The following is a 56,797-nucleotide window of genomic DNA, read 5'->3' as shown; positions in this document are numbered from 1 at the left end:
GACAGTAGCCGCCGCAGTGCAGGCCGTCAGACGCACCCCGGTGCCGACCGAGCTCACTTATCTCTACATCACCGACCAGGGCGATAAACTGGTTGGCCTCGTGGTCCTGCGCGATCTGATGCTGAGCGAAGCGGACGCCACGGTGGATCAGATCATGCTGCCGAAGCCGTTCGCCCTCCCCGCCGATCTCTCTTTGAGCGACGCATGCAAGGCGGCGGTACGCCGTCACTACCCTGTCTATCCGGTGGTGGACGCGGAGAACCGGCTGCTCGGGCAGGTCCGCGGCTGGCGGCTGTTCGAGCAGCAAATCATCGAGATTTCTGCCCAGTCGGGCCAGATGGTGGGTGTCCAGAAGGAGGAGCGTTCTTTTACGCCCCTGTTTTCAGCCTTCTTGAAGCGGCATCCGTGGCTGCAGCTCAACCTACTGACGGCCTTCATGGCCGCTTTCGTGGTCAGCTCGTTCACAGGCACGATCGAGAAGATCGTCGCCCTGGCGGCATTCCTCCCGGTCTTGGCCGGGCAGAGCGGAAACACCGGCTGCCAGGCACTGGCTATGACGCTGCGTGGCCTTGCCCTTGGCGATGTGGACAAACGATCGAAGCTGCACCTGGTGATGAGGGAGGGCGCGCTCGGGATCGCCAACGGTGTGCTCGTCGGTCTTGTGGCGGCTGCGGCGATGTGGTTCTACGCCTCGCGGCAACCGGAGTCGGCGGCCCAGGCGCCCATGCTGGCACTCGTGATCCTGCTCGCCATGTCCGGATCGTGCCTCATGTCCGGAATCTCCGGCGTGCTGATCCCGCTGGGCCTGCGCCGGGTCGGCGCCGATCCGGCGGTCGCTTCGGCGATCTTTCTCACCACCGTGACCGATATCGTAGGCATGGGCCTGATGCTGGGGCTGGCCACTATGCTCGTGCTGTAGCAAGGGCGCGTCCGGTGACGCATTCCCTGGGCGATGGGTTCCTATAAGCTGACTACGTCGGCGGCGGACGAAATTGCGAAGACCAGCCCGCAATCGCACAGGCCGTTGCGACAAGCATCGGCCCTGCAGCTTCCGACCGCTTGCGCAACGCCCAAGGAAGACCTTTGGATGAGCTATATGTGTCGGGCGGTGACCAGATACGCGCAGAGAATATTAATCTTGTCGGGTGTGCGATCCACGATTGGTGATGATTGAATTAGTTGCCGCTGGTGACGAATACTTCCATTGTTACAGAAACGCTGAGAAGATGTTTTGACAACCAGCGCAGCCGAAATACGAATGGACCCGATAGTTTGTTGCGCGGCTGCAACAGCTGTTGAAAACTCGGACGATTTCGCCAAAGTTCAGTCGCCTTTTTTCTTGTGGTCGTGCTAAGTCCTTCGCACTGGTCGGGTTTGGGGTGGTTCTCGGCATGCAATCTTCGTTTCGAACAATCGTCGGCTGCGCCACGGCGCTGCTTTGTAGCAGCGCATTGCCGGCTGGCGCGCAGGGTCTTTTTTCGGCCTATGACGATGCGTTTTCAGCCCGCATCGCCAGTCCGGCCGACAACGGAACGCTCGCCCAGTTCGTCACGGTTGCCGTCAATGCAGGACAATACGATCAGGCGATCTCCTCAATCGAGCAGTATCTGATCAAATATCCCCGCGATGCGCGCGCCCGGCTGGCGGCCAGCCGGTTGTACTATCATGTCGGCTCCTATGAATTGGCCCGACGGCAGGTGCAGTACGGCATCGAGGTTGGGGGGCTGTCCGCGGCTGAGCAGCAGGAAGCTGCTCGCCTGCTTGCCCGCATCGAGCGCGCGTTGCGTGGCGTCACCTGGGAACTCGCCCTGACCGGCGGCGTGTTCAGCGCATTCACCGATTTTGAGCCGGGTGGGGCGCAGGACGAGGACAGCTTCGTCTCGCCCTATGGGCGGGCGGAAGGCTTTGTGCGATGGGACCTCGGCACGCCAAGCGCCGACGCCCTGGTCCTTTCGGGGTCGTTGACTGCGACACAGCGCTTTTTCACGGAAGACCTGTCGGTTCCGGGTAGCAAGGAGACTTTCGTCCACGGCAACGCCGCTATCACCTGGGACAAGGGGCTGCCCAATAGTGGGATCGATTCGCTGCGCCTGCTGCTTTCGGCGTTTACTGTTACAGATCGTTTCGACAGCGATATCCAAGAAACCGGCATCGGCCTCAGTGGACGCTTTCTTGTGCGCCCGACGGTCGAGACGACGCTTTTTGCAGGCGGCGGCTACATCGATCTAAGCGCCTCGCAAGGCATTTTCGCCGATAGCAGGGTTTTCTATGAGGCAGGCGGCAGCTACCGCTTCCGCAATGGCCAGGCGCTCGGACTGCGCTTTGTCGGGTCAAATGACTTCGCCTCCGGATCTGGCGAAATCGGCCACAGCTACACGGGCGAGATCCGCTATGGCGGCCTGTTGATGACCGTACCGGATCTTTTCGCATGGTCGCACCAGGTCGCGTTCTCGGCCGGCCACAGCAACACTCCCGATCTGTCCGTTGGCATCGGCACAAATATCAAGAGCGACTTCTGGCGCATTGCCTCGGAAAGCGATTTTCAGCTGACGGAGTCGCAGAAGATCAGCGTCGATCTCGCCTATCGCGAAACCAACTTCGACATCGCCAACCGCGACCGGAAATCGTTCGAAATGCTCATGAGCTACACGTTGACGCTCAATTGAAAGAGGCCGCGATGAGGACCCCGTACCGTCAGATCGCCATTTTTGTCGCCTGCCTTGCCTTCGCGGCACCATCCGCCGCTGAAACGATCGGGTCGATGACGGCCTACCAGACCAACATCGTCCGCAACAACGGCGGGACAATGAACGTCGGTGCCGGCGTGGAACTCGGCGATCAGTTGCGCAGCGATCCCACCGGTCTTGGAATGCTGGTGTTCCGGGACGAATCGAGCGCCAAGATTGGTCCGAACACCAGCCTGACGATCGATGAATTCGTCTACAATCCGGGCTCCGTATCTGGAAAAATCGACATCGGGATGAACAGCGGCCTGGCCCGTTTTTATGGCGGCCAGGTTTCGAAAGGCGGCGTCATGCAGGTTGCGACGCCGCATATGGTGCTCGGCGCCAGAGGCGGCATCATCGAAGTGCTGGTGGCAGCCGGCCAGACCGTCGGCATACTGCGCGCCGGCCGCATGACCTGCACGATCAATGGCAAACGGCTGGTCATCACAAACCCGGGCTACGCCTGCACATCGGACGATGGCAAGCTGCTGACCGGCTACGGCGGCATCGACACATTCCCGATATTGGACAGCATCGACCGGATAGCCGGCACCGGCCTGCCAGGCGCACCGGGTCCTGGACTGGATGTAAGCGCGATTTGTGCGTCGGCACTCGGCGGCTCGCTCAAAGTCTGCGAGTCCACCGACGGCGCATTACCGGGAGTGGTCATGGAGTTCCCCGACAGCCTAACGCCACCTGTGGGCGGCGGGGTGAAGGATGATGGCGAGTGTGAGGGTGAAGGTTGCTGCTACTACTGCAATTAGGCCTGGCCGCACGACATGAGCCTCTTGGTCGGTTGGCGCTGGGCTGATTGGCGGCAAGCTGGCAGGCGCAAAATATCCGGTCTTGCGGTCGTGCTCCTGCTGCTCGCTTGCCATTTGGCTTTCGACGGGCCGCTGTCGCGCCTCCGCGAACGCACATACGACTTCTACCAGTTTCTCGCCCCGCGCCAAGCGACGAGCAATCCTGTCGTGATCGTCTCGATAGACGACGCCAGCCTCAAGGCACATGGGCGATGGCCCTGGAACCGTGGCCTCCTGGCCGATCTGGTCGATGGCATCACCGCATCCGGCGCCGCGGTGATCGGGCTTGCGCTGGTGCTGCCCGAGGCCGACACCTCGCCTGAGGGCATCGCCGGAGACAAGCGCCTGGCAGCGGCGCTGGCCAAAAACCGAACGGCGCTTGCCGTCAGCCTGGGCAACGAGGCGACAGTTTCAGAAGCAGAGCCCAAAGCCGGCTGGTCGATCGTCGGGCAGGTACCCGACACACTTCCCGGCTTCACCGGCCTGACCGGCTCGCTTGACCAATTCTCGAACGCCGCCGCGGGCCTCGGCGTCATTCGCACCCTGCCAGATCCAGACGGCGTACTGCGCCATGTGCCGCTGCTTTGGCTTCGCAACACCGCTCAAGGCGTGCAGCTGTGGCCGTCCTTCGCACTCGAACTCCTGCGCCTTTATGCCGGACAGGACGGCTACATAGCCCGCCTGAATGCCGCCGGGTTCGACGCGCTCAGGATGGCCGGCGCCATCGTGCCGCTCGAGCCGGAGGGGACCATCCGCCTTTGGGAAACCAGCACCGATACGCCACGCATATCTGCCAGCACTATCCTTTCGGGCGACAGCGATCAGCGGCTGCGGGATGCCATTGTCATTGTGGATCTGTCGGCCGTGGGACTGACGCAGTACCTGCCCACCCCGACACGTCCAGCGCGACCAGGCGCGGACATCCACGCCGATGCAATCGGCCAGTTGCTTGCCGGGCGCTACCTGGCGGAGCCAATGCACGCGCGCACGGTGGAGCGGCTCTGGTTTGTCCTCACTGCCATCATGTTCATCGGGCTTTCCGGAATGCTCGCCGAACGTGTCGTGCTTGGTGCCCTGGCTCTCGCGCTGCTGGCCGTCACGCCGTTCGTGTTCGGTGCTCTCGAATATAATATGCAGGGTACACTCTATGACCCGCTGCAGCCGGCGCTTGCGACGATCCTGGTAGCCAGCTTCGAAGGCTATGTCCTCTACAGGCGCAGCGAGCAGCGCCGGTCCACCCTGGCACGGCAGTTCTCCCAGTATCTGTCGCCTTCCGTGGTGCAGCGCCTCGCAAGCTCGGACACCGAAGCCATCCTGTCCGGCGAGAAGCGCGAGATCACAATCCTGCTCAGCGACATACGCGGCTTCACGACGATGAGCGAACAACTCGATACCCAGGAAATCGCAAAGGTGGTCAACCACTTCCTCGGCATTGCGACCGATGAGATCCTCAAGCGCGACGGCACCATCGACAAATTTATGGGCGATGCCGTGCTGGCCTTCTGGAACGCGCCGCTTGATCAGCCGGATCATCGCGAGCGCGCGCTCGACGCGGGGCTAGCCCTGATAGAACGGGTAAAGCGCGAAGACGCTGCTTTCACCGCCGACGGCCACCCCTCTATCGCAATCGGCGTCGCCATCGAGACCGGCATCTGCTCGGTAGGCAATTTCGGCTCCGAGCGGCGCTTCGACTACACCGCGATCGGCTCGCCGGTGAACCGCACGGCACGGCTCGAATCGACGACCAAGAAGCTGCGCATCCCCCTGGTGCTTGGTCCCGGCTTTGCGAAGGGAGCATCGATGCCAGTCGTCCAGGCGGGCGCCTTTGAGCTCCAGGGTTTCAAGGGTGAGGTGCCGGTTTTCACCGTTCCGGAGCTGCACCATGATACGAGCCGCGAACAAGCGATTCAGAATGGCGGGCAATCTGGCGGCCCAGACCTGGTCGACGGTTCACCGCTGTCCCCAAAAACAGCTCCTCCTGATCCTGCACTCCGAAACTGATCGGCTCCAGCGGTGCGCGGGGGTGTCGCCGCCTCGTGACCTGACTACGCCCTTCGGAAGGCCTCGCAAATTTGCGTGCCCTCCCCGGTTATTCGCCGCGCATGGTCGCCTGGAAGGTGGGCAGGTGCTTCTTCTGCGCCTCGAGCATTTTCTCGCGATAGACGCCATAGATGACGTCGGTGTCGTGCAGTGTGACGCCGGCAATCGTCGGCGAGGCAAAAACCGGCAGCTCGATGCCGCGCTTCGAAAGCGCCTCGACGGTGCGGGCGATCAACTCATGCGCCAGGATCATGGCAAGCACGGTCGACGAACCGGAGACCGGCCGGCTCCAGCCCTCGACCGGCACGATGGCATCCTCGATCGGCGAGCAGGTGTCGATGACAAGGTCGGCGGCATCGGCAAGCCGCTTGCCGGAAGAGTGCGTCGCCGGCTTGTCGAGATTGTTCTTGCTGGTCACCGCAACGACAAAGATGCCGCGTTTTTTCGCGTAAAGCGCGGTGTCGATGCCGGACGAATTGCGGCCGCTGTGGCCGAAGATGATGATCGAATCGCCTTTGTTGAGCGGCTGGTGATCTAGGAATTTCTCGGCGTATTTCTCGGTCCGCTCCAGCCACAGAAGTTCGCGCACGCCGCCGGCGCCGAGCACATTATGCCACATGACACGCGGGTCGGTCAGCGGATTGAAGCCGACATAGCTGCCGTAGCGCGGAAACACTTCCTGAACCGGCAACACCGAGTGGCCAGAGCCGTAGAGATGAACCAAGCCACCGCTCTCGAGTGTGTCGGCAAAGCGGCTGGCCGCCTCACCAAAAGCTTCGGCATTGGCTTTCGAGGCCTGTTCGATGAGGGCGGCAAGGCGAGGTATGTAAAGATCGGACACGTCGGTACTCCTGTTATGGGTCGGCTTGGGTATGGCTCAGCTTCTTGCGGTTGGCGCGGCGCGACCGGCACGCAGCGTCGAGCGGATTTCGTAGCGGTCGCCACGCATGACCGAGACGGTGAATTCGAACGGGCCGCGCTCGTCGGTGGTGATGCGCTCGACCACGAAAGCGGGACTCCCCGCGGGCAGATCGAGCAACTCGGCATCCGCCGCCCCGACCGCACCGACACGGTAGTTTTCGCGTGCCGCGACCGGCACGATGCCGTAATGGCGCTCCAGCGCTTCGTAGAGCGAGCCCTGCAGCAGGCCGGCATCGAGAAAGCCGGGCACGCGCGCGGCCGAGAGCTGCGCCGTCTGGATACCGATCGGCTCGTTGTTGCCGAGCCTGAGCCGGCGGACGCGCACCACCGGGTCGCCTTCCTCGATCTCCAGCGCTCCGGCCGCGGCGGCATTGGCGGTGGTCAGGCTGCAGTCGAGCAAGCGCGAGCCCGCGACCACGCCCATATTGCCCATTTCCTGCGTGAAGCTGGTCAGTTCGCGGGTGCCGGCGACCAGCGTGGTGGAGCGCACGAAGGTGCCACGGCCATGTTCGCGCCTGAGCAGCCCGTGCTCCTCCAGATTGCGCAGCGCGTGGCGCAGCGTGATGCGGCTCACCCCGAACAGGGCGCACAGTCTGTCTTCGGCCGGAATCTGGTCGCCAGTCGCCCACTCGCCACTCTTGACGATGGCGCGGATGGCCTCTTCCACCTGATACCAGAGCGGCTCGGGCCTTTTGCGGTCCGGTTGCTGAAAGCTCGGCTCGCTCATCTTATCTGCCTCCACTGTGCTCCGGCGAGACCGGCCAGCGAGGCGCCGACGAGACCGGCGCGGGAACCGAATTCGCCGGACCGCAGAACGACGCCGCGCAGATGCGGCGGCAGCTGACGCCGCAATGCCGCAAGCAGCGGCGGCCCTACCACGTCCAGCGCATCGGCAAGGCCGCCGGAAATCAGGACTGCCTGGGGATCGAGCAGCGCGACCGCACTCGCAAGGGCGGTGCCCAGCCGGCGCGCCGGCAACTCCAATGCGTCAAGGGCGGCCGTCTTGCCGGCCCGGGCGGCCTCGACCAGCCTGCCGCCATTGGCCAGCCCGATCTGGCGCGCCGCGGCGTCGAACGCCCGCCCGGAAGCGAAGCGCTCCAGCCAGCCGCTGCGGTCCTCGCCTTCATCCTCGATGTCGGCGCAGGCCCAGCCGAATGAGCAGGCGCCGCCACGTGCGCCGGCGACGATGCGATTATTGGCCAGAACGGCGGAGCCGATGCCGGTGCCGATCGCCAGCAGGATGGCATCGGACAAGCCTGTTGCAGCACCTTCGACCGCCTCGGCCAGCATGGCGATCTGCGCGTCATTGCCAATGGCAACAGGCAGACGAGGAAACAACGCCGCGATGTCGACACCGTCGAGATAGGACAGGTTCGGAACCCAGTGGCAGACCGAGCCTTCTACAAGCCCCGGCACCGCCAGGCCAAGTGCCTCGACCGGACCGGCCTCGGCGCGCAACGCGCCGATACGGGCGACGAAGGCATCAAGGCTTGCCGGCGCAGGCTCGCGGCTGAGCATCTCCAGCCAGCGAACATCGCCGGTATGGATTGCGGCGCGCAAATTGGTGCCGCCAAGATCGATGGCCAGAACGCGTGTCATCGAGAGCGACTCCGACTGGCTGCCGCCCGGTCCTCGGCGCGCCAGTTCCTCACGGTGTCGTCGGCTCTGGTCGGCAGTGCGATACAGACCCCGGTGCACGCGGCGGCGAAGCCGCCAATCAGGCTGAGCGCAGCGCGTCGATGAACCATGATCAGTCTCTCATTCGACATCGGCTTCCTTTGCGGCGGGGTAAGTATCATTATAACGACATGACTTTGTTCGCAAGAGCTTTGCGGCACGTTTGGGCATTTCCGGCAGTGATAAACAACCTTAGCGATCGCAGCTAATTATCTGTTTTCAATGACACATCTCTGCCCTCATAGGCCAGATAAGAAATCGCCCACGGCGCCGGCCAGGAACTCTCCGCGAAGATAGCCCTTGCATCGTTGCTTCAAGTTGTCATAACGTCGTTCATATCGCTGTGCGCCCACGCGGAGGATCCCGGATGTCTTTGGCTTGGATTTCGAAACTGGCATTGGCTGCAGGGCTGCTAGCCTCGCCCACCGCTGGATGGGCGCAATCGGTCAGCATCTCCTATCTGACCCACTGGTCGCCCGAAACGGTCGCTCTGCTGGACGCCGCGGCCAAGGACTACGCCAAGAGCAATCCGGATGTGATCGTCACCATCCGCGCCGTCCCCTTCGGCGACCTCCTGACCACACTGCGTTCCCAGGGCGGCAGTTCCGATGGGCCGACGATCGGCGGTATCTACGATTTGTGGCTGCCCGAACTGGCGCGAGACAAGCTGGTCGCGCCGGCCCCCGATACGGTTGCCGGCGAGGTCAAGAGTGCGTGGCCGGCCGGTGTCGTCAGTGCGGCCTCTGTTGGCGCCACGCTTTACGGCATTCCAAACGAGATCGACGTCTATGCGCTGAACTACAACAAGGAGCTATTCAAGCAGGCCGGCATTACGGCCGCACCGAAGACCTGGTCCGAATTGAAGGATGCGGCCCAGAAGCTGACCAGGAAAGATGCCGGCCAGCAAGGTTTCGGCATGATCAATTCCTGGGCCGCGGGCGTCGTCCACCCGTTCGCCTCGCTGCTGGTCTCCAATGGCGGCGAGCTGGTCAAGGACGGCAAACCGATGCTCGACAGTCCTCAAGCCGGCGAGACTTTCCAGCTCTACGAGGATCTGATCAAGTCCGGCGCCAGCGATCCGGCGATGGCCACCGCCGACGCCAACACCACCGGCCCCTTCCTGGACAATTTCGTCTCCGGCAAGACCGGCATGATCATCATGGCCAACTGGTGGGAAAGCGCATTGAAGAGTGGCATGGGCGACAAGTTCTCCAATATCGCTACCGCACCCATCCCGGTCGGTCCGAGCGGCGACAAGCCGCACTCGATCTCCTATTCGTGGATGACCGTCGTCAACGCCAATGCCGGTCAGGCCGAGCAAAAAGCGGCATGGGATTTCCTGGCATGGCTGAACAGTCCGAAGTCCGGCAAGAACGGCGCCTCGGCAATGTCGGATATTCTGATGTCGATGGGCATCCTGCCGACGCGGACCTCCGACATCGAAGCCCACAAGGACAACCTCGGTTCCGAGTTCCTGTCCGGCTATGTCAGCGTGCTTGCCGACGCCAAGCCCTTCCCTGTCGTCCCGGGAGGGCAGGAGTTCAGCGAATCGCTCCAGCAGACGCTCGAGGCATTGCAGTATGGGCAGCTCTCGGCCAAGGATGCGCAGGCGAACGCGCAGGCCGATGCCGTCTCGATCCTGGAGCGTGCCGCCAAATAGCGAAGGCGCCGTTTCGTGAGCCCGACGCTTTGGAAGCAGAGCGATGATCAAGACCTATCGTGCCTCGGCGGGCATCATGCTGGCGCCCGCCGTGACATTGATCGGCGTTTTCATCCTGCTGCCGATGCTGCTCACCATCTGGCTGTCATTCCAGGACTGGTCAACGCAAACACCTTTTTCCAGTGCGAGCTTCATCGGCTTCGACAATTTTCGCGAAATATTCGGACCGACCTCGGTCGGGCGGGATTTCAAGCGAGCGCTGCTCAATACCGCCATCTACACGGCATTGTCGGTGATGCTCATCCTGCCCCTTTCGGTAGCGTTCGGCTTGATGGTCTACCAGCGCGATGTCGCAGGCGGCACGGCGCTGCGGACCGTGTTGTTTTCCACCTACATGGTGCCGATGATCGCCGTGACGCTGGTCTGGTCGAAGCTCTATTCGCCGAGCGAAGGGCCGCTCAACCAGATGCTCGGCCTCGCCGGCATCGGCCCGCAACCCTGGCTGTCCTCGCCAAGATCGGCGTTGATCTCGATCGTCGTGCTCAATGTCTGGCAGCAGATCGGCTATTTTACGGTGCTGGCCGTTGCCGGGCTGACCCAGATCCCGGGCAGTCTTTATGAGGCGGCGACTCTGGACGGCGCCAACCGGCGCGAACAGTTCCGCTTCATCACCTTGCCACTGCTGCGGCGCACGCTTCTGTTCAGCGCCGTCATCGCCATCATCAACGCCGTGCAGATATTCGAGCCGGTCGCGCTGATCACCCAAGGCGGGCCGGTCGGCTCGACCAACGTGCTGACCTATCACATCCGCCGTGTCGGCATCGAGCGCGCGCAAGGCGGATTGGGCTCGGCCATGGCAGTGATGCTGATGCTGGCGCTGATCGTCGTTGTGTGCGCGCTGTTTGCATTTGCCAACCGGAAGGATGACCAATGAGCGCGCGGGGCCGCTCAGGATCGAGCCGGTTGGCGCGCAAACGCTTGGCCGGCCGCAGAGCGCTGCTCGCCACGCTGATGCTGCTGGTTGCCGTGGCCTCCGCCTTCCCGCTGTTGTGGATGGTGCTCTCCAGCCTGAAGACGCCGGCCGAAACCATGCAGGTGCCGCCGGTGTGGATACCGCGCACGCCGAGCCTCGAAGCCTACGAGAAAGTCTCCAGCGTCATCAATGTCGGCCGCTCAATGTGGAATTCGCTCGTGATCGCCACGATCACCACCGCCGGCATTCTGGTCACCAGCATGATGGCTGGCTACGCCTTCGCCAAGCATCACTTTCCCGGCCGCTCGTTGCTGTTTTCCGTGCTGATCGCCACAATGTTCCTGCCGCCGATCGTCACGCTGATCCCGTTGTACCGGCTCGTCGGATCGATCGGCCTGAATGCCAGCCTTGCCGGCATCATCGTTCCCAACCTCGCCAATGCTTTCGGCATTTTCCTGATGCGCCAGTTCATCGCCGGCGTGCCGGACGATTTGATCGACGCAGCACGGATGGATGGGGCGTCGGAACTCCTGATCCTGTTCAAGATCGTCGCGCCGAGCGTGGCACCGGCAATCGCGGCATTGGCGCTGTTTGCCTTCGTCTATCATTGGAACAGCTATCTCTGGCCGCTGACGGTTCTACAGGGCAATGCACACGACTATCCGATCGTCATCAGCCTCAGCCGCCTGCTCAGCTACAACAGAGGCGCCCTCAATACTGGACTGGAGATGGCCGGCGCCACACTTGCCGTGCTGCCTCCATTGGTGCTGTTCGTTTTCCTGCAGCGCTTCTTCGTGGATTCGATCGTCGGCTCGGCGATCAAGGGATAGCGTCGGCGGCACTGCCGGCATCCGCCCGGCTGTCATTGGGACGCGCTGGTGACGGAGCTACGCAGATAGCCGCGTTCTGAAGCTATCTGTTCATCGGCGAATCCGACGCGAATGCCCCGCTGCCAACGTGCATCCAGCGCAGCCCCCTCAAGGGGTCCAGATGATATTGGTTATGCTGCTATATATGTAACTGTGCTCATCACCCAAGGAGCGGGATATCGCCACTTGCTACAACCACTTCGTTAGGTGGGGTCGGGCTGGTGTCTGGGGCCGTATCATAGACGCGCTTGCCGCTGGGCGATTCGGCGGCGGCGGTATCGCTCGCCCTGGCTTCGGGTGGAGGCTTCGATCTGACCATGCAGTACGCCGCTCTCATGCTGATATAACTGGGAGCGGCCGATGTCCTTCGCCACCGGCATGGCCGTTTGGCCACACGACCGCGCTACGCCGCCTCTGTCATGGGAGGGAACGCCTTCCGGCATCCGCGCCCAAAGCAGCTGCTTACGGCGGTGGCCGAGGCGCCGGTTACCGCATCTTGTCGGTAAAAAGCGACATTGCGCTCTCTGCGCTCACGTCCGGGTATGCCGAAAAGTCCGCTCGGTCAAAAGTCGACCAGCGGCGTGTCAACGATCTGGTGCTCGAACAGCGCCCAGAACGGCGATCCCCGGGATTCGGAGTACCAATGCTCAAAAATCGCAAGGGCCTCGCCGATATTGGTGGCGGGTTCGTCGTCGGGCAACTTCGCGGCCTGGAACAACGCAAGCGCAACCGGTCCAAAATGCGTGATCGCTTCCGTGCGCGCCTCGCTGTCCGCATTCCAGCCCAGCCGCAAGCGCAAGACGGCCAAAGCGTTGGCCACGGCGATCTCCTCACTTTCGGCTGAGGCCACGGCGTCGGAGATATCCTGCATGAGGTTGAGCCGCCTGAAGGCGAAAGCGCGCTCCTGTTCCAGAACCGCGATCTGATTGGACGCTTGTCGCCTGAAGCTTGCCTCGGTTGTCCTGGCGGTCTCAGCCGTCGTTTTCAGGTCATTCAGAAAGGAAGCCGTCGGGTTCATCTTGGCTCACTAGGATGGCGGAAGAGAGTGGGAGTCGAACCCACCAGAGACCGACTCGCGGCCCCTCCCGGATTTGAAGTCCGGACGCCCCACCGGGGACGATGCTCCTCCAGAAATTTGCGCCATCGGCGGCTCACCCTCGCCTGTCAGGCGGAACAGGTCCAGCCTGCGCCTGTTCAGACGGCGCAAGTCTCCCCGCCGCAGCGTCACGCCGTGCCGATCGAGAAATTCGAGGACATGGATGGCGACCTTGCGTCCGCTGCCCACGCGATCGCGAAATTGAGCAGCGGTGAACTGCCCTGTGGGCATCGACGCAGCAAGGTCGCGCGCGATCTCGACGATCTGCGCCAATGCCTCGCGCTGGAAGAAGTGGTCATGAGCGACCTCGTGGACCTTCCCCATGCGGCCGGCAAGCTTCAGAAGCCGCCGGATTTCGGTGTCCGGCGAGCCCAGCACCTCGGCAATATCCCACACCCTCGGCGGATGGAATCGTTCGGGTCCGCCAATGAGAGGCTGGATCTGCAGCCAGAGAGTTTCATCCTTTGCCGTCAAGTGCGCCTCATGACCGGGTAGCCGCACCCAGGCGCCGTCCAAGGCAACTTCTCCAACGTGCGAAAGGCTCCGCAGAACTGCTATGAAAGAGGAGGCCGGCAGACGTGGATCAAGCCCAATACGCAGTCTCTCCATTCCTACACCGGGCAAATCCGGATTGTCGGCATGGAAGGTCACCAGGGTCGCGGCCAAGTCGCGCTTAAATCGCAACCAGCGCTCCGGCGACAGCACGAGAAGCATTTCTCCGACGGTAAAACGGACAAGCCCGAGTTGATCGATCAGACCTTTCGTCTCGCAGTCACTAAGCGCCCTGTCGCGCGCAAAAGCCTTCAGGTCGAAATAGTGGGGCGGCGCATCAAGGAGTGCGGCGGCGGCCAGTTCGGGCGCCAATAGCGCATGGGCATCGAGTTGGATCAGCCGTTCCGGCACGCGGCGCTTGCGGCTGGGCGCCCGCAGATCGAGAAAATGTCCGCCGCCGATGGTTCGCTGCGCGGAGGTGTCGCGCACCACGTAAACGTCGCCGGCAGCGGCCGCGATCGGACTGTCCAGCACCAATTGAACATTGGCCGTGCCGCCAGGCCCGATCGGTTCGTCTCCGAGGAGTACGATGCGTGCCCCGACCTCCGTCGCGGCATGGTGGAGCCGCACCGGAAACCATTGGCCGATCGGCTTGCGTTCCCCCGGCAGAACGCGAAGGCTTGCGTCGATCCGGCCCGACGGCGCGTGAAGCTCCGGATCGACAATCACGTCGCCGCGCCGGATCGCCTCCTTGAAAACCCTTTCGCCGGTCAGATTGAGCGCACACCGGTCTCCCACCCGACCACGTTCGGCCGGCCGGTTCTGGGCGTGGATCGATCGAACCCGCGCAAGCAATCCCGACGGGCTTACGACCACGTTGTCCCCAATACCGAGAGAACCCGAAAGCACGGTGCCCGTCACGACGGTGCCCACGCCGCGCAGCGTGAACGAGCGGTCCACCGCTAATCGAAAACGGCCCGAATCTGTACGCCGGGCAAGATGCGACGCCTCCTCGAACAAGAGATACCTGAGTTCATCGATACCTTCGCCCGTAAGGACCGAGACGGGAATCAGGTGGGCCTCGGCAAGCATCGTCCCGGCAAGCACCGAGCGGATATCGTTCGCCACCGCAGTGCGGCGCTCGGGACCGGCCAGATCGCATTTCGTGAGCAGGACGGCGCCGCGCTTGACACCGAGCAGATCGACGATGGCGAGATGCTCCCGGGTTTGCGGCATGACGCCGTCGTCGGAGGCCACCACGAGCAACACGAAGTCGATGCCGCTGGCGCCGGCCAGCATCGTGTGTACGAAACGCTCGTGCCCGGGAACATCGACGAAACCGATGCTATCCCCACCCGGCACCGGCAAATAGGCGAAGCCCAGATCGATCGTCATGCCGCGTGTCTTTTCCTCCTGCAAACGATCGGTGTCTATACCGGTCAGCGCATACACCAGCGCAGTTTTGCCATGGTCGACATGTCCCGCCGTGCCAACGATCATGATGATGCGGCCTCCGGCCACGGCGCGGCGGCGCGACGCTCGGCCTCGGCGGCATCGCCCGCGCTCAATTCGGCCCGCACCGCAGCCAGATAGCGGCTGGCAAGGGCGCTGCCGCCTGCCTGGGCACGCAGGAGCCAAACCAGCGCCTCGACCGCGTCAGCAGGCACGCCCGTGCCAAGATGGCAGGCGGCACCGAGCATTGCCTGCCCTTCGGCGTCTCCTCGCATGGCAGCACGGCGCCACCAGCGGACAGCCTCGTCCGGATCGCGCGGCACGCCGAGCGCATTGTGATAGAGCATGCCGATCCGGGTCATTGCGGATGCGATGCCTTGATCGGCCGCGGCAAGCGCCCAGCGTCGCGCCTCGCCGACATCGGGAAGCATCACTTCGCCCTCCAGCAGCATCCAGCTCAGCATATCCTGCGCCGGTCCGTCGCCAGTTTCCGCTGCGGCCCGATAGAGCTCGGCCGCCCGGCGAAAGTCCTGCTCGACGCCTTCGCCGCGGAAATAAAGCGACGCCAGATTCCTTTGCCCGACAGGATCCCCTGCCTCGGCGGCGAGCGCCAGCCAGCGAAAGGCCATTTCCGCATCGCGCTCGACGCCGAGCCCTTCGGCGAAGCAGGCGCCGATATTGTTCTGAGCGCGGGCCACGCCCCGGTGAGCCAGCGGCTCCCATATGGAGAGAGCCACGGCATGGTCGCCTCGCCGCGCGGCTTCGAGGGCCTCGGTCATGCGTGCGGCCACAGGCGTCTCGGCTGGGCGGCGCGCAAGGCGGTCACGCCAGCGCATCGGTTCCTCCCGGATTTAAGCCGGCTAGATTGGCGATGAAGTTCGCCTCGTCTTCCAGACAGCGCAAATCGAGCACGAGCGCCTGGTTTTCGATGCGCCCGATCACGGGGACGCCCAGCCCACGCAGCGCAGCCGCAAGCGCTTCGAGCGCCCGGCCGCTCCCTGAGCGCGACTTGAGAGCAAGCCCGGCGCTTGGCACGGTTTCGAGCGGCAGCGCGCCGGATCCGACTTGGCTCCGGCACTCCACCGTGTCGACCGCAAAGGCTTCGCCCACGGCGTCAGCAACCAGGGGAGCAAGGCGCTTTGCCTGCGCTGCAATCTCCCTCACCGAGCGCGAGAGCAGCCTTAGCGTCGGCAGGCGCTCGGCCAGGCGGTCTGGGTCGCGGTAGAGCTTCAACGTCGCTTCGAGCGCGGCCAAACGAAGCTTGTCGACCCTGAGCGCCCGCTTCATCGGGTTGCGGCGGATCGCTGCGAGCAGGTCCCTGCAGCCGACGATGAAACCCGCCTGCGGACCGCCGAGCAGCTTGTCGCCGGAGAATGTGACGAGATCGGCGCCGTCGGCGACCGCCTCGCGCACGGTCGGCTCGCGCCCAAGGCCGTAGCGGGCTAGATCGACCAGCGTGCCCGAACCGAGATCATGGACCAGCGGCATCCCATGCGCCTTGGCGATTGCAGCGAGCTCGGGGGCCCGGATCTCTGCCGTGAATCCTTCGACCCGGTAGTTCGATGTGTGCACCTTGAGGATGAGCCCGGTCTCCGGGCCGATCGCCGTGACATAGTCTTTGCGATGGGTGCGGTTGGTGGTGCCGACCTCGACAAGCCTGGCGCCGGCGCGCGTCATGATCTCGGGCATTCGGAAAGAGCCGCCGATCTCGATCAACTCGCCCCGCGAAACGATCGCTTCGCGACCGAGCGCCAGCGTGTTGAGTACGAGAAGGACGGCGGCCGCGTTGTTGTTGACGACGGTTGCATCCTCGGCTCCGGTCAGCTCGCAAACGAGCGATCGAAGATGATCGTCCCGTTCGCCGCGCCCGCCGTTCTCGACATCGAATTCGAGAGCCACCGCTTCGCTCATTGCCAGCCGAACAGCATCGACCGCCTCCTTCGCAAGGAGGGCACGTCCCAGATTGGTATGCAGCACCGTTCCGGTCAGGTTGAAAACGGGGCGCAGGGAAGGTCGTTCGCCATCCCTGAGCTGCAAAAGTGCGTCGCCGGCAAGATCGTTTGCCTCCGGCACGATCGCTCCGGCATTGCGGGAGGCCATTCGCGCATCGGCGACGGCTCGGCGAATGGCCTCCGTCGCGGCCTGCCGTCCGAAGCGCTCGATTGCGGCCACCGCCAGCGGGGTCCTCAGCACTTGGTCGACCGACGGAAGATTGCGTAAAGGGTTTGCGGATGAAGCAGTCATCGTATTGTCAGTAGCCAACCAGGAACGGATTGAACGATCCGCGGCGATGGCCACCCTCGCGGACGAGCAGGTCGAGGCCGAGCGTCGCCACGTCGTCGGCGACCGGATCGAGAGCCGGATCCTTGTGCTGGGATAGGATCTTTACATAGCTGCCGCATGCATTGCAGGTCTCGGCTTTGACCGTGCCAGAGCCTCCCTCGATTTCCTGATAGCCTATCCCCTTGGTCGAGCCGCACAGCGTACATTTGATGCGGACGTGGTTCCACAATGTTCCACACAGCGCGCAGGCGCAGAACCGCGCCCCGTGTGCGCCGTGCCAACCGACGATGATCGAGGATACGGGCGGCCCACCGCAGGCCGGACAGGCGCCGTCGGCAACCGGAACCAGCTTCGAGCTGTCGAGACATGCCGCGAGGCGGGCGAAGTGAACCTGCAGCGCGGCCGCGACATAGACATGCTCGGCAAGCGCGTTCATTGGGATCGCATCGGTGAGCACATTGCGCACCATGGATTCGACCCCGAACGCATCGATATTCGCGAGCCTGTCCAAGGCGGCTGCGGCCGCCTCGGGTTTTTCGATCGTGGCTGCCACTTCGAACAGACGGCCGAGCGTCATTGCAAGGGCGGCATCCGAAGTGAATTGGTTGCGATCGAGCGGCGGCATACTGAAGGTTCGTGCGCGCTCGCGCGCCTCCGCGGTCGGCAATTCGACATCCGGCAATCCGTCCTGGATGCGGTGCTGCGCATCCGCCAGTGCAGCGAGGAAGCGGAGATAGGGGCCGAGCTGGTGGTCATCCGCCAACACATTCAATCGCTCTGAGCGGCGAATGAACAAGGTCCGCGGATCAGGCAGGCGCGCAAAGGGTGGGGCCGAGACCTCGCCGATTACAGTCGGGTCAGGGCGTGACGGATCTTGTTGCTTTGGCATTTCAACCTCACGAACCTCACGGGCCACGTGGTCGGCTTGATACTGCTCCAGAGCAATTCCACGAAAAGTATAACGGCTTTCCGTCCGGAATTGCGTAAAAATAATGCCCGCTCATTCGGCGGGATTCGATCCCGAACGTCCGTCCGGTTTGCGTGCGATCAGTTCACGCAGCCATTTGCGATGATGCCGCCAAGCCCAGCCGCCGGTCACCCGTCCGCGCGTCATGGCTGGAATGGTGCCGCGTACCCAGATGGCCGAATAGAAATGGATAATCCACACGCCGATGATCGCCACGGCAGCGATCGAATGAACAAGCAGCGCCACCCGCTGCTGACTGATCGCGGTGTAAGCGGCGAAATATTGTTGCCAGATGACAATGCCGCTCGAAATCAGGATGATGATGAGGATCGACATTGACCAGAAGACGAGCTTCTGGCCGGCATTGTACTTGCCGACTTCGGGGACGTTGTCCTCGTGATTGGACAATACGTCACGGAAACGTGCGAGCCACGTTCCGTCCTCGGGCCTCCACAAATTGGCCTTCCAGAACCGAAGGAAAAGCCCAAGGAAGCTGAAGAAGAGCAAGACGCCGATCCACGGGTGAATGAAGCGCGTGAACTGGCCGCCGCCAAACAGCCCCGACAGGAAGAACAGGCTCGGGTGAAACATGGCAAGGCCGGACAAGGCGAGCAGGATCAGGCTGGCCGCCGTGATCCAATGGTTGATCCGCGCGCCAACCGTGTAGCGGTCCACGATCACTGGCTTGCCGGGATGTACCTGCTCGTTCGGCTTCACGTCATACGCGGCCATCGTAGTCGCCTTCCGTCAGCTCTTCGGCATGCTCCTCATCCGTCTCGGAGACCCTGTTCGGTCCCATGACCAGATGGTGAAGCAGGCCGACGCCGGCCGCCACGCCGAGAATGGTGAGGCCGGCATATTTGGTCACGCCCTTCCACGCCTCCACGAGCGGGCTGATCTTCGGCTCCTTCGGCAGACCAGAATAGAGTTCCGGCTGGTCGGCATGGTGCAGCACATACATCACATGCGTCCCTCCGACGCCGGGCGGATCGTAGAGGCCGGCATTCGAATAGCCGCGCGATTTCAGGTCCTTGATGCGGCCGTCGGCGTGCTGTTTCATCTCGTCTTTCGTGCCGAACACGATCGCCTGGGTCGGGCAGGCCTTGGCGCAGGCTGGTCCTTGGCCGACAGCCACGCGGTCGGAGCAGAGCGTGCATTTGTAGGCCGTGTGATCGACTTTGGAGATGCGCGGAATGTTGAACGGGCAACCCTTGATGCAATAGCCGCAGCCGATGCAGTTCTCATGGACGAAATCGACGATGCCGTTCGAATACTGCACTATGGCGCCCGGCGCCGGACAAGCCTTGAGGCAGCCCGGGTCAGCGCAGTGCATACAGCCATCCTTGCGGATCAGCCATTCGAGTTCGTTCGTCTCGGGATTGTCCCATTCGCTGTAGCGCATCAGCGTGAACATGTCCGGCGTGAGATCGGCAGGATTCTCATAGACGCCGGCATTGAAGCCGATCTCCGGATGCGTGTCGTTCCACTCGATGCAGGCCGTCTGACACGCCTTGCAGCCGATGCATTTCGAAACATCGATGAGCTTGGCGACCTCCGTCAAGTGCTGCTCGGGTGCGGGAACCCTCGAGGCAGAGCGGCGGATGAGGTCCTTGTCGGAAAAACGCGGTGCGGTATCTGTCGTCGAAGGATTTGGAAGTGGAGGAAACATCGCTTACGCCTCCTACGCTACCGGCCCGGCGATGGGCTCGATGTTGACAAGGAACGCCTTGTATTCCGGCGTCTCGATGTTGGCGTCGCCGACAAAGGGGGTGAGCATGTTCGGGCCAAAGCCTTTCTTCGCCGCTCCCGTGAAGCCCCAGTGCAGCGGTATCCCGACGATGTGGACGGTCTTGCCATCGCAGGTGAGCGGCCTGATCCGCTTGGTCACCATGGCCTTCGCCACAACGGAACCGCGTTTCGACCAGACGCGCACCCAGCCGCCTTTGGTGATGCCCTTCTCGGCCGCAAGCTGTTCCGAAATTTCCACGAAAAACTCCGGCTGCATCACCGCATTGGTGATGACGTGCTTGGTCCAGAAGTGGAAATGCTCGGTCAGTCGGTAGGAGGTCGCCGCGTAGGGGAACTCCTGCGAAGCCGATTCGGCGAACTGGGCCATATCGCCTTCGAACACCCGCGCTGCGGGGTTGCCGCGGACTTTGGGAGCTATCGGGTTCGCGATGGGCGACTCGAATGGCTCGTAATGCGCCGGGAATGGTCCGTCGCGCATCATGCCCCGGGTAAAGAGGCGCGAGACGCCTTCCGGATTCATGATGAACGGGCCTACTTGATCGGGCTTTGCCGTTGGCAAGATGTCGGGGACATCGTAGCCCGACCATTTCGTGCCGTCCCATTCGATCACCTTGCGGCTTGGATCCCAAGCCTTTCCGGCGAGGTCAGCCGACGCCCTGTTGTAGAGAATGCGGCGGTTGGCGGGCCATGAGAACGCCCATTTGGAATAGGCGCCGGTTTCGTCAGGATCGGTGGTGTCCCGCCTGGCCATGTTGTTGCCGTTTTCGTTGAAGCAGCCGGAATAGATCCAGCAGCCGCAGGAGGTGGAGCCGTCGTCGCGCAGCGCGGCGAAGCCCGGCAAGAGCTTTCCGGCCTCGGCCAGCACCTTTGTCGGGTCGGCCGTATCGGTTACCCTGGCGAGCGCCCTGCCATTGATCTCCTGGGCGAGCTCCTCGGCCTTCGGATCGCCGGGATCGGCATAAGGCCAATTGAGCTTGACGATCGGATCGGCGAAGGCACCACCTTCCTTGGTGTAGAGCTCCTTCAGGCGCAAATAGAGCTGCGCCATGATCCAGGTATCGCGTTTGGCCTCGCCGGGGGGCGTGCCGCCGGCCCAATGCCACTGCAGCCAGCGCCCCGAATTGACCAGCGAGCCGTCATCCTCGGCGAAGCAGGTGGAGGGAAGCTGGTAGACTTCCGTCTGAATCTGCGACGGATCGACATCGTTGTACGGCCCGTGGTTCTCCCAGAACCGGCCCGTCTCCGTGTCCAACGGATCCATGATGACGAGGTATTTGAGCTTCGAGAGGGACTCGATCACCTTCTTCTTGTTCGGAGCTGCCTGTAGTGGGTTGAAGCCCTGGCAGAAATAGCCGTTCATCTTGCCCTGGTGCATAAGCTCGAAAGCCCGCAGCAGATCGTAGCCCGGCAGGTCGAGCTTCGGCAGGAAGTCATAGGCGAAATCGTTCTCCGGTGTTGCGGCATTGCCCCACATCGACTTTTGGAAGCTTACGAAGAACTTCCTGTAGTTCTGCCAGTAGCTCATCTGGTTCGGCCGGAGCGGCTTGAAGCCCCGGGTCGACATGTAGGCTGCCAGATCGACCTCCTTCTCAGTCGGCAGCGTCAGATAGCCGGGCAGCAGGTTCGACATCAGCCCGAGGTCGGTCAGCCCCTGGATGTTGGAGTGACCGCGAAGCGCGTTCATGCCGCCGCCGCGTATACCGATGTTGCCGAGAACAAGCTGCAGCATCGCCATGGCGCGGATGTTCTGCGAGCCCTTCGAGTGTTGCGTCCAGCCGAGTGCGTACATCGAGGTCATCGCCTTGGTCGGAGACGACGTCTCGGCGACCATCGCGGCCACCTTCAGGAACCGGTCCTTCGGTGTCCCGCAGATGCGCTCGACCATCTCCGGCGTGTAGACCGCGACATGCTTCTTGAGCAGATTCCAGACGCAGCGGGGATTGGCCAATGTCGCGTCGACAACGGCAAAGCCGTCCGAGCCTATGTCATAGTCCCAACTGGACTTGTCATAGTCTCGCTTCGCCTCGTTATAGCCCGAGAAGAGGCCATCCTGATAGGTGAAGCCCTCCTTGACAACATATGTCGCGTTGGTGAAGGCCTTCAGATAGTCCCATTGCACCTTGTCGTTCTGGATGCAGTAGTTGATCAGCCCGAGCAGGAAGGCGATGTCCGTTCCCTGGCGGATCGGCGCGTAAAGATCCGATACCGAAGCCGAGCGCGTGAAGCGCGGGTCGATGACGATGAGCTTGGCGCCGCGGTTGGCCTTCGCCTCCGTGACCCATTTGAAGCCGCAAGGATGCGCTTCGGCGGCATTGCCGCCCATGATGACGACGAGATCCGTGTTCCTGATGTCGGTCCAGGAATTCGTCATTGCGCCGCGGCCGAATGTTGGGGCGAGACTCGCCACCGTCGGGCCGTGTCAGACACGTGCCTGGTTGTCGAACACCAGCATGCCCGCGCTGCGGACCACCTTGTAGGTCGCGAACGCGGTTTCATTGGTCGAAGCCGAGGCGGCGAGGAAGCCGGTGGTGATCCACCGGTTGACCGTCACGCCGTCATTGTTTGTCGCGACGAAGTTCTTGTCGCGATCGTCCTTCATCAGGCGGGCGATGCGGCTGAGTGCGTCTTCCCAGCTTATCGGCTCGAACTTGTCCGAGCCCGGTTTGCGGATCATCGGATGTTGCAGACGGGTCGGCGACTTGACAAATCCGAGCAGGGCCGACCCTTTGGGGCACAAGGTGCCGCGATTGGTCGGATGATCAGTGTCACCCTCGATATGGGTGATCTCGGCTGGCTCGCCCTTTCTGAGATCACCCTTCGAATACAAGATTATGCCGCAAGCCACCGAGCAGTATGGACAGGTATTGCGTGTTTCGATGGTGTTCGCGAGCTTGAAGGACCGTATGGCCGCCGCGTGTGCGGCCTCGCTATCGCCGAAGCCGAGGGCTCCGAGCGTAGTACCGGCGAGACCCGCGCCTGCTGTTTGCAGGAACGCGCGTCGAGAAAGATCGATGTTCATGGTTTCCTCCCGAAGCCGATGCCCCACAAGGCAACTCGAACCAACGGTTCAATCCGGGTAACTAGTCTCGGACCAAATAAAATCAATGCCAAAGAACGAGGTGCGTACGGTGCAGCAAAAGTGCCCTCCGAACGGCCTTCGCAGCAGGTTCGTGCCCGCAAATCGGCACTGTGTATTATTGTCGAATTTCTTGTCTTGTTTTCGTGACCGCGACTGCGATTGACGAAAACGAACGTATTATCATAAAGTAAAGCGTGGCGATGAAACAGCTCCCGCGGGTCGGGGCGCCTTTCGATCTATACCCAATGACGGCGGTGCCTCGCACGCTGGATACGGTCCTTGCCTTTCCTAACTCAACAAAATCCGCTGAGAGTAAGCGTGCTCCAAACGTGCCGTGCGTCGGGCGATCGTATTTTCCATTCCGGTTGACTTTGATCCCTACTAAAGCGTGGCAGCAGAGGAGGCTCGACGACCATGGCAATCGCCCTCTCGCCTGAAGTCACGGAAGCGCCCGTTGTGCGCCTGACCAGCCTCGCCCATGGCGGCGGTTGCGGCTGCAAGCTGGCGCCGTCAGTGCTGCAGCAGCTTCTCGCCGATCCGGCGGCTGCCAGTCCCTATCATCAGCTTCTCGTCGGCACGGAGACCGGCGACGATGCGGCAGTCTGGCAGCTCGACGGCGCGACTTGCGTCATTGCGACCACCGACTTCTTCATGCCGATGGTAGATAACCCCTACGATTTCGGCCGGATTGCCGCAACCAACGCCCTGTCCGATATCTATGCGATGGGTGGCCGGCCGATCATGGCGTTGGCTATACTCGGCATGCCTCTCGACAAGATCCCGACGCTCATGGTCCGCGAAATCCTGAAAGGTGGCGAAGCTGTCTGCGCCAACGCCGGAATCCCGGTTGCCGGCGGCCATTCAATCGACTCGCCGGAGCCGATTTACGGCCTTGCAGTCATCGGCACATGCCGACCCGAGGATATCCGACGCAATTCTGATACCAGGCCAGGCGACACCTTGATCCTGACGAAAGGGCTCGGTGTCGGCATCTATTCCGCCGCCATCAAGATGCAGGCGCTTTCCGAGAGCGGCTATCGCGAAATGATCGCCTCCACCACCCTTCTCAACCGGATCGGAGCGGAGCTGGCGCAGGACGCGAGCGTCCACGCGGTCACCGACGTGACCGGATTTGGCTTGCTCGGACATGCCCTCGAGATGGCACGCGGTTCCGGGTGCACGCTGATAATTTGCAGCCGCGACGTGCCGCTGTTTTCCGAGGCTGCCTCGCTCGCGGTCGACGGCCACGTTACCGGCGCATCCTGGCGCAACTGGGCGAGTTATGGCGACGCGGTAAGCTTACCTCCCGGCATGCCCGAGTGGCGACGCCACCTTCTCACGGACCCACAGACTTCGGGCGGGTTGCTGGTTGCTTGCGAGACCGACTGCGCAGCCGCGCTCGTCGAGAGGATCGTCGCGGACGGCTACCCTTCGGCTCGCATCATCGGCCATGCCAGGCCCGGCGCGCCGACAATAGTAGTAGAGGCCTGAACGAATCGGCGAACCTCGTGGCGACCATGCTATAAAGCATTGATAAATAATGGTAATGGTGGGCCCGGACGACGTTTGGGGCTTCGCGGCATTCAATTCCAATGTTTTTCGATGTTTTGTCCTATCTACGGCGCTAGATTCCACCCGATCAAACGCCTCGCTCACCGTTAACGGAAAAGAGAGGGCCATGATGTGTTTCAGTCTCAAGTTGGAAGGTCGCATGGCGCATTGACGATACTTCGCGACAAGCAAGGAGGGTCTCGATTTGGAGCCGGAGGCGGATTGGCAGCTTCGAGGCTCGGATTATCAGAAGCGGGCCTTCAGTAATCACGTGTCTTCCCGTTATTATGGACACGAGAAGATGCCCCCCTATGAGCGAGAACCGCAAGTTAGCCGCGATCCTCGCCGCCGACGTGGTCGGGTACAGCCGGCTGGCGAGCGCGGATGAAGACCGTACTTTGGCCAGGTCGCGGGCACTGCGCAGCGACCTGATCGACCCGACCATCGCAGTCCACAACGGACGCCTGATCAAGCGCACAGGCGATGGCGCACTGGTCGAGTTCCGCAGTGTGGTAGTGGTGCGCTAACAACCGCTACGGATGAGGACGGACAGCAGTGCGCTGGAAGGCGTCAGGCCTCTGTTCACTTGCCAAGCACAGCTCGCACATTCCACGGTGGTTTCAGGCTTTGTCGATAGCCTTGAGGAGCCGCGCACGCTTTATATCTCGCCGAAGCACCTGTCGCAGGCACTGGGTGTGAAGGTGGCCAACCTGGCCCAGTTGACGGTGTCCACCGCAACACACTCCGTAACCCGTCATCGGAGCGCCTGCAGGGTCGGATGCGAGATGGTGAAAGTGATCTCGGCCGCGACGGAACTCACCGGCGACGTCGACTCGCGCTAGGGAAGCTGGTTTATAATCCGTACACTTTTAGACGATTGACCGAAGTACACCGCCGTCGACGCGCAGACCGGCGCCACTCGTCGCTGACGCTTGCTCCGAACAAACATAGACAACCATGTTGGCAACTTCTTCGGTCGTCGCAAATCGATTGATCAGTGTTGTCGGGCGCATCGTCGTCAAGAACACTTGCTCCGCTTCCTCTTGGCTGATGCCTTGCGAGTGCGCCAGCTCATTCATCATATTCGACAGGATTTCGGACCTCGTTGGGCCGGGGAGGACCGCGTTAACTGTCACACCCGTTCCGGCGACCGCTTCGGCAAGCCCCCCTCGAAATAGCGAGTTGCGCCGTCTTGGTCATGCCATAGTCGATCATCTCTTTCGGGACGTTGAGGGCGGATTCGCTGCTGATGAATACGACCCGTCCCCAACCCCGCGCTGTCATCTTCGGCACATAGTGGCGTGCGGCGCGAACGCCACTCATGACGTTGAGCTGGAAGAGGCTTAGCCAGTCGTCATCGGTGAGATCGAAGAAGGTCTTTGGGCGCGCTGTCCCCACATTGTTGACGAGGATATCCGCATCGGGCGCCTGTGCGAACAGAGCTCCGGCCCCTTCGGCTGTCTCCAGATCAGCCGCAACGCCCGTCAGATCAGCCTGTGGGAAAAGCTCGCGAATCTCGCGAAGCGCTGTCGCAACGCGTTCCTCGCCACGGCCGTTGATCACAACCGAAGCGCCCGCGCGCGCCAGTCCTTCGGCGATGGCGCGACCGATGCCCGCCGTGGAGCCCGTTACAACGGCCTTGCGGCCCTTAAGATCGATGTTCATGAGTCTATTCCTTCAATTTCGGACTGCGACAGCGACGGCTGTTTTACTTGATGTGTGAGGCAGTGCGTTCGGTTGCGACCTTGGCGAGATCCTCAAGGAGCTTTTCGTGCGTGCGCCAAAAAACATCGGGGGCTTTCTTGGCCAATTCGATCCAGAACGGGCCCTGCATCGTCTCCTCGGTCCAGAGGTGGCATCCATTCGCCGTGGGTGTGATAATCCATGCGTGATAGGCCTTCGAAGTCACCGCCGCCTTGGGGTAGCCGCCCCACGCGATGCGCGTCATGGGCTCGAACTCCTGCACTGACGCGAAGACGTCCTGGCCGGCCAGGTTGGTTTCGAACCGTGTGCCAAGGCGAAGCGATTCGTGCCCATCAAGCAACTGCACGTGTTCGACGCCCGGGTAGAAACCAGGCCAAGCGGCGGGATCTACGAGCAACGACCAGATCGTTTCAGCAGAGGCCGCGACCTCGAGTTCGTTGGTGAAATGGATCGGGGATCGGCTGGGCGTCAGGTCTGCCGGCCATTTGATCGCCTCGAACATGTTTGTTCTCCGTGTTGGGACAAAAAGCGAGAAAAGTGCCGTACCTGCCTGCGCGAAGTGGTCGGCCGATGCCTAAATTGGCGGCGGCCCCTCAGCGCCAGCGGCCCGGGTTCACACCTGCGCAAAGCCCCCGTCGACGGTCAGCTCGATGCCGGTCACGAACGAACTGTCGTTGGACGCGAGGTAGAGCGCGGCCGCAGCGATATCGTTGGCTTGACCGTTCCTGTCCAGCGGCGTGTCGAGGGCAGTGTGCGCGAAAAAGGCATCGCTCTGCTCCTGGGACAGACCGGCATTTATGCCGACAGGCGTTTCGGTGTTGCCGGGGGCGAGCGCGTTTACGCGGATATGACGCGCTTTCAGATCCGAGGTGAGGGTCCGCGCGAGGGAGCGGACCGCAGCCTTGGTGGCCGAGTAGACGCTGAAAGCCGGAGCGCCCTTCGAGCCCGACACGGACGACGTGAGAATGATCGAGGCGCCGTCGCGGAGCACCGGCAACAGCGTTTGCACGGTGAAGAATGTGCCCTTCAAATTGGTCGTGACGGTTCGATCGAACGCTTCTTCGCTCACTTCGCCGACCGGCGCGAACGTAGCGACGCCGGCGTTGGCAAACAGGACGTCGGCGAAGCCGTAGGTCTTGGCGACGTGGTCGCGAAGAGCAGCGAGATCTGCCATCTTCGTGATGTTGGCGAGGACCGGATCCAGGCCCCGCCCCAACGCCTGCGCGGCACGTCGAACCTTCTCGCCGTGCTGGTCCACCATCACGACTACTGCGCCCTCGGCCGCAAACCGCTTCGCGGTGGCAAGGCCGATGCCGCTTGCCGCACCTGTGACAACGGCTATTCGCCCATCAAGTCGGCCCATTCCGGTTTTCCTTTTTTGTCCAGGGTCGACGATCATCTCGCCCCCTCGCAAGCAAATGGGATCGAACGCGCTCAGGCGGGATTGACGATTTCTCGACAGCGGCTGTGCGTTGGCGCACCGCCTGTCCCCAGGGGATGGTGTTCGCACTGGCTGCGAATGCCGCAGAATAGCCGATTGCCGAGGTATGGGAGCTGCAGCGAAACTAGAACTGTGGAGGTCGACGAAGAGGTTCGCACCATTCATGCTATTTAATACGTGTTTCAACACCGCACCTTGCGGTGCAAGGTTGCACCACATGATCGACTGGGACGACGTTCGCTACTTTCTTGTCATCTCGCGCGAAGGTTCGGTTCGGGCCGCCGCTGAGCGCCTCAAGGTAAACCACTCGACTGTGCTGCGACGCATTGCCCAACGGGAACACCGCCTCGGCGCGTACCTGTTCGAGAAGCTACCCTCAGGCTATCGTCTCACGGATGCGGGTGAGGGAGTCCTCGAGTTCGCTGTCCCTGGCCACGGGTGTCGAGCTCCACTGGGACGCCGAAGCGCGACCAATCCGTGAATGGTGCGCCGATGCACAGCCGCTGTTGAGAAATCGTCAATCCCGGTTGAGGCTCCACGACCTTAGCTAAGCTCCAGGACGTACCGGCAATTCGCCGATCTGGAGATATGAAATGACTTACGCAATCATAGGCGCCGGGGCCGTCGGTCAGGCGCTCGCGAAAAGGTTCGCCCGCAAGGGTATCGAAGTGGCCATAGCAAGCACACGTGCGCCCAAGGCGCTCGCGCCGCTCGCAACGGCCATCGGAACCACGGTCATCCCCAGCTCCCTGAACGAAGCGCTCAAGGCCGACATTATCCTGCTGGCTGTTCCGTTCTGGGCGCACGGGGAGATTGCGAACACTGCCAAGGACTGGCGGGGCAAGATCATTATCGATGTGACGAACGCCTACGGCGTCTCACCAAACGATTTGGGCAGCCTCCCGTCTTCGGCCGTAATCGCCAAGGCGTTTGGCGCTGCCGCGCTTGTCAAGGCGTTCAACCACCTGCCTGCAGGCGTCCTTGCTCAGGAGCCCTCCATCGGCGGTGGCGGCGAGTGGTTTTTCTCTCCAGCGACAATGACAGCGCCCTTCCGGTGGTGTCCACGCTGGTCGAGCAACTCGGCTATGCACCGGTCAACCTTGGAAGGCTCGCAGAGGGTGGGCTGCTCATTCAGGCGCGAGGAAACACCTGGGCGCCTTTAATTTTCAAAGATCTCTTCAAGAAGCAGGCTTGAGCCATGTATGATCGTGTAAAATGGCCTGACCATTTCGACCCGAAGATTTCGTCGATCTACGCGCTCAATGACATTGACGTGAAAGCGCCGCCTGAAGTGGTGTGGGAGCTGCTGGTCGACGCCGAGAACTGGTCGAGCTACTTTCCTCCAGAGGATCAGGTCAAGATCCTGACCGGTGAACCTAAACTGGCGCTCGGAACCAGATTCAGTCGGGTGACGGTTGGATTTCCGATGAGCCTTGTCGTGACGGAGTGCGAGCCCGGCCACAGGCTCGCGTGGAAAACGGTGGTCGACGGCGACGAGACCGGCTCGACCGCCTATCACGGTTGGGTCATCACTCCCAAGGACACGGGTTGCCATGTGCTGACGGAAGAGACGCAGCAGGGCCCTTGGTTCCTCGACGTGCTCGGACACAAGCACCCCGGTGGGCTCTACCGCTATCATCAGCAGTGGGTCGAAGACCTTGCTCGCGCTGCCGAGGCGGAAGCGGCGAGGACGGCACGCTAATTCCGCATCTGCGTCTTCTTCGCTCGCGGCTGATTTTAGGGCCTCCGCCTTAGGAACATCCCCGCGATAAGAAGCGGTCACGTGCTTGCATGACACGCTCTCTATCGGCGAATGCCCGCTTCGCCAAGGCAGGCGCGCAAGTTGCGGATGTCACGGCTTTGGCACGAACTCGAGCAACGGCGCGTAGGGCGGCCCCACAAGCGGTGGATAGCGGCGGTAGGTGTTGTAGACCGCTCCGTCCTCCCTCGCGAAGACGCTCCCCCCCTGCGCTCACCGACACGGCCGACTGGAGGTCCGGCGCATAGTCCTGCAGCCATCGCGGGGCCTCGCGGAGGGGAACAGCGCCAATACACCGAGCGACACGGAGAGTCTAAGCGACGAAGACCGGCATGGCCGAGGCAATTATCTTGCTAATGGTATCTTGCTGACGGGAGTAGACGAGGAGAGAGGAGCCGCCCTCTCTCCCCGAGTTCTTACGGACGAACGCTGATGACTGTCTTTCCCGTGCGTCGCTCGGTTGAGTTGAAGGTGGCGACGGCATCATCCATGCTCGAGACCTTGCCGATGTTCGTCCGCAGTCGTCCATCCCGGATCCGCTGAACTATCTCCGAAAGCTGGGCTCGATCAGCCTCGACGACGAAGTCAACCGTCAGGCCATCTGCAGGTCGAATATCCGTTGGTCCGACGACTGTCACAAGCGTCCCTCCGGCCCGGACCAGCGTTGCGGACCGTTTCTGAATATCGCCGCCGATGACATCGAACACCAGATCGACACCGCCGACCTCTTCCAAGGTGTCATTCCCGAGATCGATGAATTCATTTGCACCAAAGTCGAGCGCCTTCTGGCGGTCAGCGGCGCGTCCGGTGCCAATGACATAAGCTCCGGCCTCCCTTGCAAGCTGCGCCACCATCGAACCGACGGCACCGGCCGCGCCATGCACGAGAACGCTCTGCCCCGCCCGAAGGCGGCCGTGCTGGAACAGTCCCTGCCACGCGGTCAGGCCGGAGATCGGCAAGCTTGCGCCAACCGTGAAGTCGACGTCGCCGGGCAGCGGTGCGAGATTGCGTGCCTCCATGGCGACATACTCGGCGAGCGTGCCGTCGCGATGCCAGTCGGCGAGGCCGAACACCCGCTGACCGATCGAAAGCCCCGTGGTGCCGTAGCCGAGGGCCGTGACCACACCGGCCAGCTCATGGCCGAGGATCGACGGCGTCCGGTCATGGAAGGCCCGATCGGCCCAGGTCGAAGGCCACTCCAGTTCGGTGTTGACGAATCCCGCCGCATGAACTTGTACGACGACATCGTTTATTGCCGCCTGTGGTTCGGGCCGCTGCCCCAGCTTCATTCCGGCCGTTCCTGCAGCCTGGTCCGTCACTACGATCGCTTTCATGGGAATTGTCTCCTCAGTGATTTGTTGGTTCGGGGTAAATTGCTGGCGTGGAGGGTCTGTTCGATCTCTCACGCAGTTAGACTAGGTCCCCATAAAGGTATGTCATCACGCCGAGCCGCAGCACGCCGTCGTCGCCGGTCGAGTAATACCGCTACTTCAGCGCCGCCGACAGGATTCCAATGACGGTCTCATCGGTATCGGCGAGCCGCGAATCCATGCTAAGCCGCCGCCCTGTATGAAAGGACGACATCTGTGAGCGAACTGACCGTGGCCGAGGCGACCGAAAGTATCTATGCCTCGCTCCGGGCGGGCAATGCCGACATCGACGCAGGTATCGCGACGCTCAAGGCAGCGCCCACACGAGAGGGGATAAAACAGGCGGTGTTCGATCCGACCAAGTTGGCGCAGAACAATCGCTCGGGCCGCAAGTTGATGCAGGCTTATTTTCGGCAGCGCGGCGTGAGCGTGAGGTTTTCGGACCAATAAAACCGAGCGCGGGCGATCTCAGGCGCGCCGTTGGGAGTGATGGGCCAATCCGGCGATCTGCCAACTGTAGTCGTGACTGCGCCGCTTACCAGACATGAGACCATGCACGCTCACAGATCGACCCTCGCAATCCTGAAGCCGGAGGAACCAGCAAGAGCGCCGAGCAGCAGAGGCGCTCAGTCGAAGCGTCTCTCCAGCTGCCGTGCTTCAAACTATTGCAAGACGTTCAAATTTGACCTTCCGCATTCATGCTCTGTCGAGCGTATCTCTTAGAGGCGCTTAAACCTTCTGCGCCGTAGGTTTTTGTCGGGCTGAATCGCCGTCAGCGACGATGACGACGAAATAGGAGAACGCAAATGGCTCGCAATCACGTTGAACGTCTTAGAGAATTCAGGGAAATTCTGGTCGCGACTCGACGCGAAGGAGTCCGTAACGTGCACCATACTCGCGACGCAATGCGGGCAAGTGGCTTTCAAATTGGCGACAGCGACGGCTCCAGCTACGGAGTCGAGCTGAAGGCCCTCCAAGAGGAAATCGAGGCAGTCGATCGCGCCATCGAAGACGAGAAGCGGTTGGCCTTGACACTCGAGAGCGCGGCCCAATCCCGCCGGCCGATTAAGCCGAGAGTCGTGAAAGGAACATAGAATCAGGTACGAATCGCTCCTGGTCGTTCGAATCTGTCCAGCATCTTCGCGCGCGCCGGCATGGCCCACACGCCACGTTTGGAAGGCGCGAGGCCGCTCCGTCGCACATCCTCTGTTTGTACCTGCACCGTGAAGCGCCAATGGGCTCGTAAAAAACAGGGACGTTGCGAATCCTCAATCAGTCCGCGGTCAGCACAACCTTGACACTTTGAGCGCGGTCGGCGCCAAGTCGGAAGGCATCGGGGGCGGAGGAAAGCGTGCGCTCCGCCGTCACCAGCTTTAGGACGTCCACCTCCCGTGACACAATGAGGTCGACTGCGCGACCGAACTCGCTGCCGAAGCGGAAGGTGCCTTTGAGGTCGATCTCCTTGGCCATCACCGCATTCGCGGGCATCGGGATCTGGCCACCGGGAAGATTGCCGACCTGGACCACCGTGCCGCCGCGCCGGACGCTGGCGATTGCCGCGGCAAGGCCTGCGGCAGTGCCTGAAATCTCGAACGCCACATCAAGGGAACCGCCGGCCGCGAGCGACTGGATCTCGGCGTCCCCGCTGGCAAGGTCGATCGTCCTGTCGGCGCCCAACCTGCGGGCGAAGGCGAGCGGCGCGGCGGCGATATCGACGACGATCAGTTCAGCGCAGCCGGCAAGCCTGGCCGCGAGCATGGTCAAGAGGCCAATGGGACCGGCACCGAACAGGACGACGTTGCGGCCCCTGATGTCGCCGGCCCGCGCGACGGCGTGCAGGCTGACCGCCAGCGGTTCGGCAAGTGCGGCCGCCTGGTAGGCCACATCAGATGGAACCTTGAAACATTGCGCGGGCGTGACGTCGAACAGACTGGCGAAGCCGCCCTGCATATGCGGCGTCTTCGATGCCGAGCCCATGAAGTAGATGTTTTCGCAGAGATTGGCGCGGCCTTCCAGGCATCGCGCGCAATGCCCGCACCAGCGTGACGGATTGACCGCGACGTGGTCGCCGACGCCCAGGCCGGGTGCCGCGCCGTTGATCTGGACGATTTCGCCGGAGATTTCATGGCCGAGGACAAGCGGCGAGGTCACAACGAAGTCGCCGGTGCGGGCATGGCGGAAATAATGCAGGTCGGAGCCGCAGATGCCCCCGGCCCCGAAGCGCACACGCACCATGCCTGGTGCGAGCGGTTCGAGCGGATGCTCCACGACGCGCAGGTCCTGCGGGCCGAACAGCGTTGCGGCGATCACCTGGCCACTCACCGGATCAAGCCCATCTCGGTCGGCAGCCAAAGCGTGATGGCGGGTATGAAGGTGATCAGAAGCAGCGCCACGATAAGCGGCACTAACCACGGCAGGATCGCCATGGTGGTGCGCTCGACCGAGAGCTTGGCGACGCGTGACAGCACGAACAGCACCATGCCGAGCGGCGGGTGCAAAAGCCCGATCATCAGATTGAGCGTCATAATCAGCCCGAAATGCACCGGGTTGATGCCGTAGACGGCGGCGACCGGCAGCAGGATCGGCACCAGAATCGTGATCGCGGCGATCGTATCGAGGAAGCAGCCGACCACCAGCATCAGGATGTTGACCAGGATCAGGAAGACCCACTTGTTTTCGGTGAGGGCGAAAATGAAGTTCGAAAACAGCTGTGCCGCCTGGCTGACGGTAAGCAGCCAGGCGAAGATCGATGCGGCGGTAACGATGAACAGTACAGAGGCGGTCGTCTCGATCGTGTCAAAGCTGGCCTTTGCAAGCAAACGCAGCGTCATCGTGCGGTAGCGCACCAGCCCGAGGAAAAGCGACCAGATCACAGCCGCCATTGCCGCCTCGGTCGGCGTGAACCAGCCCATCGTCATGCCGCCGATCAGGATGACCGGCGTCATCAGCGCCATGACCGCGGAGAAATCGAAATACCAGTCCGCGGCGATCAGCAGCAGCAGCGCGATGCCGACCGCGACGTTGATCGACAGGCCAAGCTGCACAAGCACGTAACAGCCAATCGGAAAGGCAGCCACCACCAGCACCTCGCCCGCCGCTTCGGCGAGCCGCCGAAGCTCGAAAGGCGTGTCGGAGCCCCAGCCGCGATTGTAGGCAAAGATGGCAACCGTAATCATCATCAGCATGGTCATGACCACGCCGGGCAGGATGCCGGCCATGAACAGCGCGCCGATCGAGACATTGGCCATCATGCCGTAGATGACGAAGGGCAGCGAGGGCGGAAAGATCGGCCCGAGCGTGGCGGAAGCGGCGGTGACGCCAACCGCAGCGTCGATCGGATAGCCGTGGTCCTTCATCGCCTTGATCTCGATGGTGCCGATACCGGCGGCGTCGGCGAGCGCGGTACCCGACATGCCGGAAAAGATCACCGATCCGATGATGTTGACCTGCGCCAGGCCGCCCTTCATCCAGCCGACCAGGGCAAGGGCGAAGGAATAGATACGCCCGGTGACGCCGGCGATGTTCATGAGGTTGCCGGCCAGGATGAAGAAAGGCACGGCGAGCAGCGGAAAGCTCTCCACCCCGGCGATCATGCGCTGGGCTGCGATGATGTCGGGCGCCACGCCGTAGATGACGAGGTAAAGGATCGAGGCGGCCGCCATCGAAACAGCAACCGGCACGCCGATGAGCATCAGGACAAGAAAGCCCCCGACCAGAAGCAGCATCGCTCAGACCCCCGCCGTCTCGAACGCACCAGGACGCTCGAGCACCGAATAGCCGCGCCGGTAATTGCCGATCAAGACCTGGATCGAGCGCAGAAGCATCAGCACGAAGCCGGCCAGTACGGCGTAGAAGAACCAGCGCCGCGGCAGGTTGACGGTGACCATGCGCTCATGCGCCACGATCGTGACGTAGCGCCACATCAGCCAGGATCCGTAGGCGAAGAATGCAATGCGGATAATATCGACGGCGAGCGCCAGCCAGCGGCCGACACGCTCCGGCAGATAGTGGTAAAGCACGTCGACGTGGATATGGCGCGAAAGGCGCACGCACATGGCGGCGCCGAGAAAGACAACGACGACGAGCGCGTTGATGGCGATCTCCTCGGTCCACGCAAAGCTGTTGTTCAGGGCATAACGGGTGAAGAACTGCAGGAAGACACAGACGACCATGCCCCAGAACACGGCAAGCGTGACCCAGTCCTCGATACCGTGGTCCGACAGGTCGACGCGTATCGGCACTTCCTCGAAGGCATGCGCAATCTCTTCGACGGTGATCTCGGTGTGGTGTTCCTCGGCCATTGGCGCGCATTCCCGAAGCTGGTGGATCGTCAAGGATTGGAAGGCCCGTCCGGCGCAATTTGAAGCCCGACGGATGGGCAGGTTAAAGCGGCGAATCCGATTGCCGCTCTATCCTCTTGATTGAGCATCCAGTTTCCGATGCTCTACTTGATAGCGCGGATCGCTTCCCAATCGGCCTTGTTGTACCCGAACTCCTCGAAGGTGACCTTCTCCAACACATTCTTCTCGAAGTCGGCACGGTCGACATCCGTTACGGTGATGCCGCGGTCCTTGAATACCTGCGCCAGTTCCTTTTCGCGGGCGACGATCTTTGCAGTGGCGCGGGCGGCAGCCTCCTGCATCACCTCGGTGAAGATCTTCTTGTCCTCGTCGGACAGCGAGGCCCAGCGCGACGCCGATATGATGGTGTTGAGATGATCGACGATATGGCCAGTTAGCACGATATTCTTCTGCACCTCGTAGAATTTCTTCGCCTCGATGGTGGTCAGCGGATTCTCCTGGGCCTCGACCGTGCCGTTCTGCAGAGCCAGATAGACCTCGGCGAAGGCAATCGGCGCCGTGTTGGCCCCGCAGGCACGCGGCATGGCCAGATAGGCCGGCACGTCGGGGACGCGCATCTTCAAGCCCTGCATGTCGGAGCACTTGGCGATCGGCCGGTTCGAGGTGGTCTGCCGCGTCCCGTAATAAGTGGTGGCGACGATGTGATTGCCGGTCTTGTCCTCATAGCCCTTGGTCAGGGCCTTGTAGACGTCGCTTTTGGTGTATTTCAGCAGATGGTCGGCATCGCGGAAAGTGTACGGGAAATAGGTGACGCCGATCGGTGGATATTCGCGCGCCGCGAAGCTCGATCCGGAAATGATGATATCGACGGTGCCGAGCATCAGGCCCTGGTTGATGTCTGCTTCCTTGCCAAGCTGCGAGGCCGGATAGACGTCGATGGCATAGCGGCCCTGGGTGCGCTTCTTGATTTCGTCGGCAGCCCACACGGATTCGGTGTGGAAGGGCTCCGTCGTCTCGTAGACATGTGCCCATTTCAGGACCGTTTCCGCCGAGGCCGACGCCATGGGTATGGCAATTGCGGTGATCGCACCGAGCAGAACTGCGTATTTTCTCAGCATCTAATTCCTCCCTGGTTGAACTTGACGGCCGGATCTCCCCCAGGCCAACTGCTATTCCGCAACCTCCTTGGCTGCGGCTCTCTCATCGAAATTGCGTGAGAATCTGATTTGCGACTGGCGCAGATGCTGCTGCATGGCGGCCTTGGCCCGCTCGGGGTCGCGCGCGGCAATTGCATCGCGCACGGCACGATGTTCCCTTGCCGCGACCTGCCAGGAATCGCTGGTCTCGAAATAGATCGACAGGCGTTCGAAGTACGGGTTCATGCGCTGGTCGAAAAGCTCGCCGATGAAGCGCACCAGCACCGCGTTCTCGAGAATGCCGGCGACCGCGGTATGGAATTCCCGGTCGAGCGCAATGGTCATCTTGTTGGGGTGACGCATGGCCTCCATCCGGCGCAGCACGTCGTCGAGCCGTTCGATGTCTGCAGGCCGGACATGGATGGCCGCTTCGGCGGCGATCGCGCCTTCGACGAATTCGCGCGCGCGCAACAGCTCGAACGGGCCTTCCTCGACTTCGGGTTCGGAGGCGGCGGCGCTCGGCGGATCGGTGACGTAGATACCCGAGCCGACGCGGATGCGTATGCGGCCTTCGACCTCCAACGCTATCAGCGCTTCACGGACCGTCGGGCGGGAAATTCCGAGTTGGTCGGCCAGATCCCGCTCGGTCGGCAGACGGTCGCCGACGGAAAACTCGCCGGCATCGATCAGCTGCCTGAGCTGATCGGCGACCTGTCGGTATAGCCGGCGAGGTTCAACAGCCTGGATCGGCATGCGCGTCTAATTCCCCTCCCCGGCCGCCCTGGTACATTGGTCTGACCCATTGACCACAGCCTAAACTGACGACCCAGAGAGTCAAGCTGGGTAAACAGACAGAAAAAGAAGGCGCCCCGCCCGATCTATCGGTGCACCTATGTGGCGGGGGCCGCGCAGCGGCATTGCATGGGTCAGCGTCGTCCTCCTCGAATGACCAGGACGTTTCCGGCGGCGACGAGGACGAGCCCGATGATCGCGTACGCAGTCCAGGCATACCCTTCCAGCGCCGTGGAGATCAAAAGCGCAAAGACGGGAAATATGACGGTCGCATAACCGGCGCGGGCGCCGCCAATGCGTCCGAGCAGCGTCAGGTAGGCGGCGAAAGCCACGACCGTCGATATGACGGCGAGGAAGACCAGCGAGCCGATATAAGAGGCGGTCGTCGCGAACACGAACGGCTCACCGAGCAGGAAGGCCAGGAACGCCGACCACAAAGTGCCGTAGAGCATGCCCCAGACGTTGGTTGAAACGAGCGGCAGGTCGCGGCGCTGGTTTGCGACGGAGACGAGATTGCCGGCGCAGAAGCTCAGGGTGCCGCAGAGGCACAGAAGAAGGCCCACCAACGTCCCGCCGGAAAGCCCGTTGGCAGCGATTTCGGGGAAGAACATCAGCGCTATGCCGGCGAAGCCGATGATGCCGCCGGCGAGAATGCGGGCGCCGGGCGCTCGCCGATGACCAAGGCACCGAGCAGCATGTTGATGACCGAGGCGAGCGAGAAGACGACCGAGAGCAAGCCGCTGACGAGATAGCCGGCGCCATAATAGAAAAACAGGAAGTTCGACGAGAAGATGAGGATGCCAAGCACAGCAAAGCGCAAATGATCGGTGATCGGAAAGCGGAGCCGCCGAACGGAAAAAGCCGCCCAGGCAAACATCAGCAGCGTGGCGATGGCGAAGCGCCAGACCAGATTGACCTCGTTCGACACGCCGCTGCCGACCTGAAGTTCGATCGCGAACCACGATGCGCTCCAGGCAATGACCGTCAGCGCGTAAAGCCCGTAGTCGACGGGTTCGAAGGGGCGGTCGCGCGTCGTCATGCGCATTTCCGCATTAGCCGGTTCCGCGGCGCCGTTTGGTTCTCTTGTTACTGACATGCTGGCGAGCCTCTTCCGCTCACAAGACGCTTACGGGCCGACTGTCCGCCTTCGCCGCTTCTGAACCCAGAAGACGAGACCGAGCAACAGCAGGGCTGGAATCGCGAACCAATAGCGCGACGGCCGCTCCGCGGGCACTAGCACCTGGTTGATTTCGTCGCCGGGCTGCAGGCCGAATTTGGCCGCCTGGCTGCCCAGTCGCACCACGCCGACCGTCACGCTGTCGCCGAGCGCGCTGACGTCCAGCCCCACAGCCTTCAGGCGTTCGGCCGATGAATTTGCGGGCCCGAGTTGTAGCCGAACCAGCTTCGATATCTCATCGCCGTTGAGGTTCAGTGTCGTCAGGCGCAGGCGAACCGCTCCGCCTTCGGCTGTCTCGTCGACGATACGGCTGAGTTCGGAGGCAGGCACTGCCCGATAAGGTTCGCTCACCTGATCGAGCAACAATCCCGGTCTGAACAAGATGAAACAGGCCAGAAGCAACGCAATCGTCTCGTACCAGCGGTTGCGCACGAGCATCCAATTCTGCGTCGCTGCTACAAACGAGACCATGGCCAGCGTCGATGTCACGACCATCGCAACGAAGTCGAACGGCCCTTCGAGATCGATCATCAGCAGTCCGGTGTTGAAGATGAAGATGAATGGCAAGAGGCCGGTACGGATCTCGTACTTGAAGCCCTGAATCCCGGTCTTCACCGGATCGGCGCCTGAAATTGCCGCAGCAGCATAAGCCGCCAGCCCCACCGGCGGCGTCACGTCCGCCATCAGCCCGAAATAGAAAACGAACATGTGGACGGCGACCAGCGGCACGGCAAGATCGTTCTGCGCCGCCAAATCGACGATGACCGGCGCCATCAAGGTGGCGACGACGACATAGCTCGCGGTGGTCGGCATGCCCATGCCGAGAATGATGCAGATCACCGCGGTGAACAAAAGCATGACGATGAAGCTGCCGCCCGAGATGAATTCGACGAGCTCGGTCATCACCAGCCCGATGCCGGTGAGCAGGACCGTGCCGACGATGATGCCGGCCGTCGCAGTGGCAATGCCGACCGTCGTCATGTTGCGCGCAGCGGCGGACAGGCCACCGACCAGATCGTCGAAACCGTGAAGCCAATGCCGTGCCAGCGCCCGGTCCTTGCGGAAAAAGGCGGTGAGCGGCCGTTGCGTGACGATCAGCGCCATCAGGGCGACAACGCCCCAGAATGCCGAGAGGCCCGGCGAGAGCTCCTCCACCATCAGGTACCAGATCAGCAGAATCACCGGCAGCAGAAAATGCAATCCGGTGCGCGCCGTCTCGCCGAAGTGCGGAATCCTGACGATCTCGCCCTCCAGATCCTCGAGCGGCAGGTCGGGATAGCGCGCCCGGTAGGCGACAAGGCCGATGTAAACGGCGATCAGCGCGGCAGTGATCATCCAGGTCGCGGCCGCGCCGAAAACGATCTTCGTCCAGCCAATGCCGTAATAGACAAGCCCTGCGAGGACGATGAAGCCGCATATGCCCATCAGCCCGCGCAGTGCACCCTGAAATGCGGAGTGCGTGCGGCGTGACGGCAGGCCCTTCATCCCTGTCTTCATCGCTTCGATATCGACGATGTAGAACAACGATCCATAGGTCAGCAGCGCCGGATAGAAGGCGTGCTTGACTACCTCGGGATAGGAGATGCCGACGTATTCCGCGATCAAGAACGCGGCGGCGCCCATCACCGGCGGCATCAGCTGACCATTGACGCCGGCTGCGCATTCGATGGCGCCCGCCTTCACCGCAGAATATCCGACCCGCCGCATCAGCGGGATGGTGAAGGTTCCGGTGGTCACGACATTGGCGATCGAAGAGCCGGAAATCATGCCGGTCAGGCCGGAAGCCACGACACCGGCCTTGGCCGGACCGCCGCGGTATTTGCCGAGCAGCGAGAAGGCAAGCTGGATGAAAAAGCCGCCGGCGCCGGCGCGCTCCAGCAATGTTCCGAACAAAACGAACATGAAGACGACATTGGTGGACACACCGAGGGCGACACCGAACACCCCCTCGGACGTCAGCCACATCTGCGAGGCTGCGCGCGATAACGTCGCGCCCTTGTGGCCGAGCAGGCCAGGAAGGTGAGGCCCGGCGAAAATATAGATCAGCATGATCGCCGCGATGACAGTGATGGCAGGCCCGACGGCGCGACGGGCGGCCTCGAGCAGGATGAGGACGCCGGCGATCGATACGACCAGGTCAGCTGTAGTGGGAAGACCCGGCCGGTGGGCGATATCGCTATAAAAGACCAGCAGATAGAGGGCGGACGCCGCCCCGGCGATGCCTAGCACCCAGTCGGGTAGCGGCACCCGGCTGCGCGATGAGGTCTTGAAGGCCGGAAACGTCAGCATCGCCAGGAACAGGGCGAAGGCCAGATGGATGGAGCGGGCGATGCCGTCGCTGACAACGCCGAAATTGAGCATGAACGGAAGGGGCGAGGCATACCAGAGCTGGAACAGCGACCATGCAAGCGATACGCCGAGGATCAGCTTCGCGGTGCGGCCGGTCGGCTTGCGCCCACCGGTGTCGGCTTCCGCGACGATCTCGCTGAGCTTGTCGATGTCGATAACGGGTTGGTCAGGCGCTGCCGCCCGCTGGCTTTGATCTGTCATCGTTCCCCACAATTATTTGCGATGCGAGGCGCCCTTGGCGCCTCGCATTGAAGGCCTCAGAGCCAGCCCTTCTCCTTGTAATAGCGCTCCGCGCCCGGATGTAGTGGCGCCGACAGACCGGTCTTGATCATCTCCTTGGGATCGAGATTGGCGAAAGCCGGATGCAGTTTCTTGAAGTCGTCGAAATTTTCGAAGACCGACTTCACCAGCTCGTAGACCACCTCATCGGGCGTGCTGGCATTCGTCACCACGGTGGCGCGGACGCCGAATGTCTTCACGTCGTCCGGGTTGTTGGCGTACATGCCACCCTTGATGGTGGCGACTGAATAGTACGGATGAGCTGCCAACAGCGCGTCCACTGCCGGACCGGTCAGCGGGATGAGTTTGGCGCCGCAGGCCGTGGTCGGATCCTGGATCGCGGCGGAAGGATGACCAACGCCGTAGAAGAAACCGTCGATCTTGTTGTCGCACAGCGCGCTGCCCTGCTCATCCGCCTTCAGCTCCGCGGCAAGCGAGAAATCGCCGAGCGTCCAGCCCATCTGCTTCAGCAACTCCTCCATCGACGAGCGGGTGCCTGACCCGGGGTTGCCGACGTTGAAGCGTTTGCCTTTGAAGTCCTCGAATTTGGTGACGCCGGCATCGGGCCGCGCCAGCACGGTAAACGGCTCGGGATGGACGGAGAAGACGGCCCGCAGATCCTTGAACGGCTTGCCTTCGAAATTTCCGGTCCCCTCATAGGCCTGGTACTGGACGTCCGATTGGGTCAAGCCGAAATCGAGGTCGCCGGTCTGGATGGAGTTGACGTTGAAGACCGAACCGCCGGTCGACTCCGTCGAGCATCGGATGCCGGTTTTCTGCCGGTCCTTGTTCATCAGCCGGCAAATGGCGCCGCCGACGGCATAGTAGACGCCGGTGACCCCGCCGGTGCCGACCGTGACGAAGCGCTGCTCGGCTCCGACGGACGGCAGCGCCAGCAGCATGCAAGCCGCCGCGCCGATCAGGGTTTTCATCGAACTGTACATGGTTGCTACCTCTCTGGTGGGTGTCCCGGCCCATCGCCGATGACGCGTTGGAACTGGTTTGAGGCGGTCCGCGTCGTGCGGGTCAGGCCGCTGAGGCGATCGCAGCGTCGATCGCCTCACCGAGCCGTTCGACGATCCGATCGATATCCTGTCTGGAAATGATGAAAGGCGGCGCCACAAGCACATGAACGCCCCGCACACCGTCAATCGTCCCGGCCATCGGATAAATCATCAGGCCGCGGGCCATTGCTTCGCGCTTGATGCGAGCGTTGAGTTCAAATCTCTGGTCGAACGGTTCCTTGCTGGCGCGATCGACCACCAGCTCGATTCCCCTGAACAGACCTCGTCCGCGAATGTCGCCGACGTGATGGTGATTATCAAAGCGCTGGTGCAGGCGCTCGTCGAGCTGCGCGCCCATTGCGCTGACGTTGTCGAGCAGGCGGTCGCGCCGGATGACCTCCTGCACGGCGAGGCCAGCCGCCGCCGCCATTGGATGCCCCATATAGGTATGTCCATGCTGGAAGAAGCCCGAGCCCTGGGCAAAGGCTTCGAAGATATGCCGGCCAAGCAGCACCGCGCCGATCGGCTGGTAACCACCGCCGAGCCCCTTGGCGATGGTCAGCAGGTCGGGAGCGATGCCGTCCTGCTCGCACGCATGCAGCGTGCCGGTACGGCCCATGCCGCACATCACTTCGTCGAGAATGAGCAGCACGCCGTAGCGGTCGCAGATCGCGCGAATGTGCTTGAAGTAATCGGCGACCGACGGCACGGCGCCGAGTGTCGCACCCACCACCGGCTCGGCGACAAAGGCGATGACCTCGTCCGGGCCGAGTTCAAGGATCTTGTCTTCGAGCTGCTGAGCGGCGCGCGCCGCATAGGCTTCGTCGCTTTCGCCATGCTTTTGATAGCGATAGGCGTAACAGGGGTCGATATGGTGGGTCTCGATCAGCAACGGCCTGAACTGGGCGCGCCGCCATTCGTTGCCGCCGGTGGCGAGAGCGCCGAGCGTATTGCCGTGATAGCTCTGCCGGCGTGCGATGAGATGGCGCCGTTGCGGCTCCCCTTTCTCGACGAAATATTGCCTGGCCATCTTGAGCGCGGCCTCGACCGCCTCCGAGCCGCCGCTGACCAGATAGACGTGGTCCAACCCTTTCGGCGCGTCCTCGACCAGCCGATCCGCCAAGCGCTCCGCCACCTCGGTGGTGAAGAAGCTGGTGTGTGCGTAGGCGATGCGGTCAAGCTGGTTGTGCAGCGCGGCGATCACGTCGGGATGACCGTGGCCGAGACAGGACACGGCGGCGCCGCCCGACGCGTCGATATAGGACTTGCCCTCGGCATCGAACAGTTCGATGCCTTGGCCGCGAGCGGCGACCGGCAGCGTCGAGTGGATGGTTCGATGAAGAATGTGTGTCATCGACGGTCCCTCATGGGCATTTTCTTCGGCGGACGCTGGTTCAGATGGGTCTTGAGGGCGGCGCCCTGCTCATCGAAACGTCGCAGCGACTCAACAGCGCCCTCGCCTGCCTGCCCTGCGACAAGAGCACCCAGGACCTCAGCAACGATGAAAGCTGGCGTCATGGTGTGGAAAAAGGACGGGCTGCCGGTCGGCACGACGACCAGGTGATCGGCAAGCAGCGCCAAGGGCGCTACCCCGCTGTCGGTGATCGCAATGACCGGTACGCCGCGGCCGGCAGCGTACTCGACAAGCTCGATGGTGAAGCGCGTGTAGGGCAGGACGCTGGCGGCGATCAGCACGTCGTCCCTGGTCGCATGGGCCAGAGCGTCGCCATCGGTTCCGCCGATGCCGTGCAGCAGCACCGATTTCTCGCCGATCAGCGACAGGATGTAATGCAGATGCCAGGCCACTGCGTGGCTCGAGCGCAGGCCGAGGCAATAGACGCGCCTTGCCGCACTCAGCGCCCTGGCCGTCTCGACCAGACGGTCGATCGACCTGCCTTCGGCGAGATGGGCAAGCTGGCTGGAAATCGAATCCAGAATATCGGCCGCCAGCGCGTGGTCGCCCTTGAGCTTTTGGCTGGCGACCTGAAGGCCCGCCTTGCCGGCAAAACCGATTTCGCCGTCCCGGATCGCGACGGCGTAGATATCGCGTACCGCCTCGTAGCCATCAAGGCCGAGATGCTGGGCCAGCCGCGTCATCGTCGCCGGCTGCACTCCTGCGTGCCGGGCCTGCTCGCGCATGGACAACAGCGCGACATCATACGGCTTATCAAGGACATAGCGCGCGGCGGACCGAAGCTGCGCCGACATGCCGTCGAAGGCAGTGACGATCTGTCCAGCAAGCTCTTCCTGGTCCATGGATATTGCTAGCTCGCCAGACCAGCGATTGCAACGTCTGTTTCAGTGTGATCAAAGATTGATTCATATGAATCTTGTCGCTCGCAGAACGTTCCCATGAAGCCGGCCCATGGTCTCGACCGCATCGCCATAGCCGTCGCCCCGAACGGGGGACGTCGCAGCAAGGCCGACCATCCGGCGATTCCGCTGACACCAGCCGAACTTGCGAGGACGGCCGCGGAATGCGCCGATGCCGGTGCGGCTATGATCCACGTTCATGTCCGCGACCGAAGCGGCAATCATCTGCTCGACGCCGACGCCTACTGCCAGGCGATCGCCGCCATCCGCGGTGCTGCCGGCGACCGCTTGGTAATCCAGATCACCTCCGAAGCACTCGGTATCTATTCGCCGGCCCAACAGATGGCCGTCGTACAAGATGTGAAGCCGCAAGCTGTCTCCCTGGCGCTTCGCGAAATCGTTCCTGATGCCGGATCGGAACTCGCCTTCGTGCGCTTTATGGCCTGGCTGCACACCGAGGGGGTTGCGCCACAGATCATCCTCTATGCGCCCGAGGAGGCCGTCAGGCTTTCGGACATGCAGCAGCGCGGACTGATCCCTTGGGCAAGCATACCGGTTCTCTACGTGCTGGGCCGCTACACGCCGGGACAGACGTCCGTTCCTGCCGATCTCTTGCCATTCCTCGCGGCGAACATGCCGCGCTTCGACCATTGGAGCGTCTGCGCCTTCGGCCGCAACGAAGCGGCGTGCGCGACCGCCGCCGCATTGCTTGGGGGCCATGTCCGGGTCGGCTTCGAAAACAACCTTTTCCTTCCGAACGGCAGCATGGCCTCGTCCAACGCCGAGGCGGTAGCGACGGTCGCACGCATACTCGCCGACTGCGGAGTCAGGCTCGCCTCGGCCGCCGAGTTGGCGGCTCAATGGAACGCGCCGTTTCGTTCCATATGACAAACCAAAGCCTGTTTTCGGCGGCAAGCTCGCATAAGGCATAGAGAGGCGGCTGCAATGTCATCGCCACGGAAGAACGACATGTCCCCGCCCGCGGCGCGGCGATTGCAACAACAGTGCCGGTCGTTGTAACCATTCCGGCCGCTTGATTTTGGAGGAGACGCAGCATGGACCGATTCACCGGCGGGTGCCTGTGCGGGAACGTCCGAATTGTCGCTTCGGGACGCCCATACCGGGTCGGCCTTTGTCACTGTCTCGACTGCCGCAAGCATCATGGAGCCCTTTTTCACGCTTCCGCGATATTTCCTCAGGATGCGGTGACGATCGACGGCGAAACACGCGACTATGCCGGGCGGTTTTTCTGTCCCCGCTGCGGCTCGACCGTTTTCGCCCGCACCGCCGACGAAGTCGAAGTGAACCTCGGATCCCTGGACGCGCCTGACCAACTGATGCCAACTTACGAAAGCTGGATCATCCGTCGCGAGTCCTGGTTGCCGCCGTTTCCGCTCACGAGACGATACGAGCGCGATCGTGACGCCACGGTTCGCTTTGAGGAATAGGTCGCACGAACCGTGCGACGGCGCCGGCGCGTCACTCCGGAAGGCCGGCCTTACGGAAGCCGTCAACGAAATGCTCAAGCGTCGCAGCGTCGCGGAATGGCTCCGTCGCCGCCCAGTGGCGGGTTGTGAAATGCGGGTTGCCGACGAGAAACAGTTCGACCTCTGCGCGCGCCTCGTCGAGCCGGCCGAGTTGGGCAAGGCTTGCCGCCAGGAAACGGCGAGAGCTTGTACGATAGGTCTCGTCCCTGCGCAGTGTCTTGATAGCGGATTCGTATTCGCCGGCTGCATATTGCGCTTGGCCGAGCGCGAGATAATACCAACTTGCCGGAAACGGATTCAGCCGGAACGCCTTGCGAATGTGCTCAAGACCCTCCTCGACCCGTCCGGCCAGGACCGCGATGTCGGACAATGCCGCCCAGGCATCGGCCTCGTTCGGGTCAAGCTCGATCGCCTTGGCGAATTCCGCATCCGCCTCGGCGAAGCTGCGCTCGTAGGCAAGCAGGTAAGCCAAAACCCAGCGGCAGCCGGCATCGTTGGGGTCGATCGCCACGGCTTTGCGCGCGAGTTCCAAAGCAGCGCTACGGGATGTTTCGGTTGGTCCGCCGGAATGCACCCATCCCATCCAGTGGTTCATGGCAAGCCAGCGATAGGCCTCGGCATATTCCGGATCGAGCGAAACCGCGCGGGTGAGCATCAGATGCGCTTCCTGCGCCGTCTGCGGCGAATCATCCATCAGCTTGCGCGCTCGCACGCAGAGATCGTAGGCCTCGAGATTTTGGGGCCGATTGCGCGGCGGCGGTGCACGCAGCCGGCCGAGTAACGCCTCGACGATCTTGCCGGTGACCTCGTCCTGAACGGCAAAAATATCTTCCAGGCTGCGATCGAAGCGTTCCGCCCATACATGATCGCCACTCACCGCGTCGACCAGTTGTGCGTTGATGCGCACGTGCCCTGCGGCGCGCCTTGCGCTACCCTCCAGCAGGTAGCGCACGCCAAGGTCCTCAGCGATCCCGCGCACGTCCATCGCCTTTCCTTTGTAGGCAAAGGCCGAGTTGCGTGCGATGACGAACAGGCCGGAGATCCTGGATAAGTCGGTGATCAGGTCTTCGGTCAACCCATCCGCGAAGGATTCCTGCTCGGGATCGTTGCTGACATTGACGAAGGGCAGCACGGCTATCGATGGTTTGTCGGGCAGCGGCAAAGGTTTTCGCTTCGCGACGCCGAGCTGTTCGACGGCTCCCGTGAAGCGGTAGCCGACGCGCGGAACCGTGGCGATCCATTCACCGCCGTCGGCGGCCGGGCCAAGCAGCTTCCGCAGCAGCGCGATCTGGACGGTTAGGTTGCCTTCCTCGACGGCTGTACCCGGCCACGCCGCGTCCATCAACTCAGCCTTTTCAAGGATTTCGCCGGACCGTCCGACGAGCGCCGCAAGCAGCTTTAGCCCGCGGTAGCTAACGGCAACGGGGACATCGTTCCGAAGGAGCGTTCCCGCACCCGGATCAAGCACGAACGGACCAAAGGCAAAGCGCGGTCCCTGCATACGGCGCATCTATAGCCCGTTTGGAAGTTTTGAGAACTATTTGGGAGAGCTTAATTACGACGCCGGTCGTATCCTGCAGAATTCAGCCTCTTTCAGGTCGAGGGCCCCACACTCCCAAAATCGTATGGGCCCCTCAAACCACATGGAGGTTGCCATGAACGATATTCCCACCTTTGCCTCGGCCCCGCTTGAGGCAACGCGGCCGGCGGAAGCATCGCCTCGGCGCTACAGCCTGGCGACGCTGCGAAGCATTATCGCGGCCTGGCGCGAGCCGACACGCTTTCGCTGGGATCTCAACCGATTGGCGGAGACCAATCCCCATCTGATCGACGATATCGGTCTGACGAGGCGACAGGCCGAGGAAGAGATCGCCAAGCTGCCCTTCTGGCAGCGATAGGCGGATGCTGCAACAACACCGGATCACCAACGACCAGCAGCTGATTGCAGATGAAGACGAAGCCGCCGCCCCGAAATGATGATCACAGGCTAGTGGTCGCGGCGACAATCAACCCGCCCAAGACGGCAACATTGGTGAAGCCGGTACGAAGCGCTTCGCGTTCATCGCCGCTGTAGGCCAGAAGTTGAGCGCCATGAACGACGCCGCAATGGTGGATACGGCCAACGCCGCGGCGGGAAAGGGTCCACCCAAGGCCGTTGCGAGGCAAAGGCCGCCTGCGACCTCCAGCACCGATCCGGCCGCGAGAAGAGGCTTGGGAGCAGGAAGCCCCGCCCGGCCAGGGACGCTGCAATCGCCCGGAATCTGAGGACATGCTCGGCGCCCGCCCAGATCAAGACGCCGCCGAGCAAAACCAACCTGAGGTGGGAGGAACGCGATCATTCATTGCTGCCATCTTCGGTGTAAACCGCTAGCTCGTAACCGTCCGGGTCCACGAAATGAAAGCGCCGGCCGCCGGGGAAGCCATAAATCGGCCTGACGATCTTGCCCCCCGCTTCCTCGACACGCTTGACCGTTCCCGGCAGATCATCGGCATAGAGAATGACGAGCGGGCCTCCTCCGGACCTCGCTGGGCCAGCAGCAAAGCCACCTGACAAGCGCCCGTCGTTGAACTCGCAATATTGCGGGCCGTAGTCGGTGAAGGTCCAGCCCAACGCCTTTCCGTAGAAGTCGCGTGACCGCTGAATGTCTTTCACGTTGAATTCGACGTAGTCGATCCGTTGGTCGTTTTTGTTGCTCATGACGCATACCTCTCATGTGATGTACGACGCCGAAAGATAAGCACGCATCTCGCTTGCCTTATTGAACAGAACGGCCATTGACGTATGAGCCGCACACGGCGCTGCCGATGGCGATGCACGTGGCATCGCCCTCCACCTGCCCTCTTCGTTCCGGCCGGAAGAAAACAACCGATTCTTGCAACCGTTCTCGATTGGAAGACGTTGTCTCGAGCGACGGCCGGGCGCAGCCGCTGCGCCGTAGGTTCACCGCCGCTAATCCGAAGGGGAGCGAGATGAGCGATCCCGTCCCAGCGCAGGCAACGGGTTCATTTCAGCAACGTCCAGCGTCGGCGCGGCTTCGCGGGAGCTTTGCTTCGGTGTGGGTGCATCGAATGGACCCGGCGGGCTCACCGCCAATCGTCATCATGCCCGACACGACGATCGATTTGCAATGGATCGGAGGCAGCTTCCGAATTGCCGGCCCTGACAAGGAACCGCAGACCGAGGTTCTAGCGGCGGACGAGGTCGTGATCGGCTTGCGCTTCCATCCTGCCGCGGCGGCGGCATGGCTCGGCGTGCCGCAAATCGAGCTGGTCGGCAAGAGGCTGTCGCTCGACGATTTGTGGGGGGCGCGAGCCCGCCGCCTCGCCAGCCGCGTGCGCCCCAGCGACAGTCTCGAGGATCTGGCCTGCTCTCTCCAACAGGCCGTCGCCGAGGAGGTGCCCGCGCCCGCGACCGACGTTCCCATGCAGGCGGCATATCGTTTGATCGAGCGCGGGCCGCCACCCGACGCGCCGCTCGTCCCTTGGTTGATGCGCGCGCTCGAGATGAGCGAAAGGACGTTGCGCCGGCGCTTCGACACGAGCTTCGGCTATGGCCCCAAGACGCTTGACCGTATCCTCCGCTACCAGCGCTTTCTGCGGCTTTTCGAGCCGCTCCAGCAGCTCCACCGCCATGCTGGCGGCCGAAGCGGGCTATTCCGACCAGGCGCATCTTGTCCGCGAGAGCCGCCGCCTGACGGGAAGCACCCCGCGACAGATTCATCATCTGCTGCACTGCCAGTGAATTCTCGGCGCGTTCTTCGACCAGAGGAGACTGCTATGAAACCGCACATTCGGTGTGACTATCGCTGTCGCCGACCTTGGCGGCCAGCACAACCCCGAGGGGCTGACTATCTTGCTCTATCCAGATTGGCCTCGCCTGCATGACGCATCATGCGGCGAAAGCTCATTGAGATATGCGCCCGCCTTATGTGCCCTATGGACTCCCAGTCACCGATCTCGGCGGCGGCAAGGACCTCTTCCATTTCGCGGCGGAACGCGGTGAACTCCTCGACAAGGCCCAATTGCGGCATCATCTTCAGGACGACGCGCGCGACCTGAAAATACAGGCGCTCGCTGATCTCGCGCAGCGGCTGGTTGCCGGTCATCGCCGTGAGCTCGTAGAAAAAATCCATGTTGAGGCGCAGGAAAGCGCGCTGGTCGGGATTGAGTATATCGGCATCGCAACGCGCGATGAGCGCCCGTATCCGGTCGAGATCGTCCGCCGTGCGCGGGATCGGCGAAAGCTTGCCGACGAGGAGCGCCAGCTCCAGGCGCAAATGATAGACCTGCTGCAATTCCTCGATATCGACATCGGTGACGATCGTGCCGACGCCGTGGACGGATTGAACCAGACCCTCGGATTCGAGACGCGCCAGGACACGCCGGACCGGCGTGCGGCTGATCTCGAATTCCTGGGCAAGTTCTTCCTCGGACAGATGGCTTCCCGGCGCATAATCGAGCAGGCAGATGCGGTCGCGCAGTATCCGGTAAATGCGTTCAAATCGCTCCCGGGCCGACAGCGGACGTGGCGGCGCGGCGGTCACGGCTGTGGGCGTGGCATCTGTCTCAAGCGTCATCCAGCCTCCAGGACAGCGTGCAGGAACTGCCGTGTCCGCTCGTTCTTGGGGGTGCCGAACAACTCGCCTGGCGGCCCTTGCTCGCAGATCTTGCCCGCGTGGAAAAAGCAGACGCGATCGGAGAATTCCTTGGCAAATCCCATCTGGTGGGTGACCATCAGCATGGTGAGGTCATGCTCCCTACCAAGTTTTCGGATGACTTCAAGCACTTCGCCAACGAGTTCGGGGTCCAGGGCCGAGGTCACCTCGTCGAACAGCATGATCTTGGGCCGCATGGCGCAAGCGCGTGCGATGGCGACACGCTGCTGCTGACCACCCGAGAGCTGCGAGGGATAGTGGTCCTTCTTATCCGATAAGCCGACCATGTCGAGCAGTTCGGCGGCACGCGCCTCCGCATCGGCCCGCTTCATGCCTAGCACGGTTATCGGTGCCTCGATGCAGTTCTGCATCGCCGTCATGTGCGGGAACAGGTTGAACGACTGGAACACCATGCCGATCTTGGCGCGGATCTTGCGGATGTGGGCGAGATCGGCGGGAACAAGTTTGCCGTTCCTCTCCATATGGGTCAGCGGCTCGCCTTCAACCCAGATGACACCGTCATTGATCGTCTCCAGCGTCATCAGCATGCGCAGCACCGTCGTCTTGCCGGAGCCGGACGGGCCGATGATGGAGACCTTTTCGCCGCGTGCTATTTCCAGATTAAGCCCGTCGAGAACGGTTAACGTGCCGTAGCGTTTCGATACATTGTCGAAGCGAACCATCGGTTGTTCCGTCATCGCATGGTCCTCCGGTTGAGCAGGCCTTCGAGGGAGCGAATGAGCGCAGCAGAAACCAGGCTCATGGCAAGGAAGAACAGACCGACCAGCGTCATCGGCTCGGTGTAGCGGAAGGTTTCGGAGCCAATGATCTTGGCCGTCTGCATCAGCTCCAGCACGGCGATTGCGGACAGCAATGGCGTCTCCTTGAACAAGGCAACCAGATAGTTGCCGAGCGCCGGAACGATCGGCGGAATCGCCTGCGGAATGATGATGTCGCGGAACGTTGTCCAGGCCGAAAGATTAAGTGCGATCGAGGCTTCCCACTGGCCGCGAGGGATGTTGTCGAAACCGGCGCGATAGACCTCGGAGCAATAGGCGGCATAGTGGATGCCGATGGCCAGCACCCCGGCGGTGAAGGCGTCGAGCACGACACCGAATTTCGGAAAGACAAAATAGAGAAAGAATATCTGGATAAGCAGCGGGGTCGAACGGATCAGTTCGACCAGCACCGAAATTGTCCAGCCGGTCCACGGCACGGCGATACGGACGACGGCCAGCACCAGGCCAAGCGAGGCGGCAAGTGCAAAGCCGATCAGCGTCGCCTCGATGGAGACGATGGCCGCGCGGGCGAGCACCGGCAGGATTTCAAAAGCAAATGCCCAGTCCCAAATCATGCTGCCTTCCCTCGCGCCAGTCCGATCGATGCCCGCCTTTCAAGAAGCCGCATGCCGATCGTCAGAACCAGCGACATTGCCAGGTACATCAAAAGGACAAGTGTGAAGATCGGAATGGTCTTGAACGTATTCTGGTTCATTTGCTGCGCCTTGAAGGCGAGGTCGGAAAGCGTGATCAGCGACACAAGCGCTGTCGATTTCAGAAGCTCGATGAACAGATTGCCCCAGGGCGGGATCATCGCGACAAAGGCCTGTGGCAGGATGATCCGGCGCAACATCTGTGGGCGGCTCATGTTCAATGCCGTACACGCCTCCCACTGGCCGCGAGCGACCGACAGGATCGCGCCACGCACGACCTCCGACCCGTAGGCACCGACGTTCAGGCCGAGTGCCAGGACTGCCACCACGAATGCGTTGATCGTGACGCCGAATTGCGGCAGCACGAAAAACAGCCAGAACAATTGTACCAATGCCGACGTTCCGCGGAAGATCTCGACATAGACCGTGGCCAGCCATCTGAGCGGCGCCGGGCCATACATCCGTGCAAGTGCTGCAAGCACGCCCATGACGATTGCGAGCAGGCTGCCGAGGACGGCGATCTCGATTGTCAGGACCGCGCCTTGCAGCAGCCCCGGCATGAACACTCGATAGCTTTCCTGTGTTGCCAAGGCGCCGATCACGACGAGCGCGATGACCAGCATGGCAACGAGCGTACGGATACCCATGCGATTCCCCCGGAGAAAAAAGGGCGGCGCTTTCGCGCCGCCAGCAGTTGGGAACCTACTTGCCCGCGCAAAGCTCCGCGGTGGTCTTGTTGGGGAGGTAGTCCTTGCCGAAGCCGAGCGGCTCGACCAGCGCAATATGCTCCGGCGAACCGATGAACTTCTTCAGCTCGGCGTTGAACGCCTGCTGCAGGTCGGTGTCTTCCTTGCGGAAGCCGAAGCCGCCATGACCTTTCACCGATTTGCCGGCAACCTCGCCGAAGGGCTTGGTCGATTCGACGCCGTCGGCTTTCTTGGCCATATCGGCGATCGAAAGAGCGGTCAGCGCAGCAGCGTCGGCGCGGCCCGACTGGACGGCCGCGACCAGGCTGGACTGGTCGGGCAAGGAGACAATCTGCCCACTGGCAACGCCCGCTTCCTTGGCGAAGCCGCCTTCGACGGCGCCGGCCATCACGGCAAGCTTGAGATCCGGATTGTCCTTGATGCTGGAAAAATCCTTGATGCCTTTCGGATTACCTTTTGCCACCAGCATAGCCTCGCCGATACCGTAGGACGGCTCGGAGTAGTTGATCTCGGCGCAGCGCTTCGGAGTGATGAACATGCCGGCGGCGATGATGTCGAAGCGGCCGGCCTTGAGACCTGGAATGAGCGAGCCGAATTCGGTCAAAACACCGTCGACCTGCGGTATGCCCATCTTGGCGAGCACCGCCTTGGCGACTTCCGGCGCCTCGCCGGTCAGCTTGCCGTCTGGCGTGGCGTAACCGAACGGCGCCTCGTTGGCGAAACCGACGCGGATGTAGCCGTCCTTCTTGGCCCGTTCGAGGGTGGTTTCCGCGTGAGCGGATAGCGATGTCAATGACGTCGCGGCGAGCGCGATGCAGGCAGCCGCTTTCACGACCATGCGGCGCGATATTGATGAATTGAGCATGCTTTTCTCCCATTGGACAACGGTGGATGGTTCCCAGGGCGCAGCCTTCTTCGAGGTCGACGCCTGCTTGATAAGACGTATACAACTGCCCTAGACATTGCGCAAGCAGAGATATAGAAACCATGAAAATTCGGCGATAATTCGTAGTTAGCCAACAAATTGACGTCGAGTTGTGCACAATTTGGCCTGTTTGCCCATGTTGATCAAAGGGCAAGCGGCGTACCTGGAAGGCAGGATTTCGGTGGCGACTGCGAACGGGTTCGGGACATTCACGCAAGCGGAGTATGGGCAGCGCCTCGCTGGCGTGAAGACACGCATGCAAAAAGCCGGCTTCGATCTCATCGTCTGTCAGGATCCAGCCAACATGTGTTGGCTGACCGGCTATGACGGATGGTCGTTCTATGTTCCGCAGTGCGTCCTCGTCCATCTGGAGGAGGATCGGCCGATCTGGTTCGGCAGGGCGCAGGACGCCAAGAGCGCGCGCCTGACAACCGGCCTGCCGGAGACAAACATCGTGCCGTTCTCGGAGCGGCTGGTGCAGCAGCCCGTCGAACACCCATATGACGAACTCGCCCGACTGATCCGGTCGCGCGGCTGGGAAAAGGCCCGTATCGGCGTCGAGATGGACGCGCATTATTACACTGCGCGCTGCCACGCCCACCTTGTCGAGGGACTGCCCGACGCGCACTTCGCCAACAACCACGATCTCGTCAACTGGGCGCGGCTGGTCAAATCCGAAGCCGAGCTGGTGCTGATCCGCGAGGCGGGTGCGATCTGCACGCATGCGATGAACCACGCCATCGAGAAAATGCGGCCCGGCGTGCCGCAAAACCATGTCATTGCGGAAATCTATCACGCACAGATCATGGGCGTGCCCGGAGCGGGCGGCGACTATGCCGCGATCTGTCCCCTGATGCCCGTTGGCGAGGGCACTAGCACGCCGCACCTGACGTGGTCCGACGCGCCGCTGCCGGACAGCGGCCTCGCCATTCTGGAGATCGCCGGCGTGCGCCGCCGCTACCATGCGGCGCTGACCCGTACGGTACATTTCGGCGAGCCGCCGCAAGCCATCCTCGACATGGCCAAGGCGATCGTCGAGGGCGTCGACGCTGGCCTCGAGAAGGCGCGCCCCGGCAACACCGCCGAACAGGTGGAAGCCGCCTGGCAGGCAGTCCTGCGACGGAACGGGCTGAAGAAAGACAGCCGCGTCGGCTATCCGGTCGGGCTCGCATACCCGCCCGATTGGGGCGAACGCACCGCAAGCCTTCGTCTGGGCGATACTACCGAGATGCAGCCTGGGATGTGCTTCCATTTCATGGCCGGCGTCTGGCTCGACGATTTCGGCATCGCCATCTCGGAATCGTTCGTCGTCACGGAACGCGGCGGCGAACGCCTCTGCGATGTGGCGCGCGAACTCATCGTCATCGACTGACATGGCGGCCGGGAACCCGGCTGCCGAAAAGACCATGCCCGCCAGCAAGCCGGCAACAAGCACGAGGACGCCCGATGGACCGCAATCCTTTTTCCGAAGCCGAAATCGCCGGCCGCCTGGCAAAGGTCCGTACTGCACTGATTGAGCGTGAGCTCGACGCAGCGGTGTTTGCCTCGCCGGAGAACGTCTTCTATCTCACCGGGCTTGATCACTGGGGGTATTTTGCCCCTCACCTGCTGATTGTCCCGCTCCGGGGAAAACCTGTTCTGGTCACCCGTTCGATGGAGAAGGTGACGATCGAGAAGCAGGTGAAGGCAGCGGAATTCCGTGGCCATTCCGACAGCGAAACGGCGGCCGACCTTGCCGCGCGGGTGCTGGCAGAGCTCGGCCTATCCGGCAAGCGGATCGGCCTCGAATACTGGACAGCCGGCCTTAGCCATGGACTTGCCGTGGCACTCCAGATGAAAGCCGATGCAAAGTGGAGCGATGTCTCCGGTCTGATCGACAAAATGCGGCGGGTGAAAAGCGCCGAAGAACAGGCGCTGATGCGGCGGGCGGCACAAGTGACGGACGCCGCCGCCGGTGCCGCGATCGCGGCGATCTCCGATGGCGCTTCCGAACAGGAGGTCGCCGCCCAATGTGTTGCGGCAATGATCCGCGCCGGCGGTCATGCGCCGGGCTTCGGACCGTTCATCCGCCCGGCCGCGCGCCTGGGTGAAGAGCACACAACCTGGGGCGACGGGATCTACCGCAAGGGCGAGCCCGTCTTTGTCGAACTGTCCGGGTGCATCTCGCGCTACCACGCCCCGCTCGGCCGGCTCGTTCGCATAGGCCACATCAGCGATGAAGACGCCACAATGGCGGAGGTGACCGCCAAGGCGTTCAACGCGGTCGTCGAGGCGCTACGGCCGGGCGCCAAGGCGCGCGATGTCTACGCCGCCTGGCAGGCCGTCGCCGACGAGGCCGGTCTTTCCCACTATCGCCGCCATCACTGCGGTTACCTTGTCGGCGCCGGCCAGCCGCCGTCATGGACCGGCGGCAATTCGGTGACCGGCTTGAGGCACGATTCCGACCTCGAGATCGAGACCGGGATGAGCTTTCACATCCTGTCGTGGCTGATGGGAACGGGTCGCGGCAATGACTTCGTCTCCAACACGGTGCTGTTGACCGATGCGGGCGCCGAAGTGCTTACCCGCACGCCGGCCGGCCCGATCATTCGATAGGCCTGCACACATGGCGCGCTACTCGGCATTTTCGGTTTTCCGCAACGCGCTGTCAGGCCAGAAGAACTGGCAGCGAGCCTGGCGGGCCGCGGAGCCAAAATCGTCCTATGACGTGATCGTTATTGGCGGCGGCGGACACGGCCTAGCCACCGCCTTCTACCTCGCCGAGAACCACGGCATCCGTGACGTCGCGGTGCTCGAAAAGGGTTATGTCGGCGGCGGCAATGTCGGCCGCAACACCACCGTCATCCGCTCCAACTACCTGCTCGACGGCAACACCCAGTTCTACGAATTCTCGATGAAGCTTTGGGAGGACATGTCTCAGGCGCTGAATTTCAACGTGATGTTCTCCCAGCGCGGTCAACTCGTCACGGCGCATTCGGCCGATCAGCTCGACGGTTTCAGCCACCGCGCCAACGTCATGCGGCTGAACGGCATCGACGCCGACATCCTCGACCGCGAAGACGTGCGCCGGCTGGTGCCCTATCTCGATTTTTCCGACACCGCCCGCTTCCCGATCCATGGCGCGATCTTTCAGGGCCGCGCGGGCACGGCACGCCACGACGCCGTCGCCTGGGGCTATGCGCGTGCCGCCGACAGCCATGGCGTGGACATCATCCAGAACTGCGAGGTGACAGGCTTTGTCCGTGACGGCGACAGGATCGTCGGCGTCGAAACGACGAAAGGCCGGATCGGCGCCGGCAAGGTCGGCCTCGCGGTCGCTGGCCACACGTCCGTGCTCGGCGCCAAAGCCGGGCTTGAACTGCCGATCGAAAGCCATGTGCTGCAAGCTTTCGTCACCGAGCCGCTGAAGCCACTGGTAGATCACGTCGTCGCCTATGGCGCCGACCATTTCTACGTCAGCCAATCGGACAAGGGCGGATTGGTCTTCGGCGGCAATCTCGACGGCTACAATTCCTATGCCCAGCGCGGCAATCTCGGCGTCGTGCGCGAAGTGGCGGAGGCAGCGATTGCATTGATGCCATGCATTTCGCGCGTCCGTCTGCTTCGCCATTGGGGCGGCGTCATGGAC

49 protein-coding genes, 1 tRNA gene and 6 pseudogenes (2 of these 56 cut by a window edge) are annotated in these 56,797 nt (G+C 62.3%); 22 read left to right on the top strand and 34 right to left on the bottom strand.

All coding sequences use genetic code 11. The features are described from left to right. The 4 genes from NKH42_RS06165 to NKH42_RS06150 all read left to right on the top strand — a co-directional run. Positions 1–919 carry the 3' portion of a magnesium transporter gene (locus tag NKH42_RS06165; RefSeq protein WP_352646122.1) on the top strand. The gene continues 269 nt to the left of window position 1, outside the view, so the window shows 919 of its 1,188 coding nt (coding positions 270–1,188); its start codon lies beyond the left edge, outside the window; its stop codon occupies positions 917–919. A 472-nt stretch (positions 920–1,391) separates the two neighbouring features. Next, a complete protein-coding gene (locus NKH42_RS06160; RefSeq protein ID WP_352753041.1) occupies positions 1,392–2,666 on the top strand; it encodes a tetratricopeptide repeat protein in 1,275 nt (424 codons plus the stop codon). 11 nt (positions 2,667–2,677) lie between these two features. Further along, a complete protein-coding gene (locus NKH42_RS06155) occupies positions 2,678–3,490 on the top strand; it encodes a FecR family protein (protein WP_352750934.1) in 813 nt (270 codons plus the stop codon). A gap of 15 nt (positions 3,491–3,505) precedes the next feature. Continuing rightward, entirely contained in the window at positions 3,506–5,530 is a 2,025-nt protein-coding gene (locus NKH42_RS06150) for a CHASE2 domain-containing protein (protein ID WP_352750937.1), read from the top strand. An 88-nt stretch (positions 5,531–5,618) separates the two neighbouring features. On the opposite strand, the gene NKH42_RS06145 is transcribed toward NKH42_RS06150, so the two are convergent. Genes NKH42_RS06145 through NKH42_RS06135 form a run of 3 tightly spaced genes read right to left on the bottom strand, consistent with a single transcriptional unit; the run spans position 5,619 to position 8,089 of the window. Continuing rightward, positions 5,619–6,410 carry a sugar isomerase domain-containing protein gene (locus NKH42_RS06145; protein WP_352973988.1) on the bottom strand — a complete coding sequence of 264 codons (792 nt, stop codon included), beginning with the start codon at positions 6,408–6,410 and terminating at the stop codon, positions 5,619–5,621. A 36-nt stretch (positions 6,411–6,446) separates the two neighbouring features. Further along, on the bottom strand, positions 6,447–7,217 hold the full coding sequence (locus NKH42_RS06140; protein ID WP_254820103.1) for a GntR family transcriptional regulator: 771 nt from the start codon (positions 7,215–7,217) through the stop codon (positions 6,447–6,449). Next, positions 7,214–8,089: an ROK family protein gene (locus tag NKH42_RS06135; protein ID WP_352750940.1), complete on the bottom strand. Its 876-nt coding sequence runs from the start codon at positions 8,087–8,089 to the stop codon at positions 7,214–7,216. Before NKH42_RS06135 ends, NKH42_RS06140 begins: the two co-directional genes overlap by 4 nt. Before the next feature lie 445 nt (positions 8,090–8,534). Here NKH42_RS06135 and NKH42_RS06130 point away from each other — a divergent pair, with 445 nt between their 5' ends. The 3 genes from NKH42_RS06130 to NKH42_RS06120 are packed head-to-tail and all read left to right on the top strand — an operon-like array spanning position 8,535 to position 11,630. Further along, on the top strand, positions 8,535–9,827 hold the full coding sequence (locus NKH42_RS06130; protein ID WP_352750943.1) for an ABC transporter substrate-binding protein: 1,293 nt from the start codon (positions 8,535–8,537) through the stop codon (positions 9,825–9,827). 43 nt (positions 9,828–9,870) lie between these two features. After that, on the top strand, positions 9,871–10,761 hold the full coding sequence (locus NKH42_RS06125) for a carbohydrate ABC transporter permease (RefSeq protein ID WP_352750949.1): 891 nt from the start codon (positions 9,871–9,873) through the stop codon (positions 10,759–10,761). Further along, positions 10,758–11,630 carry a carbohydrate ABC transporter permease gene (locus tag NKH42_RS06120; RefSeq protein WP_352973987.1) on the top strand — a complete coding sequence of 291 codons (873 nt, stop codon included), beginning with the start codon at positions 10,758–10,760 and terminating at the stop codon, positions 11,628–11,630. Before NKH42_RS06125 ends, NKH42_RS06120 begins: the two co-directional genes overlap by 4 nt. A 601-nt stretch (positions 11,631–12,231) precedes the next feature. On the opposite strand, the gene NKH42_RS06115 is transcribed toward NKH42_RS06120, so the two are convergent. From NKH42_RS06115 to fdnG, 9 genes and pseudogenes are all read right to left on the bottom strand, one after another. Then, complete coding sequence (locus tag NKH42_RS06115) at positions 12,232–12,687, bottom strand: hypothetical protein (RefSeq protein ID WP_352820453.1); 456 nt, start codon at positions 12,685–12,687, stop codon at positions 12,232–12,234. A 15-nt stretch (positions 12,688–12,702) separates the two neighbouring features. Further along, positions 12,703–12,798: transfer RNA gene (locus NKH42_RS06110), tRNA-Sec, on the bottom strand. A gap of 123 nt (positions 12,799–12,921) precedes the next feature. After that, a pseudogene (gene selB, locus NKH42_RS06105) lies at positions 12,922–14,757 on the bottom strand (selenocysteine-specific translation elongation factor); the annotation flags it as partial. Continuing rightward, positions 14,754–15,545, bottom strand: coding sequence for a tetratricopeptide repeat protein (locus tag NKH42_RS06100; RefSeq protein WP_352750958.1), 792 nt, complete (start codon positions 15,543–15,545; stop codon positions 14,754–14,756). The gene NKH42_RS06100 and the pseudogene selB, both read right to left, overlap by 4 nt. Further along, complete coding sequence (selA, locus tag NKH42_RS06095) at positions 15,532–16,953, bottom strand: L-seryl-tRNA(Sec) selenium transferase (protein WP_352701534.1); 1,422 nt, start codon at positions 16,951–16,953, stop codon at positions 15,532–15,534. Before selA ends, NKH42_RS06100 begins: the two co-directional genes overlap by 14 nt. A gap of 7 nt (positions 16,954–16,960) precedes the next feature. Further along, entirely contained in the window at positions 16,961–17,881 is a 921-nt protein-coding gene (gene fdhE, locus NKH42_RS06090; RefSeq protein ID WP_352750960.1) for a formate dehydrogenase accessory protein FdhE, read from the bottom strand. Between the two features lie 111 nt (positions 17,882–17,992). Continuing rightward, positions 17,993–18,691, bottom strand: coding sequence for a formate dehydrogenase subunit gamma (locus NKH42_RS06085; protein WP_352750963.1), 699 nt, complete (start codon positions 18,689–18,691; stop codon positions 17,993–17,995). Next, positions 18,678–19,628 carry a formate dehydrogenase subunit beta gene (gene fdxH / locus NKH42_RS06080; protein WP_352701536.1) on the bottom strand — a complete coding sequence of 317 codons (951 nt, stop codon included), beginning with the start codon at positions 19,626–19,628 and terminating at the stop codon, positions 18,678–18,680. The genes NKH42_RS06085 and fdxH overlap by 14 nt, the downstream gene beginning before the upstream one ends. 12 nt (positions 19,629–19,640) lie before the next feature. Continuing rightward, the gene (gene fdnG / locus NKH42_RS06075) at positions 19,641–22,727 is read right to left on the bottom strand and encodes a formate dehydrogenase-N subunit alpha (RefSeq protein ID WP_352701537.1); all 3,087 of its coding nucleotides are present in this window, start codon (positions 22,725–22,727) and stop codon (positions 19,641–19,643) included. Positions 22,728–23,201: 474 nt separating this feature from the next. Between fdnG and selD the strand changes: the two genes are divergently transcribed. From selD to NKH42_RS06060, 3 genes and pseudogenes are all read left to right on the top strand, one after another. Continuing rightward, positions 23,202–24,278, top strand: a complete 1,077-nt coding sequence (gene selD / locus NKH42_RS06070; protein ID WP_352701538.1) for a selenide, water dikinase SelD — start codon at positions 23,202–23,204, stop codon at positions 24,276–24,278. A gap of 371 nt (positions 24,279–24,649) precedes the next feature. Further along, positions 24,650–24,853, top strand: a pseudogene (locus NKH42_RS06065) (adenylate/guanylate cyclase domain-containing protein); the annotation flags it as partial. A 24-nt stretch (positions 24,854–24,877) separates the two neighbouring features. Further along, positions 24,878–25,168, top strand: a pseudogene (locus tag NKH42_RS06060) (hypothetical protein); the annotation flags it as partial. A gap of 39 nt (positions 25,169–25,207) precedes the next feature. On the opposite strand, the pseudogene NKH42_RS06055 reads toward NKH42_RS06060, so the two are convergent. From NKH42_RS06055 to NKH42_RS06045, 3 genes and pseudogenes are all read right to left on the bottom strand, one after another. Continuing rightward, a pseudogene (locus NKH42_RS06055) lies at positions 25,208–26,003 on the bottom strand (SDR family NAD(P)-dependent oxidoreductase). A 43-nt stretch (positions 26,004–26,046) separates the two neighbouring features. Next, the gene (locus tag NKH42_RS06050; protein ID WP_352750968.1) at positions 26,047–26,544 is read right to left on the bottom strand and encodes an SRPBCC domain-containing protein; all 498 of its coding nucleotides are present in this window, start codon (positions 26,542–26,544) and stop codon (positions 26,047–26,049) included. Between the two features lie 111 nt (positions 26,545–26,655). Further along, positions 26,656–27,441 (bottom strand): SDR family oxidoreductase, encoded by a 786-nt coding sequence (locus NKH42_RS06045; RefSeq protein ID WP_352750970.1) that lies wholly within the window; start codon positions 27,439–27,441, stop codon positions 26,656–26,658. Positions 27,442–27,700: 259 nt separating this feature from the next. Here NKH42_RS06045 and NKH42_RS06040 point away from each other — a divergent pair. The 3 genes and pseudogenes from NKH42_RS06040 to NKH42_RS06030 all read left to right on the top strand — a co-directional run. After that, positions 27,701–27,907 (top strand): annotated as a pseudogene (locus NKH42_RS06040) (helix-turn-helix domain-containing protein); the annotation flags it as partial. Between the two features lie 169 nt (positions 27,908–28,076). Continuing rightward, positions 28,077–28,678, top strand: a pseudogene (locus NKH42_RS06035) (NADPH-dependent F420 reductase). A gap of 3 nt (positions 28,679–28,681) precedes the next feature. Then, entirely contained in the window at positions 28,682–29,185 is a 504-nt protein-coding gene (locus NKH42_RS06030; RefSeq protein ID WP_352750972.1) for an SRPBCC domain-containing protein, read from the top strand. A gap of 473 nt (positions 29,186–29,658) precedes the next feature. On the opposite strand, the gene NKH42_RS06025 is transcribed toward NKH42_RS06030, so the two are convergent. Beyond that, entirely contained in the window at positions 29,659–30,576 is a 918-nt protein-coding gene (locus NKH42_RS06025) for an NADP-dependent oxidoreductase (protein ID WP_352480611.1), read from the bottom strand. 252 nt (positions 30,577–30,828) lie between these two features. On the opposite strand from NKH42_RS06025, the gene NKH42_RS06020 reads away from it, so the two are divergent. Both NKH42_RS06020 and NKH42_RS06015 read left to right on the top strand, forming a co-directional pair. After that, the gene (locus NKH42_RS06020) at positions 30,829–31,062 is read left to right on the top strand and encodes a hypothetical protein (protein ID WP_352750973.1); all 234 of its coding nucleotides are present in this window, start codon (positions 30,829–30,831) and stop codon (positions 31,060–31,062) included. 356 nt (positions 31,063–31,418) lie between these two features. Beyond that, the gene (locus NKH42_RS06015) at positions 31,419–31,706 is read left to right on the top strand and encodes a hypothetical protein (protein ID WP_352750975.1); all 288 of its coding nucleotides are present in this window, start codon (positions 31,419–31,421) and stop codon (positions 31,704–31,706) included. A 178-nt stretch (positions 31,707–31,884) separates the two neighbouring features. Here NKH42_RS06015 and NKH42_RS06010 read toward each other — a convergent pair whose 3' ends face one another. The 11 genes from NKH42_RS06010 to NKH42_RS05960 form a co-directional block, all read right to left on the bottom strand. Then, entirely contained in the window at positions 31,885–32,934 is a 1,050-nt protein-coding gene (locus NKH42_RS06010) for an L-idonate 5-dehydrogenase (protein WP_352750977.1), read from the bottom strand. Further along, complete coding sequence (locus NKH42_RS06005) at positions 32,931–34,337, bottom strand: TRAP transporter large permease (RefSeq protein WP_254818544.1); 1,407 nt, start codon at positions 34,335–34,337, stop codon at positions 32,931–32,933. Before NKH42_RS06005 ends, NKH42_RS06010 begins: the two co-directional genes overlap by 4 nt. 3 nt (positions 34,338–34,340) lie before the next feature. After that, positions 34,341–34,913 (bottom strand): TRAP transporter small permease, encoded by a 573-nt coding sequence (locus NKH42_RS06000; protein WP_352973985.1) that lies wholly within the window; start codon positions 34,911–34,913, stop codon positions 34,341–34,343. A gap of 143 nt (positions 34,914–35,056) precedes the next feature. Further along, positions 35,057–36,031 carry a sialic acid TRAP transporter substrate-binding protein SiaP gene (locus NKH42_RS05995; RefSeq protein ID WP_502896020.1) on the bottom strand — a complete coding sequence of 325 codons (975 nt, stop codon included), beginning with the start codon at positions 36,029–36,031 and terminating at the stop codon, positions 35,057–35,059. A gap of 51 nt (positions 36,032–36,082) precedes the next feature. Next, positions 36,083–36,802, bottom strand: coding sequence for a FadR/GntR family transcriptional regulator (locus NKH42_RS05990; RefSeq protein WP_352750979.1), 720 nt, complete (start codon positions 36,800–36,802; stop codon positions 36,083–36,085). Positions 36,803–36,975: 173 nt separating this feature from the next. Then, positions 36,976–37,452 (bottom strand): EamA family transporter, encoded by a 477-nt coding sequence (locus NKH42_RS05985; protein WP_352750981.1) that lies wholly within the window; start codon positions 37,450–37,452, stop codon positions 36,976–36,978. A gap of 5 nt (positions 37,453–37,457) precedes the next feature. Then, positions 37,458–37,880 carry an EamA family transporter gene (locus NKH42_RS05980; protein ID WP_352750983.1) on the bottom strand — a complete coding sequence of 141 codons (423 nt, stop codon included), beginning with the start codon at positions 37,878–37,880 and terminating at the stop codon, positions 37,458–37,460. A gap of 87 nt (positions 37,881–37,967) precedes the next feature. Then, positions 37,968–40,568, bottom strand: a complete 2,601-nt coding sequence (locus NKH42_RS05975) for a TRAP transporter permease (RefSeq protein WP_352973983.1) — start codon at positions 40,566–40,568, stop codon at positions 37,968–37,970. A 56-nt stretch (positions 40,569–40,624) separates the two neighbouring features. After that, positions 40,625–41,578 carry a TAXI family TRAP transporter solute-binding subunit gene (locus tag NKH42_RS05970; RefSeq protein WP_352751143.1) on the bottom strand — a complete coding sequence of 318 codons (954 nt, stop codon included), beginning with the start codon at positions 41,576–41,578 and terminating at the stop codon, positions 40,625–40,627. 94 nt (positions 41,579–41,672) lie between these two features. Then, entirely contained in the window at positions 41,673–43,004 is a 1,332-nt protein-coding gene (locus tag NKH42_RS05965) for an aspartate aminotransferase family protein (RefSeq protein ID WP_352750986.1), read from the bottom strand. Continuing rightward, a complete protein-coding gene (locus NKH42_RS05960) occupies positions 43,001–43,906 on the bottom strand; it encodes a MurR/RpiR family transcriptional regulator (protein ID WP_352973982.1) in 906 nt (301 codons plus the stop codon). The genes NKH42_RS05965 and NKH42_RS05960 overlap by 4 nt, the downstream gene beginning before the upstream one ends. A gap of 96 nt (positions 43,907–44,002) precedes the next feature. Between NKH42_RS05960 and NKH42_RS05955 the strand changes: the two genes are divergently transcribed. Next, a complete protein-coding gene (locus NKH42_RS05955; RefSeq protein WP_352750989.1) occupies positions 44,003–44,851 on the top strand; it encodes a beta-keto acid cleavage family enzyme in 849 nt (282 codons plus the stop codon). A gap of 167 nt (positions 44,852–45,018) precedes the next feature. Beyond that, a complete protein-coding gene (locus NKH42_RS05950) occupies positions 45,019–45,411 on the top strand; it encodes a GFA family protein (RefSeq protein ID WP_352750991.1) in 393 nt (130 codons plus the stop codon). Positions 45,412–45,442: 31 nt separating this feature from the next. Here NKH42_RS05950 and NKH42_RS05945 read toward each other — a convergent pair whose 3' ends face one another. Next, a complete protein-coding gene (locus NKH42_RS05945) occupies positions 45,443–46,951 on the bottom strand; it encodes a winged helix-turn-helix domain-containing tetratricopeptide repeat protein (RefSeq protein ID WP_352751144.1) in 1,509 nt (502 codons plus the stop codon). A 154-nt stretch (positions 46,952–47,105) separates the two neighbouring features. Here NKH42_RS05945 and NKH42_RS05940 point away from each other — a divergent pair, with 154 nt between their 5' ends. Continuing rightward, entirely contained in the window at positions 47,106–47,348 is a 243-nt protein-coding gene (locus NKH42_RS05940; RefSeq protein WP_352750993.1) for a DUF1127 domain-containing protein, read from the top strand. A 437-nt stretch (positions 47,349–47,785) separates the two neighbouring features. On the opposite strand, the gene NKH42_RS05935 is transcribed toward NKH42_RS05940, so the two are convergent. Beyond that, complete coding sequence (locus NKH42_RS05935; RefSeq protein ID WP_352750995.1) at positions 47,786–48,148, bottom strand: VOC family protein; 363 nt, start codon at positions 48,146–48,148, stop codon at positions 47,786–47,788. A 272-nt stretch (positions 48,149–48,420) separates the two neighbouring features. Here NKH42_RS05935 and NKH42_RS05930 point away from each other — a divergent pair, with 272 nt between their 5' ends. Next, positions 48,421–49,335 (top strand): DUF6597 domain-containing transcriptional factor, encoded by a 915-nt coding sequence (locus NKH42_RS05930; protein WP_352750997.1) that lies wholly within the window; start codon positions 48,421–48,423, stop codon positions 49,333–49,335. Here NKH42_RS05930 and NKH42_RS05925 read toward each other — a convergent pair. Genes NKH42_RS05925 through ehuB form a run of 5 tightly spaced genes read right to left on the bottom strand, consistent with a single transcriptional unit; the run spans position 49,299 to position 53,109 of the window. Further along, positions 49,299–50,027: a GntR family transcriptional regulator gene (locus NKH42_RS05925; RefSeq protein ID WP_352750999.1), complete on the bottom strand. Its 729-nt coding sequence runs from the start codon at positions 50,025–50,027 to the stop codon at positions 49,299–49,301. The genes NKH42_RS05930 and NKH42_RS05925 overlap by 37 nt on opposite strands. Beyond that, positions 50,024–50,803 carry an ectoine/hydroxyectoine ABC transporter ATP-binding protein EhuA gene (ehuA, locus tag NKH42_RS05920; RefSeq protein ID WP_302895675.1) on the bottom strand — a complete coding sequence of 260 codons (780 nt, stop codon included), beginning with the start codon at positions 50,801–50,803 and terminating at the stop codon, positions 50,024–50,026. Before ehuA ends, NKH42_RS05925 begins: the two co-directional genes overlap by 4 nt. Beyond that, entirely contained in the window at positions 50,800–51,459 is a 660-nt protein-coding gene (gene ehuD, locus NKH42_RS05915) for an ectoine/hydroxyectoine ABC transporter permease subunit EhuD (RefSeq protein WP_254818530.1), read from the bottom strand. The genes ehuA and ehuD overlap by 4 nt, the downstream gene beginning before the upstream one ends. Continuing rightward, complete coding sequence (gene ehuC / locus NKH42_RS05910) at positions 51,456–52,184, bottom strand: ectoine/hydroxyectoine ABC transporter permease subunit EhuC (RefSeq protein ID WP_254818529.1); 729 nt, start codon at positions 52,182–52,184, stop codon at positions 51,456–51,458. The genes ehuD and ehuC overlap by 4 nt, the downstream gene beginning before the upstream one ends. A gap of 55 nt (positions 52,185–52,239) precedes the next feature. Next, entirely contained in the window at positions 52,240–53,109 is an 870-nt protein-coding gene (gene ehuB / locus NKH42_RS05905) for an ectoine/hydroxyectoine ABC transporter substrate-binding protein EhuB (RefSeq protein ID WP_352476741.1), read from the bottom strand. Positions 53,110–53,305: 196 nt separating this feature from the next. Between ehuB and NKH42_RS05900 the strand changes: the two genes are divergently transcribed. The 3 genes from NKH42_RS05900 to NKH42_RS05890 form a co-directional block, all read left to right on the top strand. Continuing rightward, a complete protein-coding gene (locus NKH42_RS05900; RefSeq protein WP_352751000.1) occupies positions 53,306–54,541 on the top strand; it encodes a M24 family metallopeptidase in 1,236 nt (411 codons plus the stop codon). A gap of 74 nt (positions 54,542–54,615) precedes the next feature. After that, positions 54,616–55,764: a M24 family metallopeptidase gene (locus NKH42_RS05895; RefSeq protein ID WP_352751001.1), complete on the top strand. Its 1,149-nt coding sequence runs from the start codon at positions 54,616–54,618 to the stop codon at positions 55,762–55,764. Positions 55,765–55,774: 10 nt separating this feature from the next. Next, positions 55,775–56,797: the 5' portion of a sarcosine oxidase subunit beta family protein gene (locus tag NKH42_RS05890; RefSeq protein WP_352751002.1), read on the top strand. It continues 234 nt past the right edge of the window; the window shows 1,023 of its 1,257 coding nt (coding positions 1–1,023); its start codon is at positions 55,775–55,777; its stop codon lies off the right edge, out of view.

The sequence above is a fragment of the Mesorhizobium sp. M1142 genome (genome assembly GCF_040318565.1).
Classification (GTDB): Bacteria; Pseudomonadota; Alphaproteobacteria; order Rhizobiales; family Rhizobiaceae; genus Mesorhizobium.
This window is presented reverse-complemented; position numbering and strand designations above follow the sequence as displayed.

What these genes read in the sequence shown, in the direction of transcription:
- NKH42_RS06160 (WP_352753041.1), top strand. Translation starts at nt 1,392, where the DNA reads ATGCAATCTTCGTTTCGAACAATCGTCGGCTGCGCCACGGCGCTGCTT.
- NKH42_RS06155 (WP_352750934.1), top strand. Translation starts at nt 2,678, where the DNA reads ATGAGGACCCCGTACCGTCAGATCGCCATTTTTGTCGCCTGCCTTGCC.
- NKH42_RS06150 (WP_352750937.1), top strand. Translation starts at nt 3,506, where the DNA reads ATGAGCCTCTTGGTCGGTTGGCGCTGGGCTGATTGGCGGCAAGCTGGC.
- NKH42_RS06140 (WP_254820103.1), bottom strand. Translation starts at nt 7,217, where the DNA reads ATGAGCGAGCCGAGCTTTCAGCAACCGGACCGCAAAAGGCCCGAGCCG.
- NKH42_RS06135 (WP_352750940.1), bottom strand. Translation starts at nt 8,089, where the DNA reads ATGACACGCGTTCTGGCCATCGATCTTGGCGGCACCAATTTGCGCGCC.
- NKH42_RS06130 (WP_352750943.1), top strand. Translation starts at nt 8,535, where the DNA reads ATGTCTTTGGCTTGGATTTCGAAACTGGCATTGGCTGCAGGGCTGCTA.
- NKH42_RS06125 (WP_352750949.1), top strand. Translation starts at nt 9,871, where the DNA reads ATGATCAAGACCTATCGTGCCTCGGCGGGCATCATGCTGGCGCCCGCC.
- NKH42_RS06120 (WP_352973987.1), top strand. Translation starts at nt 10,758, where the DNA reads ATGAGCGCGCGGGGCCGCTCAGGATCGAGCCGGTTGGCGCGCAAACGC.
- NKH42_RS06115 (WP_352820453.1), bottom strand. Translation starts at nt 12,687, where the DNA reads ATGAACCCGACGGCTTCCTTTCTGAATGACCTGAAAACGACGGCTGAG.
- NKH42_RS06100 (WP_352750958.1), bottom strand. Translation starts at nt 15,545, where the DNA reads ATGCGCTGGCGTGACCGCCTTGCGCGCCGCCCAGCCGAGACGCCTGTG.
- selA (WP_352701534.1), bottom strand. Translation starts at nt 16,953, where the DNA reads ATGACTGCTTCATCCGCAAACCCTTTACGCAATCTTCCGTCGGTCGAC.
- fdhE (WP_352750960.1), bottom strand. Translation starts at nt 17,881, where the DNA reads ATGCCAAAGCAACAAGATCCGTCACGCCCTGACCCGACTGTAATCGGC.
- NKH42_RS06085 (WP_352750963.1), bottom strand. Translation starts at nt 18,691, where the DNA reads ATGGCCGCGTATGACGTGAAGCCGAACGAGCAGGTACATCCCGGCAAG.
- fdxH (WP_352701536.1), bottom strand. Translation starts at nt 19,628, where the DNA reads ATGTTTCCTCCACTTCCAAATCCTTCGACGACAGATACCGCACCGCGT.
- selD (WP_352701538.1), top strand. Translation starts at nt 23,202, where the DNA reads ATGGCAATCGCCCTCTCGCCTGAAGTCACGGAAGCGCCCGTTGTGCGC.
- NKH42_RS06050 (WP_352750968.1), bottom strand. Translation starts at nt 26,544, where the DNA reads ATGTTCGAGGCGATCAAATGGCCGGCAGACCTGACGCCCAGCCGATCC.
- NKH42_RS06045 (WP_352750970.1), bottom strand. Translation starts at nt 27,441, where the DNA reads ATGATCGTCGACCCTGGACAAAAAAGGAAAACCGGAATGGGCCGACTT.
- NKH42_RS06030 (WP_352750972.1), top strand. Translation starts at nt 28,682, where the DNA reads ATGTATGATCGTGTAAAATGGCCTGACCATTTCGACCCGAAGATTTCG.
- NKH42_RS06025 (WP_352480611.1), bottom strand. Translation starts at nt 30,576, where the DNA reads ATGAAAGCGATCGTAGTGACGGACCAGGCTGCAGGAACGGCCGGAATG.
- NKH42_RS06015 (WP_352750975.1), top strand. Translation starts at nt 31,419, where the DNA reads ATGGCTCGCAATCACGTTGAACGTCTTAGAGAATTCAGGGAAATTCTG.
- NKH42_RS06005 (WP_254818544.1), bottom strand. Translation starts at nt 34,337, where the DNA reads ATGCTGCTTCTGGTCGGGGGCTTTCTTGTCCTGATGCTCATCGGCGTG.
- NKH42_RS06000 (WP_352973985.1), bottom strand. Translation starts at nt 34,913, where the DNA reads ATGGCCGAGGAACACCACACCGAGATCACCGTCGAAGAGATTGCGCAT.
- NKH42_RS05995 (WP_502896020.1), bottom strand. Translation starts at nt 36,031, where the DNA reads ATGCTGAGAAAATACGCAGTTCTGCTCGGTGCGATCACCGCAATTGCC.
- NKH42_RS05990 (WP_352750979.1), bottom strand. Translation starts at nt 36,802, where the DNA reads ATGCCGATCCAGGCTGTTGAACCTCGCCGGCTATACCGACAGGTCGCC.
- NKH42_RS05985 (WP_352750981.1), bottom strand. Translation starts at nt 37,452, where the DNA reads ATGTTCTTCCCCGAAATCGCTGCCAACGGGCTTTCCGGCGGGACGTTG.
- NKH42_RS05980 (WP_352750983.1), bottom strand. Translation starts at nt 37,880, where the DNA reads ATGACGACGCGCGACCGCCCCTTCGAACCCGTCGACTACGGGCTTTAC.
- NKH42_RS05975 (WP_352973983.1), bottom strand. Translation starts at nt 40,568, where the DNA reads ATGACAGATCAAAGCCAGCGGGCGGCAGCGCCTGACCAACCCGTTATC.
- NKH42_RS05970 (WP_352751143.1), bottom strand. Translation starts at nt 41,578, where the DNA reads ATGAAAACCCTGATCGGCGCGGCGGCTTGCATGCTGCTGGCGCTGCCG.
- NKH42_RS05965 (WP_352750986.1), bottom strand. Translation starts at nt 43,004, where the DNA reads ATGACACACATTCTTCATCGAACCATCCACTCGACGCTGCCGGTCGCC.
- NKH42_RS05960 (WP_352973982.1), bottom strand. Translation starts at nt 43,906, where the DNA reads ATGGACCAGGAAGAGCTTGCTGGACAGATCGTCACTGCCTTCGACGGC.
- NKH42_RS05955 (WP_352750989.1), top strand. Translation starts at nt 44,003, where the DNA reads ATGAAGCCGGCCCATGGTCTCGACCGCATCGCCATAGCCGTCGCCCCG.
- NKH42_RS05950 (WP_352750991.1), top strand. Translation starts at nt 45,019, where the DNA reads ATGGACCGATTCACCGGCGGGTGCCTGTGCGGGAACGTCCGAATTGTC.
- NKH42_RS05945 (WP_352751144.1), bottom strand. Translation starts at nt 46,951, where the DNA reads ATGCAGGGACCGCGCTTTGCCTTTGGTCCGTTCGTGCTTGATCCGGGT.
- NKH42_RS05940 (WP_352750993.1), top strand. Translation starts at nt 47,106, where the DNA reads ATGAACGATATTCCCACCTTTGCCTCGGCCCCGCTTGAGGCAACGCGG.
- NKH42_RS05935 (WP_352750995.1), bottom strand. Translation starts at nt 48,148, where the DNA reads ATGAGCAACAAAAACGACCAACGGATCGACTACGTCGAATTCAACGTG.
- NKH42_RS05930 (WP_352750997.1), top strand. Translation starts at nt 48,421, where the DNA reads ATGAGCGATCCCGTCCCAGCGCAGGCAACGGGTTCATTTCAGCAACGT.
- NKH42_RS05925 (WP_352750999.1), bottom strand. Translation starts at nt 50,027, where the DNA reads ATGACGCTTGAGACAGATGCCACGCCCACAGCCGTGACCGCCGCGCCG.
- ehuA (WP_302895675.1), bottom strand. Translation starts at nt 50,803, where the DNA reads ATGACGGAACAACCGATGGTTCGCTTCGACAATGTATCGAAACGCTAC.
- ehuD (WP_254818530.1), bottom strand. Translation starts at nt 51,459, where the DNA reads ATGATTTGGGACTGGGCATTTGCTTTTGAAATCCTGCCGGTGCTCGCC.
- ehuC (WP_254818529.1), bottom strand. Translation starts at nt 52,184, where the DNA reads ATGGGTATCCGTACGCTCGTTGCCATGCTGGTCATCGCGCTCGTCGTG.
- ehuB (WP_352476741.1), bottom strand. Translation starts at nt 53,109, where the DNA reads ATGCTCAATTCATCAATATCGCGCCGCATGGTCGTGAAAGCGGCTGCC.
- NKH42_RS05900 (WP_352751000.1), top strand. Translation starts at nt 53,306, where the DNA reads ATGTTGATCAAAGGGCAAGCGGCGTACCTGGAAGGCAGGATTTCGGTG.
- NKH42_RS05895 (WP_352751001.1), top strand. Translation starts at nt 54,616, where the DNA reads ATGGACCGCAATCCTTTTTCCGAAGCCGAAATCGCCGGCCGCCTGGCA.